Origin of the sequence: Pseudomonas sp. PS02303 (assembly GCF_029959925.1) — a bacterium.
Taxonomy (GTDB): Bacteria; Pseudomonadota; Gammaproteobacteria; order Pseudomonadales; family Pseudomonadaceae; genus Aquipseudomonas; species Aquipseudomonas mandelii.
The window spans coordinates 1-57,533 of sequence record NZ_JASCOM010000020.1; the positions used below are offsets into that span (position 1 = coordinate 1).

A 57,533-nucleotide genomic window follows, 5' to 3' on the forward strand; every position below is an offset into this window, starting at 1 on the left:
CCGCAGCTGGGGGGGGGGCGCGTAGCGCCGGGCGGCGAAGCCGCACACATCGAGAGGAGGTCGAAGCGAAGCCGACCGGAGGCGATGCCCCCAGATGAATGCCGGAGCGAGGGTACGCCGAGCCTAGGCGAGGGGCCGGACGCTGGGGCGAAGCCTTTTGCTTACTTTTCGGCGTTTGGAAAAGTGAGTCGCTGTAAGAGCGAAACCGCCAGCAGCCGTTACCGCAGGAATGGATATGTACGCCATCAACAGGAGCATGGTCGGCTACCAGGCCGCCAAGCCCAAACTGACAGCGCCGTCAGTTAGCAGTCACCTTCCTGACCGCCGAACAGGTTTATAAAGGAAGGTATAAACCCGACCCGACTCCCGACCACCTAGCCCGGCGCCCCCACTCGCATGCGAACCCAGAAAAAAACCGCCTTGATCGCAGGCCTGCTGATCGCCCTGGCAGCGAGTGGCGCGTGGTACGCCACCAAACCCGCCACCGCCAAACTCGCCGCGCCCACAGCGATCCCGGTTCGAGTCGTCAGCGTCACCGAAAAAGACGTCCCCCGCTACGTCACCGGCATCGGCTCGGTCCTGTCCCTGCACAGCGTCGTGGTCCGCCCGCAAATCGACGGCATCCTCACCAAAATCCTGGTCAAAGAAGGCCAATTGGTGAAACAAGGCGACCTGCTCGCCACCATCGACGACCGCTCGATCCGCGCCAGCCTCGACCAGGCTCGGGCACAACTCGGCGAAAGCCAGGCGCAACTGCAAGTCGCGCTGGTCAACCTCAAGCGCTACAAACTGCTCAGCGTCGACGACGGCGTATCCAAGCAGACCTACGACCAGCAACAAGCCCTCGTCAACCAGCTCAAAGCCACCGCCCAAGGCAATCAGGCGTCAATCGACGCCGCTCAGGTGCAGCTTTCCTACACCCAGATTCGCTCCCCGGTCACCGGCCGCGTCGGTATCCGCACGGTGGACGAAGGCAACTTCCTGCGCATGACCGACACCCTGGGCCTGTTCACCGTGACCCAGATTGACCCGATCGCCGTCGAGTTTTCCCTGCCGCAACAAATGCTGCCAACCCTGCAAGGCCTGATCGGCGACCCCGAGCGCGCACAAGTGAAGGCCTATATCGGCGCCGACACCGACGGCGAAACCGGCAACCTGCTGGGCGAAGGGCATCTGACCCTGATCGACAACCAGATCAACGCCAACACCGGGACCATCCGCGCCAAGGCGGAATTCAACAATCCCGGGCAGAAGCTCTGGCCTGGCCTGCTGGTGACGGTAAAAATTCAGACCGCCCTGGATAAAGATGCGCTGGTGGTCCCGCCCACTGTCGTACAGCGTGGCCTCGATCAACATTTCGTGTACCGCGTCAACGGCGACAAGGTCGAAACCGTCACCGTACAAATGGTCTACCAAGGCAGCGGCCAGGACATCATCAAAGGCGTAAAACCGGGTGACGTGCTGGTCAGCGACGGCCAGTCGCGGCTCAAACCCGGCTCGACCGTGCAGGTAATGACCGAGCCGCCGCAAGTGGTGCAATCGGAGTCGAAGCCATGAAGGGCCACGGTTCTGTCTCAGCCTGGTGTATCGATCATCCGGTGGCGACGATCCTGCTGACCTTTGCCCTGGTGTTGCTCGGCGTCATCGCCTTCCCGCGCCTGCCGATTGCGCCGCTGCCGGAAGCCGAATTCCCGACCATTCAAGTCGCCGCACAATTGCCCGGCGCCAGCCCCGAAACCATGGCGTCGTCGGTGGCCACGCCGCTTGAAGTGCAATTCAGCGCCATCCCCGGCGTGACCCAGATGACCTCGAGCAGCGCCTTGGGCTCGACCAACCTGACCCTGCAATTCACCCTCGACAAAAGCATCGACACCGCCGCCCAGGAAGTGCAGGCCGCAATCAACACCGCCGCCGGCAAGCTGCCCAAGGACATGCCGAACCTGCCGACGTGGCGCAAGGTCAACCCGGCCGACAGCCCGGTGCTGATTCTCAGCATCAACTCAACCTTGATGCCCGGCACCGAACTCAGTGACTTGGTGGAAACCCTGCTCTCGCGTCAGATCAGTCAGATCGACGGCGTAGGCCAAATCAACATCACCGGCCAGCAACGTCCGGCAATCCGTGTTCAAGTCTCGGCCGACAAACTCGCGGCCATCGGCCTGACCCTGGCGGACATTCGGCTGGCGATCCAGCAAACCAGCCTCAACCTGGCCAAAGGTGCGTTGTACGGTGAGTCGAGTATCTCGACACTGTCGACCAACGACCAATTGTTCCACCCCGAGGAATACAACCAGCTCATCGTTTCCTACAAGGACGGTGCCCCGGTTCACCTCAAGGATGTCGCTAAAGTCGTCAACGGTTCGGAAAATGCCTACGTTCAGGCGTGGGCCGGTGATCAACCCGGGGTGAACCTGGTGATTTCCCGGCAGCCGGGCGCCAACATCGTCGAAACCGTTGATCGCATCCAGGCCGCCCTGCCCGGCCTCGAAGCCATGCTGCCGGCCTCGGTGCAGGTCAAGGTGCTGGTCGACCGCACCCAGACCATCCGCGCCTCCCTGCATGAAGTGGAAATTACCCTGCTGATCGCGATCATGCTGGTGGTGGCGGTGATGGCGCTGTTCCTGCGCCAATGGTCGGCGACCCTGATTGTGTCCGCCGTACTGGGCGTGTCGCTGGTCGCCAGTTTCGCCCTGATGTACATCATGGGTTTCAGCCTGAACAACCTGACGCTGGTGGCAATCGTGGTGGCCGTGGGGTTTGTGGTCGACGATGCGATTGTGGTGGTGGAGAACATTCACCGCCACCTGGAGGCCGGCGACGGCATGCGCGAGGCGGCGATCAAGGGTGCCGGCGAGATCGGTTTTACCGTGGTTTCGATCAGCTTCTCGCTGGTGGCGGCGTTCATTCCGCTGCTGTTCATGGGTGGCGTGGTCGGGCGGCTGTTCAAGGAATTCGCCCTGACCGCGACCTCGACCATCATGATTTCGGTGGTGGTGTCGCTGACGCTGGCGCCGACCCTGGCCGCGCTGTTCATGCGCGCCCCGGTGCATCACGCCCACAGCAAACCCACGTTTGGCGAACGTTTGCTGACAGGTTATGAAAAACTGCTGCGCCGTGCCCTCGCCCACCAGAAACTGATGATCGGAGTTTTCTTTCTGTCACTGGGCCTGGCGGTGGCCGGTTACATCTTTATTCCCAAGGGGTTCTTCCCGGTGCAGGACACCGGTTTTGTCCTCGGCACCACCGAAGCCGCCGCCGATATTTCCTACGGCGACATGGTGAAAAAACACCTGGCGATGGCCGAAATCGTCGCCGCAGACCCAGCGGTTGCGGCGTTTTCCCACTCGGTCGGGGTCTCGGGCAGTAACCAGACCATCGCCAATGGCCGCTTCTGGATTTCCCTGAAAAAACGCGGCGACCGCGACGTCTCGGCCAGCCAGTTCATCGACCGGATCCGTCCGAAACTGATGAAAGTCCCGGGCATCGTGCTCTATCTGCGCGCCGGCCAGGACATCAACCTCAGCTCCGGCCCGAGTCGCGCCCAGTATCAATACGTGCTCAAGAGCAACGACGGCGCAACGCTCAGCACCTGGACCCAACGCCTGACCGAAAAACTGCGCGCCAACCCGGCGTTCCGCGATATTTCCAACGACCTGCAACTGGGCGGCAGCATCACCCACATCAGCATTGACCGCAGCGCCGCCGCGCGTTTCGGCCTGACCGCCAGTGATGTCGATGAAGCGCTGTACGATGCGTTCGGCCAACGGCAGATCAATGAATTCCAGACCCAGATCAACCAATACAACGTGATCCTGGAACTGGACACCCAGCAACGCGGCAAGGCCGCAAGCCTCAATTATTTCTACCTGCGCTCGCCGCTGAGCGGGGAAATGGTGCCGCTGTCGGCCCTGGCGACATTCGATGCGCCAACGGTTGGCCCGTTGTCTATTGCCCACGACGGCATGTTCCCGGCCGCCAACTTGTCGTTCAACCTGGCGCCCGGCGTGGCGTTGGGCGATGCGGTGATCATGCTCAACCAGGCCAAGGCCGACATCGGCATGCCGGCCGCCATGAGCGGCAACTTCCAGGGCGCGGCGCAAGCGTTCCAGAGTTCGCTGGCCAGCCAGCCGTGGTTGATCCTGGCGGCGCTGGTGGCGGTGTACATCATTCTCGGCGTGCTCTACGAGAGCTTCGTCCATCCGTTGACCATTATTTCAACGCTGCCATCGGCAGGGCTTGGCGCGGTGATCATGCTGTGGATCTGCGGCCAGGACTTTTCGATCATGGCGCTGATCGGGCTGGTGTTGCTGATCGGCATCGTCAAGAAAAACGGCATCCTGATGATCGACTTCGCTCTCGATGCCCAGCGCAATCGTGGCTTGCCGCCGGAAGAGGCGATTTACCAGGCCTGTATCACGCGGTTCCGGCCGATCATCATGACCACCCTCGCCGCCCTGCTCGGCGCCCTGCCGTTGATGCTCGGCTACGGCACCGGCGCCGAACTGCGCCAGCCATTGGGCATCGCGGTGGTCGGCGGCTTGCTGGTGAGCCAGGCGCTGACGCTGTTTACCACTCCGGTCATATACTTGTGGCTTGAGCGGCTTTTCCATAAGCCCAAACCCGCACCGATGCCGGCGCTGGCAACCACAGACTGAGGCGGGGTCATGCGCGTTCTGATTATCGAAGACGAAGAAAAAACCGCGGACTATCTGCACCGCGGCCTGACGGAACAGGGTTACACCGTGGACCTGGCGCGCGACGGCGTCGAAGGCCTGCACCTGGCGCTGGAAAGCGACTACGCGGTGATCGTCCTCGACGTCATGCTGCCGGGCCTCGACGGCTTCGGTGTATTGCGTGCGCTGCGTGCGCGCAAGCAAACCCCGGTGATCATGCTCACCGCCCGCGAACGGGTCGAAGACCGCATCAAAGGCTTGCGCGACGGTGCCGACGATTACCTCGGCAAGCCGTTTTCCTTCCTCGAACTGGTGGCGCGCCTGCAAGCGCTGACCCGGCGCAGCGGCGGCCACGAACCCGTGCAAGTGAGCATCGCCGACCTGTGGATCGATTTGATCAGCCGCAAGGCCACCCGCGCCGGCACCCGCCTGGACCTGACCGCCAAGGAGTTCTCGCTGCTCAGCGTTTTGGCCCGTCGGCAAGGTGAAATCCTCTCGAAAACGGCGATTGCCGAGATGGTCTGGGACATCAATTTCGACAGCGACGCGAACGTCGTAGAAGTCGCGATCAAACGCCTGCGGGCCAAGCTCGACGGGCCGTTCGACGAAAAACTGCTGCACACGATCCGGGGCATGGGTTATGTGCTGGAGAGCCGCGGTGTCCAGTAATTCGATTGCCCTGCGCCTGAGCGGGATGTTCACGCTGGTGGCGCTGCTGGTGTTCCTGTTGATCGGCTGGGCCTTGTACCAGCAGGTCGACAAAGGCCTGGGTTTGCTGCCCGAGGCGGAGCTGGACGCGCGTTACAGCGTGCTCGAATCCACCGTCGGGCGATATGGCACGCCGGAGCATTGGGTGAAGATCAACAACAAGCTCAAGTTGCTCGGCGAAGAAGACAAGCGCATCAGTTTCTGGATCATCAGCGGCGACCCTCACTACGAATACGGCAACCTGACACCGCAGATCCGCGCCTTTGCCGAAGGGCCCCTGGGGATGCGCGACATGACGTTGCCAGACCAGCCTTATCCGCTGAAAGTGCTAGTCAGCCAGTTCCCGGCCAAGGATCAACGGCCGCCGCTGCGTTTCATGATCGGTATCGACACCGAGACGTTTTTCCAGACCCAGCATCATCTGCTGATCGCGCTGATCAGCCTGGCAATTATTGGCGTGTTGCTGGCCTCGGCGCTGGGTTATTGGGTGGCGCGAATTGGCCTCAAACCCTTGATCAAGTTGTCGCAGGAAGCCCAACGCCTGGCACCGCCGTTGCGTTCCGGGCGTTTGCGCTTATCGCCACTGCCGCCGGAGCTCAATCAGTTCGTCAATTCGTTCAACTCCACACTGGAGCGGGTCGAGCAGGCCTATTCGCGGCTTGAGTCGTTCAACGCCGACGTCGCCCACGAACTGCGCTCGCCGCTGACCAACCTGATCGGCCAGACCCAGGTCGCGCTGACCCGTGGACGCTCGGCGGAACACTACTTCGAAGTGCTGCAATCGAACCTCGAAGAGCTGGAACGGCTGCGTTCGATCATCAATGACATGCTATTTCTTGCCAGCGCGGATCAGGGCAGCAAGGCGACCAAACTGACTTCCACCTCGCTGGCCGACGAAGTGGCCACGACTCTGGAATACCTGGATTTCATTCTTGAGGATGCGCAGGTCCAGGTGCAGGTCAGTGGGGATGCGCAGGTGCGGATCGAGATTGCGCATCTGCGCCGGGCGTTGATCAATTTGCTGAGTAACGCGGTGCAACACACTGGGCCCGGGCAGGTGATTGAGGTGCGGATCGAGGTCGAGGAGCACCAGGTGAGCATCGGCGTGGCCAATCCCGGATCGCCGATTGCCAGCGAGCATTTGCCTCGATTGTTCGAGCGTTTTTATCGCGTCGACGCATCGCGCAGCAACAGCGGGAATAACCATGGGCTGGGGTTGGCGATCGTCAAGGCGATTGCGCTGATGCATGGCGGGGATGTGTTTGTGCACAGTGATCACGGCATGAACACCTTCGGCATCCACCTCCCGGTCTAGACCCTTTCCCTGTGGCGAGCGAGCTTGCTCGCGCTGGGCTGCGTAGCAGCCCCCCAATCAGCCACTCAGGTTCCTCAGGAAAATCGGGGGGTTGTTTGCGACTGCTGCGCAGTCGAGCGCGAGCAAGCTCCCTCGCCACAAAAGCCATTTCCCGCTGCTGGCTACTGTTGCTTTTAGCGCAACAGTCCTTTCATGAATCCGCTCTTTTTCCCCTGTCCAATCCCCCTTATCTTTGCCGCACCAAACAGCACTTGCCAAGCAAGAAGGTTTTAAAGATGTCCAACACTATGGGTATTGCCAGCGCTTTCGTTTTGTCCTCTTTGTTCCTGTCTCCGTTCACCGTGGCTGAAGAATCGCCGGCCTTCGTCGCGCACAATGCCGCACGCGCCGCTTCGTATGAAGAGCATCAGGGCGAAATGACAGCCAAGGCTAAAGAGGCTGCGCAAACCCCTCAAGCATCAATGTCTTCAAGCCAACCACGGGTTGATAAAGACAGCTGATCCGACCCGTTTGCTCCTTTTCCCTCGACACTTTTCATCGGCTCTTCCCTTTGAAAAGTTGTCTTCAAAGCCGCTGCTATCAGCGGCTTTTTTTCGTTGTGGTTTAAACGCCGTCCAGTTCGTCTTCACTGACAAGAAACATTTTTCACTTCAAGAGTATGAAGTGTTTAGTTGACCAAGGAGCTTTACCGCAAGTGCGTTTCCCTCTCCGTTTCAACCCGCTGTTCATTGCAATCGCTGCAACGATGACCCCCGCCGCCTACGCCGCCGACGAATCCAGTCAGGAAGGTTTTGTCGAAGGTTCGAGCCTCAACCTTAATGTCCGTAACTACTACATGAACCGCAACCGCCTGCAGCAGGCGGACGACAACATAGAGTGGGGTCAGGGTTTCCTCGGTCTCTTTGAATCGGGTTTCACCCAGGGTACCGTCGGGTTCGGCGTTGATGCCCACGCCATGCTGGGGCTCAAGCTCGACGGCGGTGGCGGCACGGATGGTTCGAGCATCCTGCCGATCAGCGATGGCAACGGCAAAGCGCCTGGGTCGTTCTCAACGGCGGGTGGCACGCTGAAAATGCGTGCTTTTGATACCGAGTTGAAGGCCGGCGACCTGTTCCTCGCCAACCCGGTGATTGCCGGCGGCGAAACCCGCATGTTGCCGCAGACCTTTCGTGGGGTCAGCCTGACCAACCACAGCTTCGACGGCTTCCTGATCGAAGGTGGCCAGGCGAGCTTCACCAAGCCGTACAACCAGAGCGGTCACACCCGCATCGGCACCTCCTACGGCAGCCTGGCAGACGGTGACGACAGTCAGCACCTGAACTGGGCCGGTGTGGCGTGGAGCGGTCTGCCGGGGTTGACCAGCAGCCTGTACGCCTCCGAACTCAAGGACATCTGGAACCAGTACTACTACGACCTGGATTACACCTACGCGCTGAACGACCTGGTCAGCCTCAACCCGGGCCTGCATTTCTATCACACGCAAGACACCGGCGATGCGCTGCTGGGTCACATCGACAACAACGCCTACAGCCTGCATTTCACCGTCGGCGTGGGCTTTCACAGCGTTACGGCGGCGTATCAGCGGGTCAACGGCAACACGCCGTTCGACTACATCAGCCAGGGCGACAGCGTCTTCCTCGACAACTCCCAGCAGTATTCTGACTTCAACGGCCCGAACGAGCGCTCGTGGAAACTCAAGTACGCCTACGACTTTGCCGGTCTCGGCCTGCCCGGCCTGACCTCGGCGCTGTCCTACTCCCGAGGCGAACTGGACCTGACCAAAGTCGATCCGGACAGCCGCGGCTACGCCTCGTGGTACAGCGCCGACGGCAAAAACGCCAGGCACTGGGAGCGCGACATCGATCTCAAGTATGTGATCCAGGGCGGCAAGGCCAAGGATCTGGCGGTGCGCATGCAATGGGCCACCAACCGCGGCGGCAATGGCTATGGCGCGCTGGATCAGGACACCGATGAATACCGGGTGATCGTCGACTACCCGCTCAATGTCTTCTAAGCTTCACTAAGCAAAAGGCCAGCATTTTTTTGCTGGCCTTTTTTTTATCCGGCATTTATACAAGCGCTCTGGACGCGACCGGTTTCTGGAACTCTGCCCGATTCTTGTAAAAAACTTTTATAACGCCTTATTTGCAGAAGTCAGAACCATGAGTGTGAGCAATGAGAAATCTCAACATCCGATCAGCTCGACACGATCGGAGCAACTTCTGACTCTCGGCAGTGTGCTGTTGGTGATTGCGATATTCAGCATTGTGACCTTCCTGCTGATCCGTGAACGCGCCAACGCCGAGTTGTCCGCCGCTCGCGCCGCCAACAACATCGTGCAATTGATCGACGCCGATGTGCTGCGCAATGTCGAACTCTATGATATTTCCCTGCTGGGTTTGATCGCCGCCTCCCGGCGAGAAGATCTCAAGAGCGTTTCTCCCACCATTCGCCATCTGGCCTATTTCGACCGCGCCACCGCCGCGCCGTACAAGGGCGACATTTTGTTGCTCGACAACAAGGGCGACGTGATCGCCGACTCGGCGTCGGTGGAACCCAGGCAAGGCAACTACGCTGATCGCGAATACTTCCAGTCGCACGTGAACAACCCGGCCCCGGGCATGTTCATCAGCCCGCCCTTCCGGGCCAGGTCGGCCGAACACGATTGGCGTATCAGTTTCAGTCGACGGGTGAGCGGCTCCCAGGGTGAGTTTCTGGGGGTCGCCGAAGCCGCCATGCGCTTGAGTTACTTCGATCAGTTGTTCAACAGTTTGAGCATCGGCCGCGACAGCACGGTCAATCTGATCAGCAAGAACGGGATTCTCCTGGCCCAGCAACCACGCCTGGCCGAAGAGCTGATCGGCAAGGATTTCAGTAACCGCCCCAATTTCCAGCGCATCGTCAAAGAAGGCAACGGCAGCTTCACCAGCATGTCCGATCTATACCGTGACAAGCGTCTGTACACCTTTTCCAAGGTCGGAAATTTACCGTTGATCGTCATCGTTGCACTGTCCAGTGATGAAGTCTTTTCGGCCTGGAAACGCACTGCAGTGGTGGTCAGCTCTGCAACCGCCGCCTTGTGCGTGAGCCTGCTGTGGCTGACGTGGGTGCTGCGCCGGGAATTGCGCCGGCGTCACAATGCCGAACACGAACTGGCGCAACTGGCCGCCACCGATGCGTTGACGGGGCTGGCCAACCGCCGAACGCTGGATCAGGCCCTGCGCCATGAATGGTTTCGCGCTCAACGTTCCGGCATGCCTTTGTCACTGATGATGATTGATGCCGACCATTTCAAAGCGTTCAACGACCGCCATGGCCATCAGGCCGGTGACGAAGCGCTGCGCTCGCTGGCCAACGTTATCAGCGCCCACGTGCGACGACCGGCGGACCTGGCTGCCCGTTATGGCGGCGAGGAGTTTTCGGTGATCCTGGCGGAAACCGATAGCGCCGGTGCGCGGCAGATTGCCGAAAATATCCGCAAGGCCGTTGAGCAGTTGCCGCTGGTTGAGGGAGCTGATGGGCCGATGACTGTCAGTATCGGGATCAGCACCTGGACGACAGCGACGGATATCAGCCTGGAGAGTTTGCTGTTTGCGGCGGACAAGGCGTTGTATCAGGCCAAGGAAAACGGACGGAATCGGGTGGTCGCCACGGCTTGAAATCTGCGGTGTCGCTACTGGCCTCTTCGCGGGCACGTCGGATCGCCGCACCGCTAGCTCCTACAATGGCGCTCGGTCTACCTCTTTCCCGCGGGCATAAAAAAAGGCCACCCGAAGGCAGCCTTTAAAAACTAGAGAGGTTTTTGACTTACACGGCCGCTACGGGACGCATGTAAGAGATCGGTGCAGTGCTGGCGTCTTCGAAAGTCACGACTTCCCAAGCATCTGTCTGCTCAATCAACTTGCGCAGCAGCTGGTTGTTCAATGCATGTCCGGACTTGAAGCCCTTGAACTCACCAATCAGGCTATTGCCCAGCAGGTAGAGGTCACCAATTGCATCGAGGATCTTGTGCTTCACGAATTCGTCTTCATAGCGAAGGCCGTCTTCGTTCAGTACACCATCCGCGTCGACCACAATAGCGTTTTCAACGCTGCCGCCGAGTGCGAGGTTGTGCTTGCGCAAGTACTCGATGTCACTCATGAAACCAAAGGTACGGGCGCGGCTGACTTCTTTTACGAACGAAGTGCTGGAAAAATCCACGCTTGCACTTTGTGTGCGGTTACGGAAAACCGGGTGATCGAAATCGATCTCGAAACTCACCTTGAAGCCTTCGAAAGGGACGAAAGTGGCGCGCTTGTCGCCGTCTTCCACTGTCACTTCCCGCAGGATCCGGATGAACTTCTTCGGTGCGTCCTGTTCTTCCAGGCCGGCCGATTGAATCAGGAATACGAAAGGTCCAGCGCTACCATCCATGATCGGGACTTCGGACGCGGAGAGCTCGACGTAGGCGTTATCGATGCCCAGGCCAGCCATGGCCGAGAGCAAGTGCTCCACCGTATCCACTTTGGTGTCGCCACTGACCAATGTGGTCGACATCGTGGTTTCACCAACGTTTTCCGCGCGGGCAGGAATCTGCACCACAGGGTCGAGGTCGGCACGAACAAACACAATGCCGGTGTCGATAGGTGCAGGCTTGAGGGTCAGGTAAACCTTCTCCCCGGAGTGCAGGCCTACACCTGTAGCACGGATAATATTTTTCAGTGTGCGTTGTTTAATCATGGCTTGGGCCGCTTCAGCGCAAATTGCGAACTGGTATCAACAAAGGCTGGCGATAATAGCAGACCAGACCTTTGCTGAACACCAATCACCTTCATAGCCCTGATACATTCCATCAATCAGCCTGACGACGCAGGAAAGCCGGGATGTCCAGGTAATCCAGATCATCTTGCGGATTCATCTTCGCGGCAGTCGCAGCACCGGCCTGAGCCTGGTTGCGCATGACGGTCGGACGGTCCAGGTCACGGTAATTTACCGCCGGTTGTTCCTGACGAGCGGGCGCCGATTGTTGCGGCTGGGAGGCCATGGAGGTGTGAACGGTGTTGTCGATGACCTTCACAGGCTTCTCGATTTTCGCGCCCAGACCGGTGGCAACCACAGTCACGTGCAGTTCGTCGCGCATGTCCGGATCGATAACGGTACCGACCTTGACCATCGCGTGCTCGGAAGCGAAGGCTTCGATGATGCTACCCACGTCGGAGTACTCACCCAGGGACAGGTCAGGACCGGCGGTGATGTTCACCAGGATGCCGCGTGCACCTTGCAGGTTCACGTCTTCGAGCAACGGGTTGCGAATGGCCGCTTCAGTGGCCTCACGTGCACGGTTCGGACCGCTGGCGCAGCCAGTGCCCATCATCGCCATGCCCATTTCGCTCATTACAGTCCGTACGTCGGCAAAGTCGACGTTGATCATGCCCGGACGCTTGATGATGTCGGAGATACCGCGAACGGCACCGGCCAGTACATCGTCGGCCTTGGCGAAAGCCGACAGCAGGCTGGCGTCTTTACCGAGGATGGTCAGCAGCTTCTCGTTGGGAATGGTGATCAACGAGTCGACGCTTTCAGACAGCAGACGAATACCTTCGTCGGCGATCTGCATACGCTTGCGGCCTTCGAACGGGAACGGACGAGTCACCACCGCAACGGTGAGAATCCCCATTTCCTTGGCCACTTCAGCAATGATCGGCGCAGCACCGGTACCGGTACCACCGCCCATGCCGGTGGTGATGAACACCATATTGGTGCCCTGCAGGACTTCGGCAATGCGCTCACGGTCTTCGAGAGCGGCCTGACGACCTACTTCAGGGTTGGCGCCGGCGCCCAGACCTTTGGTAACGCCGGTACCCAATTGCAGGATGGTCCGCGCGCCGATGGATTTCAGCGCCTGGGCATCAGTGTTGGCGCAGATGAATTCAACGCCTTCAATGTTGCTCTTGACCATGTGGTTGACGGCGTTGCCGCCGCCTCCGCCAACACCGATAACTTTAATAACCGGGCTTGCGGGGATGTTGTCTACGAGTTCGAACATTTTCCCTCTCCTTTACGTTCTCTAGTTTTTTCGCCTACTGCTTTTACTGCTTGTCGCTTTTACTGCTTGCTCTTGCGGCTTGTAGCTTGCCGCTTGAATCTGCTTCGTCAGAAGTTGCCTTGTACCCAGCTCTTGATGCGATCGAGCAAGGCGGCTTTCGGTTCTTCATTGCTGTAGCTGTCGCGGCTGCTGATGCCCGAGAACGAAATCCCGTCGGACTGCTTCTGCAGGCCGTACATCAACAGGCCTACGCCGGTGGAATAAATCGGGTTGCGGACCACGTCGTCCAGGCCCTTGACGCCATGGGGCACGCCCAGGCGGACCGGCATGTGGAAGATCTCTTCGGCCAGTTCGACCGCGCCTTCCATTTTCGAGGTACCGCCGGTCAGCACGATGCCGGCCGGGATCAGGTCTTCGTAGCCACTACGGCGCAGTTCGGCCTGGATCAGCGTGAACAGTTCGTCGTAACGCGGCTCGACCACTTCGGCCAGGGCCTGGCGGGACAGCTCGCGCGGTGGACGGTCGCCAACACTTGGCACCTTGATGGTTTCACCGGCACCGGCCAGCTTGGCCAGGGCGCAGGCGTAGCGAATCTTGATTTCTTCGGCGTACTGGGTCGGGGTGCGCAACGCCATGGCGATGTCGTTGGTCACCTGGTCGCCCGCAATCGGGATCACCGCGGTGTGACGGATCGCGCCTTCGGTGAAGATCGCGATGTCGGTGGTGCCGCCGCCGATGTCCACCAGGCACACGCCCAGCTCTTTCTCGTCGTCGGTCAGGACCGAATAGGCCGACGCCAGTTGCTCGAGAATGATGTCGTCGATTTCCAGACCGCAGCGACGCACGCATTTTTCAATGTTCTGTGCGGCATTGACGGCGCAGGTCACCACGTGAACCTTGGCTTCCAGACGCACGCCCGACATGCCCAGCGGCTCACGAACGCCTTCCTGGTTATCGATCACGTAATCCTGCGGCAAGGTGTGCAGTACGCGCTGGTCAGCCGGGATCGCCACGGCCTGGGCGGCGTCGAGGACACGCTCAAGGTCGGCGGAGCTGACTTCGCGATCACGAATCGCCACGATGCCGTGGGAGTTCAGGCTGCGGATGTGATTGCCGGCCACGCCGACGAACGCCGAGTGAATCCGGCAACCGGCCATCAACTGCGCTTCTTCGATCGCGCGCTGGATCGATTGCACGGTGGACTCGATGTTCACCACCACGCCTTTCTTCAGGCCACGGGACGGATGAGTGCCGATCCCGACGATTTCGAGCGTGCCGTCGTCCGAGACCTCGCCGACCAGCGCCACCACCTTGGAGGTGCCGATATCGAGACCGACGATCATTTTGCCGCTTTGCACGTTTGCCATGGGTCCTGCCTCTTCTTAATTCTTCGCGACAGCGGGTTGGGCTGTCGTGGGCGCTACAGGTTCCCGCCAGCCAACAGCAAGGCCGTTGGCGTAGCGCAGATCGATGCGCGCAATGTTCGTAATCTGTTCTTTAAGCGTCTTGTCGTAGATGGCAATGAAGCGGCGCATCTTTTCCACCAGCTTGCCGCGTCCCAGCAGCAGTTCGATCCCCGGGCCCGCGCTGCCGGCGCCGGTGGTCAGGAACCAGCTGCCTCGTTCACGCAACTCCAGGCGTGCAATCGAGAAGCCCATCGGCCTGAGCATCTGGCTCAGCACCTGGTATTGCTGCATCACTTGCTGTTGCGCCCGTTGTGGGCCGAACAGCTGTGGCAAATGTTCGTAATTGGCCAGCTCACGCGGGGTGAACGCCTGGCCCTGGTTGTTCAACAGCGATTCATCGCCCCAACGGGCTATCGGCAGTTGTTCTTCCAGGCGGATCACTACTTGATCCGGCCACACCCGACGCACTTCGGCGTGGGCAATCCATGGCATCGTTTCAAGTTCGGTGCGCATGCTCGCAAGATCGATGGTGAAGAAGCTCGACGCCACATAAGGGGCGATTCGCTGCTGCACCGCTTGCTGGCTGATGTAACTCAAGTCACCCTGCACAGCGACTTTGGTGATCGGCCGGTCGGCGTAGGGCAGCAAACGCTGCGCGCCTTCGTAAGTGCCGAACCCCAGCGCAACCAACATCACCGGCCAGAACAGGCTTTTCAGAAAACCAAAATTGGCTTTCGGCAGGCGCGCAGACATCGGCTCTTTGGCCACCATTCGGCTCGCACCCCGTGGCACCGGCTTGCGGCCGGGTGCTGGAGGGGGCTGATGTCTCAGCTGTGCGCCTTGCATGGTCTTAACCCCGCGCCTCGATACTTGCGGCCAGAATCGCCAGAACCAGTTGCTGGAAATCCAGACCGGCGGCACGGGCCGCCATCGGCACCAGGCTGTGATCGGTCATGCCCGGTGCGGTGTTGACTTCGAGGAACCAGAACTGCCCGTCGGCGTCCTGCATCACGTCTGCCCTGCCCCAACCGGCGATACCCAGCGCCTCACAGGCTTTCGCCGTGAGGTCCATCAATTCTTTTTCCTTGGTGCTGTCCAGGCCACACGGGATCCGGTACTGAGTATCGGAAGCCACGTACTTGGCGTCGTAGTCGTAGAAGCTGTGCGTGGTGCCCAGGGCAATCGGTGGCAACACCTGGTCACGCAGGGTGGCGATGGTGAACTCCGGACCTTGAATCCATTGCTCGACCAACACTTGCGAATCGTAGGTACTGGCCGCTTTCCAGGCGTCGATCAATTCCGACGCGGACGTCACTTTGGCCATCCCGATACTTGAACCTTCATGGGCCGGTTTGACGATCAAAGGGAAGCCCAGTTCCGTCGCTGCCGAAATACAATCAGCCTCAGAGCTCAGTACCGCGTGACGTGGCGTCGGGATGCCGAGGCTGTGCCAGACCTGTTTGGTCCGCAGCTTGTCCATGGCCAGTGCCGAAGCCAAAATGCCGCTGCCGGTGTAGGGAATACCCAGGCATTCGAGCAGGCCCTGCATGCTGCCGTCTTCACCGCCACGACCGTGGAGGATGACGAAGGCGCGGTCGATCTTTTCGTTCAGCAAACGCTGCAGCAGGTCATCGCCCACATCGAGGCCGAACGCATCCACACCGGCGCTCAGCAGCGCGTCGAGTACCGCGTTGCCCGACTTCAGGGACACCTCACGCTCGGCACTCTTGCCGCCGAACAGCACGGCGACGCGGCCGAAGTCTTTCGGCGCGACCGTGGAGACGAGGTTGGCGTAGGCAGCAGTCATTTCAACTTCCCCACAGTCGGCGCGGCAACAGCACCCGCAAATAGCGGACTGGCCAACAGTTTCGGGGCGAGACCACCGATATCACCGGCGCCCTGGCACAGCAGTATGTCGCCGGCACGCAGCAGCGGCTTGACCAGTGGCGCGAGGTCGACTCCGCGCTCGATGTAGATCGGGTCGAGCTGACCGCGCTGACGAATGCTGTTGCACAGCTTGCGGCTGTCGGCGCCCGGAATCGGTTCTTCACCGGCCGGGTAGACTTCCATCAGCAGCAAGACGTTGGCATCGGCCAGTACATTGACGAAATCGTCGTACAGGTCGCGGGTACGGCTGTAACGGTGCGGCTGGTAAACCATCACCAGACGGCGCTCCGGCCAGCCACCGCGGACGGCCTGGATCACGGCCGCGACTTCGGTCGGGTGGTGACCGTAATCATCGACCAGCATGACGTTGCCGCCATCGACCGGCAGTTCGCCGTAGACCTGGAAGCGTCGACCGACACCCTGGAAGCCGGACAGGCCCTGGACGATGGCTTCATCGCTGACGCCCTCGTCGGTGGCGATGCAGATGGTGGCCAGCGCGTTCAGCACGTTGTGGTTACCCGGCATGTTCACCGAGACATCCAGCGGCTCGCGATCAGGGCGCAGTACGGTAAAGAAGGTCTGCATGCCTTGCTGGCGCACATTGATGGCGCGCACGTCGCAGTCATCGCCGAAGCCATAGGTGACCGTCGGGCGTTTCACCAGCGGCAGGATTTCACGCACCACCGGATCGTCCAGGCACACCACCGCCAGACCGTAGAACGGCAGGTTGTGGAGGAACTCGACGAAGGTTTTCTTCAGTTTGTTGAAGTCACCGTCATAGGTCGCCATGTGGTCGGCGTCGATGTTGGTGACCACGGCCACCAGCGGCTGCAAGTGCAGGAAACTGGCGTCGCTTTCGTCGGCTTCGGCGATCAGGTAGCGGCTGGTGCCAAGCTGGGCATTGGTGCCCGCGGCATTCAGGCGGCCACCGATGACGAACGTCGGGTCCAGGCCACCGGCCGCGAACACCGAAGCGATCAGGCTGGTGGTGGTGGTTTTGCCGTGCGTACCGGCGACGGCGATGCCGTGGCGATAGCGCATCAGCTCGGCCAGCATTTCTGCGCGTGGCACCACAGGGATGCGACGTTCCAGCGCGGTGGCGACTTCCGGGTTGGACGTGTTCACGGCGCTGGATACCACCAGCACGTCAGCGGCAGCGGCGTTTTCAGCACGGTGACCGATAAAGATGTGCGCGCCAAAAGACTCGAGACGCTCGGTCACAGGCGAAGCTTTCAGGTCGGAACCGGACACTTCATAGCCCAGGTTCAACAACACTTCGGCGATGCCGCACATGCCCACGCCGCCGATGCCGACGAAGTGGATGCGACGGATTCGGCGCATTTCCGGTTGCGGCATGGCTTTCTGCTTCTCAACCATGGGCCACCTCCAGGCAGGTATCGACCACGTTACGGGTGGCATCGGGTTTGGCCAGGCGGCGTGCCGCAGTGGCCATGTCGTTGAGTCGTTGTGGTTGCATCAGGACCTCTGTCAGGCGTGCGGCAAGATCCGCTGCGCCAGTCGTTCTTTGCGGCATCAGGAAGGCAGCGCCTTCACGGGCCAAATAATCGGCGTTGCGGGTCTGGTGATCGTCGATCGCGTGGGGCAATGGCACCAGCATCGAGGGCAGACCGGCGGCAGCCAGCTCACTGATGGTCAATGCGCCTGCGCGGCACACCACCAGGTCGGCCCAGCCATAGGCTTGGGCCATGTCTTTGATGAAAGGCTGCACTTGCGCCTCGACGCCAGCCGCGCGATAGCGCTCTGCAGTCACTTCATCGTGGTTTTTGCCGGCCTGATGAAACACTTCCGGGCGCAGGTCGGGGGCGACTTGCGACAGGGCTTCAGGCAGCAACTTGTTCAACGGCTCTGCGCCCAGGCTTCCGCCCAGAATCAGCAAACGCGCCTTGCGACCCGCCAGGGCGGGGCGCTGTGTTTCGAGGAACAGCTCGGTGCGCACCGGGTTACCGGTGGTCCGACGGCTGTCCGACAGGGTAAAGGTGTCGGGGAACGCTTCACAGACTCGGGCGGCCAACGGCACCAGCAACCGATTGGCGGTACCGGCCACGGCGTTCTGTTCATGAACGATCACCGGCACGCCGGCCAGTTTGGCTGCAACGCCACCGGGGCCGGTCACATAACCACCGAAGCCGACCACACACACTGGCCGCAGCTGACGAATGATCGCCCGCGCCTGCCAGACGGATTTAAGCACCATGAACGGCGCCTTGAGCAGGGACAACTTGCCCTTGCCGCGCAGACCGGTGGCGTTGATCCGATGCAGCTCGATACCGGCCATCGGCACCAGGTCGTTCTCGATCCCGCGCGGTGTTCCGAGCCAGTGCACGGTGTAACCGCGGGCCTGGAATTCGCGGGCGCACGCCAGCGCCGGGAACACGTGGCCACCGGTACCGCCCGCCATGATCAAGACGTTAGCGCCCATGGGTCGGCTCCTCGGCGAAGTCGCTCTCATGGAACTCCATCTCTTCGCTGCCCAGGTGGGTTCGACTCTCCCACTCGATGCGCAACAACAAGCCGAGACAGGCACCGCAAATCACCAACGAACTGCCGCCATAACTGAGGAACGGCAGGGTCAGGCCTTTGGTCGGCAACAGGCCGACGTTCACCCCGATGTTGATCAGGAACTGGCCGATCCACAGGAACGACAGGCCATAAGCGATGTAGGCGGCGAAGAATTGCTTGGCCTTCTCGGCCCAATAGCCGATGTACATGCCACGCACGCAAACAAAGACGAACAACGCCACCGTGCACAAGGAACCCACGGCACCCAGCTCTTCGGCAAGGACTGAGAACACGAAGTCGGTGTGGGCTTCCGGCAGGTAGAACTGTTTCTGCACGCTGTTGCCCAGGCCAACGCCCAGCCATTCGCCGCGACCAAACGCGATCAACGCCTGCGACAACTGATAGCCGGCACCGAACTGGTCGGCCCATGGATCGGCAAAGTTGGTCAGACGCGCCATTCGATACGGCTGAACTTGAATCAACAGCACCACCGCCCCGACCGCCAGGACCACCATCAAGGAGAAACGGAACAGTCCGACCCCGCCGAGGAACAGCATCGCCGCCGCCGCTCCCATCATGACAACGGTGGCGCCGAAGTCCGGTTCCATCAGCAACAGACCGGCCATGGGCAGCAGCACGATGAACGGCTTGAAAAAGCCCATCCAGCTTTCCCGCACTTCTTTCTGGCGACGCACCAGATAACCGGCGAGGTAGATCACCACGAATACCTTGGCGATCTCGGATGGCTGGACGTTGAAGAAACTGAAACCGATCCAGCGCATCGAACCGTTCACTTCACGGCCGATCCCCGGGATGATCACCATCACCAGCAAACCGAATGCGCCGAGCAGCATCAGCCAGCCCAGGCGCTGCCAGGTGGCGATCGGAATCATCATGGTGACGACGCAGGCACCCAGGCCCAGCACGATGTAGATCAAGTGGCGAATCATGTAGTACAGGGCACTGCCCGACTGCACGGCCGCCACTTCGGTCGACGCCGAGGCAATCATCACCAGCCCGAGACCGATCAAGGCCAGGCAACCGGCGAGCATCGGGAAGTCGAGGTCGATCCCGCGTCCGGTGATGATCGGCGACGGATAAGGCTTGATGATGTTCATCAGGCTCATACCAGATCCTCCACGGCGCGGACGAACTGGTGACCACGGTCTTCGTAATTCTTGAACATGTCGAAACTGGCGCAGGCGGGCGACAGCAGCACGGCGTCACCCGGTTCGGCGATGGCGCGGCATTGGGCAACCGCTTCATCCAGCGAACCGACGCGAATCAGCGGCACGGCATCGCCGATGGCCTGGCCGATCAAGTCGGAGTCACGGCCCATCAGGACCACGGCGCGGCAATTGGCTGCCACCGGGTCACGCAAATCCTTGAATTCGGCACCCTTGCCATCGCCACCGGCGATCAGCACGAGTTTGCCGTCGATGTCCGCACCCAGGCCTTCGATGGCCGCCAGTGCGGCACCGACGTTGGTGGCTTTGGAATCGTTGTAATAGCTCACGCCGTCCAGCTCACGAACCCACTGGCAACGATGTTCCAACCCGGCGAAGGTGCGCAGGCTCGAGAGCATGGCGTCGAACGGCAGGCCGACGGCATGGCCCAGGGCCAATGCTGCCAACGCGTTGGACTGGTTGTGGGCGCCACGAATTTTCAACTCGCGCACCGGCATCAGGTTCTGGAATTCGAAGGCCAGGTACTTCTCGCCGTCTTCTTCGCGGATACCGAAAGCCTTGAAATCGGGCTTGCTCAAACCGAAGGTCCAGCAAGGCTGGCCCTCGCCCATCAGCGGACGGCTCAGGGCGTCCTGACGGTTGACCACAAACTGTTTCGCGCCACGGAAGATCCGGTGCTTGGCCAGGTGATAGGCCGGCAGACCGCTGTAGCGGTCCATGTGGTCTTCACTGACGTTGAGCACGGTCGCCACTTCGGCGTTGAGTTGATCGGTGGTTTCGAGCTGGAAGCTCGACAACTCCATCACGTACAACTCGACGTCGTCGCTGAGCAAATCCAGCGCCGGCGTACCGAGGTTGCCACCGACAGCGACACGCTTGCCCGCCGCCACCGCCATCTCGCCGACCAGGGTGGTGACAGTGCTTTTCGCGTTGGAGCCGCTGATGGCGACAATCGGCGCCTTCGCGTTACGCGCGAACAGCTCGATATCACCGGACAATTTCACGCCACGGGCGGCGGCAGCCTGCAGGGCCGGAGTCGCCAGCGCCAGGCCGGGGCTCACGTAGAGTTCGTCGGCACGGCACAGGAACTCGACGTCCAGCTCGCCACAACGCACTTCCACGTGCGGATAGTCACGCTTGAGCGTGGCCAGTTCCGGTGGATTTTCCCGCGTATCGGCCACAGCAAACGACGTGCCCCGGTTCGCCAGGAAGCGAACCAGGGACATGCCGCTCTTGCCGAGGCCGACAACGATGCGGAAGTGGTCAGAAGCGATCAGAGACACTCGTTCTACCTCAGCTTCAGGGTGGCAAGGCCGACCAGTACGAGAATCACGGTGATGATCCAGAAACGGACGATCACACGCGGCTCGGGCCAGCCCTTGAGTTCAAAATGGTGGTGAATGGGTGCCATGCGAAACACACGGCGACCGGTCAGCTTGAAAGAAGCAACCTGGATAACCACGGACAGGGTTTCCATCACGAACACGCCGCCCATGATGAACAGGACGATTTCCTGACGGACGATTACCGCGATGGTGCCCAGGGCCGCGCCCAGCGCCAGCGCGCCGACGTCGCCCATGAAGACCTGCGCCGGATAGGTGTTGAACCAGAGGAAACCGAGGCCCGCACCGATCAAGGCACCGCAGAACACGATCAACTCACCGGCGCCCGGCACATACGGAATCAGCAGGTATTCAGCGAATTTCACGTTACCGGACAGGTAGCAGAAGATGCCAAGACCGCCGCCGACCATCACCGTCGGCATGATCGCCAGACCGTCGAGGCCGTCGGTCAGGTTGACCGCGTTGCTCGAGCCGACGATCACGAAATAGGTCAGAACGACGAAGCCTATGCCCAGCGGAATGCTGTAGTCCTTGAGCATCGGCAGGATCAGGGTCGTTTCCACCGGCGTCGCAGCGGTCATATAAAGGAAGATCGCTGCGCCCAGGCCGAACACCGACTGCCAGAAATATTTCCAGCGGCTCGGAAGGCCTTTGGAGTTTTTCTCGATCACTTTGCGATAGTCGTCGACCCAGCCGATAGCGCCGAACAGCAACGTCACCAGCAACACGGTCCAGACATAACGGTTGCTCAGGTCAGCCCAGAGCAAGGTGCTGACGCCGATGGACGACAGGATCAGTGCACCGCCCATCGTCGGGGTGCCCGACTTGGACAAGTGCGATTGTGGACCGTCGTGGCGAACGGATTGACCGATCTGACGGTTCTGCAAAGTGCGGATCATCCACGGGCCATAGCACAGCGACAAAACCAGCGCGGTCAGCACACCGAGGATCCCGCGCAGGGTCAGGTACTGAAAGACCGCGAAGCCTTTGTAGAACTGTTGCAGATACTCCGCTAGCAGCAGCAGCATTAATGTTTCTCCAGACTGGACCCGCACAAAGCGGCGACAATATTTTCCATCGCAGCGCTGCGCGAGCCCTTGATCAAAATGGTGGTGTTTGTGTCTTGCTCGGCGCCCAAGGCCTTGATCAGCTCAGCCTGAGTGCTGAAGTGAAAGGCCTGTGGACCGAAAGCGTTCACGGCGTGAGCCATCAGTGGCCCAACGGCGTAAAGCGCGGAAACCTTGCCGCGGGCGTACTCACCCACATCGCGGTGCCCCTGCTCTGCCCAATCGCCCAGTTCGCCGATATCTCCGAGCACCAGAACGGTGCGGCCGGAAAAGCCGGCGAGTATATCAACGGCGGCGCACATGGAGGTGGGGTTCGCGTTGTACGTGTCATCGATCACGCGCATGCCATTGCTGGCCAGTTGCGCGACGGTGCGGCCCTTGACCGGTTGCACCGCGCCGAGGCCGGTGGCGATGCCGAACAGCGACACGCCCAAGGCGTGTGCGGCAGCGGCGGCGGCCATGGCATTGGTAACGTTATGAGTGCCGAGCAGGTTCAGTTGAACGCGCTCCACTCCTTCAGGACTGTGCAGGTTGAAGGCCGGGCAACCGCGCGCATCGCGATCCAGGTCGCTGGCATAGAAGTCGGCGCTTGGGTTGTTCAGGGCGAATGTCAGGACTTTGCGACCGGCCGCACGGGCCTTCCAGATGCCGAACGCCTTGTCGTCAAGATTGAGCACAGCGACGCCATCGGCCTCCAGCCCTTCAATGATCTCGCCCTTGGCTTCAACGATTTTTTCCGGCCCGCCAAACTCGCCGACGTGGGCGGTCCCGGCGTTGTTGAGCACGGCCACGTGCGGCTTGGTCATGCCGACGGTGTAGGCAATTTCGCCGAGACGCGACGCACCAAGTTCAATAACGGCGGAGGTATGTTCCGGCGCGAGTTCGAGCAGGGTCAGCGGGACGCCGAGGTCGTTGTTCAGGTTGCCACGGGTCGCCAGGACCGGACCGCGCGTGCGCAGGATGCTGGCGAGCATTTCCTTGACCGTGGTTTTGCCGCTGGAACCGGTGATCGCCGCGACCGGGTTGGTAAACGCGGCACGGTTCATCGCGCCCAGTTGGCCCAACGCCTGGCGGGTGTCCTTGACCAGCAATTGCGGCAGCGCGCTATCGGCGACTTCGCGCTCGACCAGAGCGGCAACCGCGCCTTTGCTGGCAACGTCGTTCAAATAGTCATGACCGTCGAAGCGCGGACCAGTCAGGGCAATAAACAGTTGGCCCGGTTTGATCGCGCGGCTGTCGATGCTGACGCCATCGAACGTGGCATCGGCTGCGATCAATCGTGCATTCAGTGCGCCAGTCAGCTCACTCAGTTTCAACGCTTTAAGCATGGGCCACCTCCCATGCGGTCAAGGCGTGATCGGCCTCGACCAGATCGGAGAAAGCGTGACGCTCGCCGTTGATTTCCTGATAGTCCTCGTGACCTTTACCGGCCAGGACAATCACGTCATCCGCCGAAGCACTGGCGATCAACTGGGCAATCGCCTGCCCACGGCCAGCGACAAAGGTGACTTTATCCACAGCGGTGAAACCGGCGCGGATGTCATCGAAAATCAACGAAGGATCTTCGGTGCGAGGGTTGTCATCGGTGACCAGCACACCGTCGGCCAGACGTTCGACCACTTCGGCCATCAGCGGACGCTTGCCGCGATCGCGATCGCCGCCACAGCCAAACAGGCACAACAAACGGCCTTTGGCGTGTGGACGCAGGGCCATCAAGACTTTTTCCAGCGCGTCCGGGGTGTGGGCGTAATCGACGACCACCAGCGGCTGAGTGCCGCCGCCCAAGCGTTGCATGCGACCGGCCGGGCCTTCGAGTTTCGGCAGGACCTTGAGGATTTCGTCCAGCGCGTAGTCCAGGCCGAGCAAGGCGCCGACGGCGGCCAGCACGTTGCTCAGGTTGAAACGACCGAGCAAGGTGCTGCGCAAATGGTGTTCGCCCTGCGGCGTGACCAGCGTGGCGCGCACGCCTTCGTCATCGAACTGCGCTTCACGGCAATACAGGTAAGCGCTGGCATCTTCCAGGCTGTAGGTAATAAGGCGCGACTCACGTTTGTCCGCAGCCAGTTGGCGGCCGAACTCGTCGTCGAGATTGATCACCCGGCACTTCAAATCATTCCAGGCAAACAGCTTGGCCTTGGCTTCGCCGTAGGCTTGCATGGTGCCGTGGTAATCGAGGTGATCGCGGGACAGGTTGGTCATCACCGCCACATCGAATGCCAGCGCGGTCACGCGGCCTTGGTCCAGGCCGTGGGAAGACACTTCCATGGCGACGGCTTTGGCGCCGGCCTTTTTCAGGTCAGCCATGGTCGCTTGCACGGCGATCGGGTTCGGCGTGGTGTGCAGGCCACTTTCCAGTGCACCGTAGAAGCCGGTACCCAGGGTGCCGACAATGCCGCAATGCTGGCCGAGCAAATCCAGGGCTTGTGCAACCAATTGCGTGACGCTGGTCTTGCCGTTGGTGCCGGTCACGCCAACCAGGTTCAGGTGCCGGCTCGGGTCGCCATAAAAGCGACCGGCGATGTCCGACAGCTGCGCCGCCAAGCCTTTGACCGGAATCAGCGGCACGTCGGTGATCGGCAAAACGGTAGCGCCTTCGACTTCGTAAGCCACGGCAGCAGCACCGCGTTGCAAGGCATCGGCGATGTGCGCGCGCCCGTCGAGCTTGCCGCCAGGAACGGCGAGAAACAGATCGCCAGCCCGCACGTTACGGCTGTCCAGGGTCAGCTCGCGGATCAACAGATCGCGGCCGGCGTGGGCGAAAATCTTGTTCAGGCTCAAAGACATTAGCCGCGCCCTCCATTGGCTTTCAGTGGAACGACCGGTGTGGCGTTAGCGGTTTGCGTCGGTGGCAGGTTGTCCGGGGTGATGTTCATCAGGCGCAGCGTCCCGGACATCACTTTGCTGAACACCGGGGCCGATACCAGACCACCGTAGTAACCGGCTTTGGTCGGTTCATCGATCACCACCACGATTGCGTAGCGCGGATCGCTCATCGGGCCGAAGCCGGCGAACAGCGAGCGGTAGGAATTCTCGGCGTAGCCTTTGGTGCCCACCGACGTCTTGCGCGCAGTACCCGACTTGCCGCCCACGTGATACGCCGGCACTTGCGCACGGAATACACCGCGCGGGGCTTCGATCACCTGAGTCAGCATGGTCTGCATGGTTTTCGCGACGGCTTCCGGCAGCACTTGCGTGGTTTGCGCTGGTTTGTCGGTTTTGATCAGGGTCAGCGGTGCGAGACGACCGTTGTTGGCCAGGGCCGAGAAGGCGTGGACCAGCTGGATCGCGGTCACGGAAATACCGTAGCCGTAGGACAGCGTGGCGGTTTCAGCCTTGCGCCATTCGCGGTAGTTCGGCAGGTTGCCGACGCGTTCGCCCGGGAAGCCGAGACCGGTGTCCTGGCCGAGGCCGACTTTCTGCGCGAGGCGGAAGATGGTTTCGCCGCCGATATCGAACGCGACCTTACTCATGCCGACGTTACTGGAGTTGATCAGGATGCCGGTCAGGTCAAGCACCGGGCCTTCGGACTTGGAGACGTCCTTGATGGTGTATTTACCAATCTGCAAAGTGCCCGGGTACACCTCGACGGTGTCGCTCGGTTTCCAGCGCCCGGTTTCGATCGCGGCACTCATGGAAATGGCTTTCATGGTCGAACCCGGCTCGAACACGTCGATCATGGCGCGGTTGCGCATCATCGCCGGTTGCAGGTTGCGACGGTTGTTCGGGTTGTAGGTCGGCTGGTTGACCATGGCGAGGATCTCACCGGTCTTCACGTCCATGATCACCAGGCTGCCGGCCTTGGCACCGTTCTCGATGATCGCGTTACGCAGCTCGCGGTTGGCCAGGTATTGCAGACGCAGGTCAATGGACAACGCCAAGGGCTTGCCGGCCTTGGCGTTTTTGGTGACCTGGACATCCTTGATAAGTCGGCCACGCCGATCCTTGATGACCTGTCGCTTGCCGGGGACGCCGGCCAGCCATTCGTCGTAGGCCAGTTCGACCCCTTCACGACCGTGGTCATCGATGTCGGTAAAGCCGACCATGTGCGCGGTGACTTCACCGGCCGGGTAGAAACGCCGGAACTCTTCGATGCCGTAGACACCCGGCACTTTCAGGTCGAGCACGGACTGGCCTTGCTCGGGAGTCAGCCCGCGCACCAGGTAGATGAATTCTTTGTTGGCCTGGGCTTCGAGACGCTCGGCCAGGGCTTTAGGGTCTTGGCCCAGCGCGGCCGCCAGGGCTGGCCATTTCTCTTTGGCCAGCTGCATTTCCTTGGCGTTCGCCCACAGTGTGGTGACCGGGGTACTCACGGCCAAAGGCTCGCCGTTACGGTCGGTGATCAGACCACGGTGAGCCGGAATCGGAATGTGACGAACGCTGCGCGCATCGCCCTGACCTTTAAGGAAGGCACGGTCGACGACTTGCAGGTCGATGATACGCCAACAAATCGCCGCGACCATGATGCCGAGCAAGCCCAGCACCAGGCGGAAACGCCATGGGAACAGTGCGCCTTCGAGTTTCATCATGGCGCCACCATCTGCACTTCAGCGGCGCCGGGAATGCGCATCTTCAGTTGCTCGGTGGCCAGCACTTCGATACGGCTGTGCGCAGTCCAGGTGCTCTGCTCGAGAATCAACCGGCCCCACTCCGCCTGCGCCTTGTCGCGCACGCTCAACTCGGCGTACAGCGAGTTCAGCAACTGACGGTTCCAGTGGGCGCTGTACGACACGCCGATGGCCGACACGAGCACGCCAATAAACAGCAGCAGCATGAAAAAGCTTCCGCCGGGAAGAGGCTTGGCGAAAAGCTTGCTCACCGCAGCTTCTCCGCGACGCGCATGACAGCGCTCCGGGAACGTGGGTTGGCTTTGAGTTCGGCCTCGGAGGCGGACTGCGCTTTGCCATGGATTTTGATGATCGGTTCGAACGCGACGTGACGGACCGGCAGGTTGCGCGGCAGGTTGTCGGCTTCGCCTTTTACCAGCTTGCGCATGAACAGTTTGACGATGCGGTCTTCCAGCGAGTGGAAGCTGATGACGACCAGACGGCCGCCGATCTCCAGGCAGTCCAGTGCGGCTTCGAGGCCGGCTTCCAGGTCGCCCAGTTCGTTGTTGACGTGAATACGCAGGCCCTGGAACGCACGGGTGGCAGGGTTCTTGCCCTTTTCCCATGCCGGGTTGGCGACTTTCAGGACTTCAGCCAGGTCGGCCGTGCGCTCGAACGGCTTGATGTCGCGACGCTCGGCTACGGCACGGGCCATGCGGCCGGAGAAACGCTCTTCGCCGTATTCCTTGAATACGCGGGCGATTTCTTCCACCGGTGCGGTGTTGACGAATTCGGCAGCGCTGATCCCGCGGGACGGGTCCATGCGCATGTCCAGCGGGCCATCATTGAGGAAACTGAAGCCGCGCTCAGGGTCGTCGAGCTGTGGCGAAGACACGCCCAGGTCGAGCAACACGCCGCTGACCTTGCCGTGCAGGCCACGTTCGGCCACTTCCGAACCCAGCTCGGCAAAGCTGCGTTGTACAACGACAAAGCGGCCGTCTTCGGCCGCTAGCGTTTGCCCGGTGGCAATCGCTTGAGGATCTTTGTCGAATCCGAGGACCCGACCATCGGGGCCGAGCTGGCTGAGGATCAACCGACTGTGCCCGCCGCGCCCGAACGTACCGTCCAGATAGCAGCCATCAGGACGTACGGCGAGAGCCTCCACGGCTTCGTCAAGCAGTACGGTGATGTGGTTAAAGCCGCTATCAATAGTCACAGGATCAAATCACGCAGTTCATCAGGCATGGCGCCCGGTTGTTGAATAGCAGCCAGGTCAGCGGCAGAAACCGCATCCCAGGCATCCTCGTCCCACAATTGGAACTTGTTCAGTTGGCCTACCAACATCGCGCGCTTATCCAACCTGGCATATTCACGAAGACGCGGCGGAACCAGAAAACGACCACTGCCATCGAGCTCGAGGTCGACGGCATTACCAATCAGCAAACGTTGCAGGCGGCGGTTCTCTTCGCGAAGCGAAGGCAGTGCGCGCAGTTTGGTTTCGATAATTTCCCACTCATCGAGGGGGTAAACACACAAACACGGATCAACGGCATCAATTGTGACGATCAGTTGACCGGAACTACGCGAAACGAGCTCGTCACGGTACCGGCTCGGCATAGCGAGACGGCCCTTTGCGTCGAGACTGATAGCGTTAGCTCCGCGAAACACGTCAGCGTTTCTCCAAATATTAGCGTTTTACGCTCAAAAAACCCACTTCATGCCACTTTCCGCCACTTGCGCACACTATAGGAATGCGGCCACCGCACCGTCAAGGCGCGGTTTAAAGGAAAAGCCTTACAGAACTGAGATTTAGGAGGGTAAACGGAGGGGTAACGACAATCTGACGGCTGAATTTGCCCAATAACTTGAATCAGCACAGAAGGCTGCGTTCGAAAGTTAAAGTAGTTTGTTAAGAGTAAGATTTTTTCGGTATTACGAAAGTGTTCTGGCAACGATTCTGGAAGGAGGGAAAATGCTACTACCAGCGCCCTGCTTAAATGATTAAAGCAGGGAGGAGAAAAAGGTGGAGAGTCGATCTGTAAGCCGGGTTCTGTCTTGAACAGTCATTCGTCTACGATGGCCATCACTGGACATCTTTAGCAACCTACCCGGTCCCAGCGCGGGCCACGCCTTGGGACCCTATTTGGTCTTGCTCCAAGTGGGGTTTACCTAGCCACGAACTGTTGCCAGACGTGCGGTGCGCTCTTACCGCACCTTTTCACCCTTACCGGCGCCGAAGCGCTTAGGCGGTTATTTTCTGTGGCACTTTCCGTAGGCTCACGCCTCCCAGGCATTACCTGGCACTTCGCCCTATGGAGCCCGGACTTTCCTCCCCCCCCTAATTTTCATAGAGGGCAGCGACTGTCCAATCGACTCTCCGCCGCGAAGGTTAACGGCAGAGCGGCCGAAGAACAAGCGCTAAACGCCTTTGGCTGCTCCTGCGCGTCGGGTTTTTACTCGCCCTTCTGTTTATCCAGCGCCACCTGATAGAGCACATTCTTGCGCTCACCGGTAATTTGCGCCGCCAATGCCGCCGCACGCTTGAGCGGCATCTCTTCAAGCAACAGATTGAGGATGCGCATGGCCTCACTGCTGACCGCGTCCTCGGTCTCGGGTACAGACCAGCCCGCCACCAACACCACACACTCGCCACGCTGCTGATTGCTGTCCGACTCGACGAACTCACGCAGCTCGGCCAGCGGCAGGCCTTTGAGGGTTTCGAAGGTTTTGGTGATTTCACGGGCCAACAACGCCGGACGTTCAGGACCGAACACCAGCTCCATGTCTTGCAGGCACTCAAGGATGCGATGCGGCGCCTCATAGAAAATCAGTGTGCGCGGCTCTTCCTTGACCAGTTCAAGACGAGCACGACGACCAACGGCCTTGGCCGGCAGGAAGCCTTCGAAAATGAAACGGTCCGACGGCAGCCCCGCCGCCGACAATGCCGCGATCAATGCACAGGCACCCGGAACCGGCACCACATTGATCCCGGCGGCACGAGCCTGACGCACCAGGTGATAACCCGGATCGGAAATCAGCGGCGTGCCAGCATCGGAGATCAGCGCCACATCATCCCCCGCCAGCAATCGCGTGATAAAGCGGCTACCCTCGTCGCGCTCGTTGTGCTCATGGCACGCGGCCAGCGGCGTGGGAATGCCGAAATGCTGCATCAGGCGCTGTGAGTGACGGGTGTCTTCGGCGGCAATCAACGCGACGTCGCGCAGGATCTTCAGCGCACGCGCACTGATGTCGTCCAGGTTGCCGATGGGCGTCGCCACCACATAAAGCGAGCCAGCAGCGGAATTCAAAGCACCTGGAGCAGTCAAAGCGCACACCTCATGATCGGTAAAAGGCGACATTGTAGCGCGTAGCGGCGCTTGCGATCGCCCCGCCCTCCTCGGGTTTTTCAGGCGTTTGTGCAGCGCTGCAACATTTGTACGAGCTAAATTGATCGATTCACGCCAGTAACATCGCGCCCCGGCCAGTGCTTGGGTACAATTCCACGCTAATTTGATCGAGTATCAGGAACACTACATGATCGCTTGCCTGCGGCTGTTCACTGCCCTCTGCCTCGCTGCCTTGCTGGCGGCTTGCGCCAGCTCGCCCTCCTCCAGCCTTGGCGAACTTCCACGGACCCCTGACGCCAGTATCGAGCAGCTGCTCGAACAGGCCGCTCAAAGCAAGGACCCGGAAAAAGCTGCGTTGCTGCGCCTGAGCGCGGCCGACCTGGCCTATCGTCAGGGCAATGCCGGCCAGTCCGCGCAAATCCTGCAACAGGTTCCGGTGGAACAACTCAAGCCCGGCCAACAGGTCTTCGCCAGCACCCTGGGGGCTGAACTGGCCATGGCGCGCAATCAGCCCAAGGCGGCGTTGACTGCCTTGAGCCATCCGAGCCTGCAACGCCTGAGCGAGTTGCCGGTCGAGCAACAGGTTCGCACCGGCACTGTCCATGCTCGCGCCCTTGAGGCCGACGGACAGACGCTGGCCGCCGCACGGGAGCGCATTTTCATCGCACCCATGCTCGAAGGTGAAGCCGCCGCCAAAAACCACGAAGCGATCTGGACCCTGATCGCCTCGCTGCCAACCGATCAACTGCAGCCCACCACCAATGATGACCTCGGCGGCTGGATAGGCCTGGCACTGGCGGTGAAAACCGCCGGAACCCTGGAACAGCAGCAAGCCGCGATTGACAACTGGCGCGCCCAGAACCCTAAGCACCCGGCTGCCATTCAGTTGCCTCTGCCACTGACCAAGCTCAAGGAACTGGCCAGCCAGCCCCTGAGCAAGATCGCCCTGCTGCTGCCGCAAGACGGCCCGCTGGCCTCGGTCGGCAAAGCTCTGCGCGAAGGCTTCATGGCTGCGCACTACCAGGCTCAACAAGCCGGGCAGAAGCCGCCTGCCATTGAGTTCTATGACAGCTCGAAACTGACTTCGATGGACGAGTTCTATCGCAAGGCCCAGGCCGATGGCGTGCAACTGGTGGTCGGTCCGCTGGAAAAGCCACTGGTCAAACAGCTCAGTGCTCGCCCGCAACTGCCGATCACCACCCTGGCGCTGAACTACAGCGAAGGTGAACAAGGTCCGGCCCAGCTGTTCCAGTTTGGTCTGGCCGCTGAAGACGAAGCCCGTGAAGTGTCTCGTCGCGCTCGCGCCGACGGCCTGCATCGCGCCGCCATCATGGTGCCGAAAGGCGAATGGGGCGATCGCGTGTTGCGCGCATTCAGCCAGGACTGGCAAGCCAACGGTGGCAGCATTGTCGCGACCGAGCGCGTTGACCAACCGGTTCAACTGGCCCAGCAGATTGCCGACATGTTCCAGCTGCGCCAGAGCGAAGGTCGCGCCAAGAGCCTGCAAAGCACCGTCGGCTCGCAGATAGCAGCCCAGCCTTCGCGCCGTCAGGACATCGAGTTCATCTTCCTGGCTGCCACTCCGCAACAGGCCCAGCAGATCAAACCGACCTTGAACTTCCAGTACGCGGGCGACGTGCCGGTTTACGCCACCTCCCACGTGTTCAGTGCCAGCGGCGACGTGAACCAGTACAACGACATGAACGGCATCCGCTTCTGCGAAACCCCGTGGTTGCTGGACGCCAATGATCCGCTGCGCAAACAGGTCACCGCACAATGGCCGCAAGCCGCCGGCAGCCTCGGCCGCCTCTACGCAATGGGCGTTGACGCCTATCGCCTGGCACCGCGACTGGGGCAACTCAAGGCACTGCCGGACAGCCGTATTGAAGGTCAGTCGGGCAGCCTGGGCATGACTCAAAACCAGCGCGTGGTGCGCCAGTTGCCTTGGGCACAGTTCGTCAGCGGTCAGGTTCAACGCCTGCCGGATACCTCACGCTGATGCCTGACAGGTCACGCCAGCAAAGCGGTAAAGATGCCGAGCGCCATGCGCTCGAGCATCTTCAACAACAAGGTCTGCGCCTGCTGGCGCAGAACTGGTTGTGTAAACGCGGCGAGCTTGATCTGGTCATGCTTGATGGCGATACAGTAGTATTCGTTGAAGTCCGCTATAGAAAAAACACCCAGTGGGGTGGCGCGCTCGACAGCATCGATGGGCGCAAACGGCAGAAACTGATTTTCGCCGCGCAGTATTTTCTTCAGCGCGAGTCGCGTTGGGCCAATTCCCCCTGCCGCTTCGACGTGGTTGCCATCGACAGCAACCTCGATCAGTTGAACTGGTTGCAGAATGCCTTCGATAGCTGATCGCCTGCGCCCCGAAGCGGACACCTTTACCCAACACTTTTGCTCTTTGCTTTGCGGGCTGCACATTCATGTGCCGAGTAGCCGCGCTAATTAAGGTCACACAGATGGACATGCAATCCCGAATTCGCCAGCTTTTTCAGGCCAGTATCGACACCAAGCAAATGGCGATGGACGTACTTGCACCGCACATCGAGCAAGCCAGCCAGGTGATGGTCAACGCCCTGCTCAATGAGGGCAAAATGCTTTCCTGCGGCAACGGCGGCTCCGCCGGTGATGCCCAGCACTTTTCGTCCGAGCTGCTCAACCGCTTCGAGCGCGAACGTCCGAGCCTGCCCGCCATTGCGCTGACCACCGACAGCTCGACGATCACCTCGATCGCCAATGACTACAGCTACAACGAAATTTTCTCCAAACAGATCCGCGCGCTGGGCCAACCGGGTGACGTATTGCTGGCGATTTCCACCAGCGGTAACTCGGCGAACATTATTCAAGCGATCCAGGCCGCACATGATCGCGAAATGATTGTCGTAGCATTGACTGGTCGCGATGGCGGCGGCATGGCGTCGTTGCTATTACCCGAGGACGTCGAGATTCGCGTACCGGCCAACGTCACCGCACGTATTCAGGAAGTCCACCTGCTGGCGATCCATTGCCTTTGCGATTTGATCGACAGCCAACTGTTCGGGAGTGAAGAATGACCCCTAATCGCCTAGGCCTTCTGGCCTTGACCCTGTGCCTCGGCATCAGCGGCTGCACTTCGGTGGTTAAAGCCAGCCGTGAAGCCCCCATTGAAGATGACCGCGGTACGCGCACCTTCGGCAGCAAGATCGATGACTCCCTGATCGACACCAAGGTCGGCGTCAACGTCGCCAAGGCCGATCCTGCCCTGGACAACGATTCGCACATCGTCGTCACCAGCTTCAACGGCGTCGTGCTGCTCGCCGGGCAAACACCGACTGCCGAGCTCAAGGCCAAGGCCGAACAGGCTGCCGCCGCGGTCCAGCGCGTGAAGAAGGTGCATAACGAACTGCAGGTCCTGCCGCCCTCCGGTTTCCTTGCCCGTCAGAACGACACCTGGCTGACCTCCAAGATCAAAACCCAGATGCTCACCGACCCGAACATCCCGGGTTCGCGCATCAAGGTCGTCACCGAGAACGGCATCGTTTATCTGCTGGGCCTGCTGACCAAGCAGGAAGCGGCGCAGGCTACCAATCTGGTGCAAAGCGTTTCAGGCGTGCAGAAGATTGTGAAGTTGTTTGAGTACATTGACTGATATGGCTTATCGGCGATGGTGCTCTTAAAGACGCCTTCGCCGGCAAGTCTGGCGCCTACATGAAATAAAAAAGGGTGATCCTTGCGGATCACCCTTTTTTATTTCACCACTTTCAAACTGGGTCGACCGCTGGGACGCGGTGGTTCGCTGTCGGGCGGCGGAATGTCATCATCCGGCTCGATATCGTCCACGTCCTCCATAGGCGATTCCAGATCGAACACCATGCCCTGACCATTCTCCCGGGCGTAAATACCCAGGATCGATGCGATAGGCACGTACAGAGTGTGCGGCACGCCACCGAAGCGCCCTTCGAAGCTGACCGCTTCGTTGTCCATGTGCAGATGACGCACGGCAGCCGGCGATACGTTCAGGACAATCTGTCCGTCACTGGCAAAACCCTGAGGCACCTGCACCGATGGATACTCGGAATTGACCAGCATGTGCGGGGTGCAATCGTTGTCCACAATCCACTCATAGAGCGCGCGGACCAGATAAGGTCGACTGGAGTTCATAGCGGCTCCTTAAGCCTTAGCGCATATCGCGTTCGACACCAGACAGACTCGCCTGGAAAGCCTCACGCGCAAACGAGCGCTCCATGTAATCAAGCAACGGCTTGGCAGGCCGCGGCAGTTCAATACCCAGAATCGGCAAACGCCAGAGTATTGGCAATAGGCAGCAATCCACCAGACTTTGTTCCTCGCTGAGGAAAAACGGCTTGTCGGCAAACAACGGCGACACGCCAGTCAGGCTTTCACGCAACTCTTTACGAGCCACGACGCGGGCGGCTTCCTTGGTCCGCGAATCCAGGATCAGATCCACCAGACCACACCAGTCACGCTGAATACGATGGATCAGCAGACGGCTGTTGGCACGCGCCACAGGATAAACCGGCAGCAAGGGCGGGTGCGGGTAACGCTCATCCAGATATTCCATCACCACGGTCGACTCCCACAACGCCAGGTCACGATCGACCAGGGTGGGCAGACTTCCGTAAGGGTTCACTTCAATCAGTTTAGGCGGCTGGCGACCAGCTTCCACGTAAATGATCTCTGCGCTGACACCCTTCTCTGCAAGTACGATGCGCACTCGGTGGGAATAGTGGTCGGCGGGGTCGGAGTAACAGGCCAACCGATTGGTCACGCCCATGGCGGTCCTCCTCGCTTGTTGAAATTATCGGAAGCGGAAAAACGCACGCGCCCAGAGGACGCCTCCCGTAACGTCTGGCTTGCCAGACTCGTTACACCTTCAGAGACGCCCCTGGGCGCGTGCGATTAACAGCAATTGCTTACAGCTTTATCAATGGACGTCTTTCCAGTATTCACGCTTGAGCAAGTAAGCGAATACGAAGAAGAACGCCAGGTACAGCAACACATAGGTACCGATGCGCTGATGCTCCAGCTTAACCGGGTTAGCCGAGTAAGCCAGGAAGGTTACCAGATTCTTGACCTTCTCATCGAACTGCTGTTCGGTCAGAGCACCGCTCTTCGGCACGATGGTCAGCTGATCGCACGCTTCATGTGTCAGCGCGTTACCGGTCAGCGGATCATATTGCTTCTTGCCGTCTTCGACGATCGGAACCTGCTTGCAACCGACAACCTGACGACCTTGCAGGCCAACCAGGACGTTAGGCATGCCCACGTTCGGGAAAACCTTGTTGTTCACACCCCAAGGACGCGACGGATCTTCGTAGAAGGACTTCAGGTAACCATAAAGCCAGTCCGTACCACGAACACGCGCTACCAGAGTCAGGTCAGGCGGTGCGGCGCCAAACCAGGTCTTGGCGTCAGCCGGCTGCATGCCGATGCTCATGTGGTCGCCAATCTTGGCGCCAGTGAACACCAGCTTCGAGAGCATCAGGTCATGCGGGATGCCCAGGTCATCGGCGACACGCTCGTAGCGCTGGAACTTGGCGCTGTGGCAACCCATGCAGTAGTTGGCGAACGTACGCGCGCCGTCCTGCATGGCCGCTTTGTCAGAAACGTCGATATCGACCTTTTCCAGTTCAGGAGCACCGGCCGTCGACGCGAAGGACAACACAGGCATGGCAGCAAGAATCAGTACAGCAAATAGCTTTTTCATCAGCCAGTCACCCTTTCCGGAACCGGTTTGGTCTTCTCGAGCCTGGTGTAGAAAGGCATCAGAATGAAGTAGGCGAAGTACAGGAAGGTACATACCTGCGACAGCAGCGTACGACCCGGCGTCGGAGCCAGAACACCCAGAACGCCGAGGATCACGAACGAGACGCAGAACACCACCAGCCAGATTTTGCTCAGCCAGCCTTTGTAGCGCATCGACTTGACGGGGCTGCGATCCAGCCACGGCAGGACGAACAGCACAGCGATGGCCGCGCCCATGGCGATAACGCCCAGGAGCTTGTCCGGAACTGCCCGCAGAATCGCGTAGAACGGTGTGAAGTACCAGACCGGAGCGATGTGCTCAGGGGTCTTGAAGGCGTTCGCCACTTCAAAGTTCGGCTTCTCGAGGAAGTAACCGCCCATTTCCGGGAAGAAGAACACGATCGAGCAGAAGATGAACAGGAACACCACCACGCCGACGATATCTTTCACGGTGTAATACGGGTGGAAGGCAATGCCGTCCAGCGGTACGCCGTTTTCGTCTTTGTGTTTCTTGATGTCGACGCCGTCCGGGTTGTTCGAACCGACTTCGTGCAGCGCCAGGACGTGCAGCACCACCAGACCGAGAATCACGATCGGCAGGGCCACGACGTGCAGGGCGAAGAAGCGGTTCAGGGTAATACCGGAAATCAGGTAGTCACCACGGATCCACTGGGTCAGGTCGTTACCGATGACCGGGATCGCACCGAACAGCGAGATAATCACCTGGGCGCCCCAGTAGGACATCTGGCCCCACGGCAGCAGGTAACCCATGAAGGCCTCAGCCATCAGCGCCAGGTAAATCAGCATGCCGAAGACCCACACCAGCTCACGCGGCTTCTGGTACGAACCGTAGAGCAAGCCACGGAACATGTGCAGATAAACCACGATAAAGAACATCGAAGCGCCGACGGCATGCAACATACGCAGGATCGAGCCGTACTCGACGTCGCGCATGATGTATTCAACGGAAGCAAACGCTTCTTCCGCCGATGGCGTGTAGCTCATGGTCAACCAGACACCGGTAACGATCTGGTTGACCAGAACGAGCAGCGCCAGGGAGCCAAAGAAATAGAAGAAGTTGAAGTTCTTCGGGGCGTAGTACTTGCTGAGATGGTCTTCCCACATTTTGGTCGCGGGAAAGCGTGCATCAACCCAATCCATGAACTTGCTCATCACGCTTTCTCCGTATCGACGCCAATGACAATGATGTCATCGGTCTCATAGGAATGCGGGGGAACTGGCAGGTTCAAAGGCGCAGGTTGCGACTTGTAGACGCGGCCAGCCAGATCGTAGTGGGAACCGTGGCAAGGGCAGAAATAACCACCTACCCAGTCCTTGCCCAGATCCGCAGGTGCCACTTCTGGACGGAAGGTCGGCGAGCAACCCAGGTGCGTGCAGATACCGATCAGCAGCAGAACTTCTGGCTTGATCGAACGCGTTTCCGGGTCGACATAGGTCGGTTGTGTCGAGTTCTTGGAGGTCGGGTCAGACAGCTGGCCCTCGATCTTTTTCAGATTCCCCAGGATTTCCTCGGTACGGCGGACAATGAACACCGGCTGACCGCGCCACTCAGCAATCATCTGCTGACCTGGTTCGATTTTGCTGACATTCACTTTCACCGGTGCACCTGCGGCTTTCGCCTTGGCACTGGGAAACCATGACCCCACGAACGGGACCGCAGCCCCCACCGCTCCTGCAGCACCCACCACGGATGTGGCTGCTACCAAGAAGCGACGCCGGCCTGCATTCACGCCGTCATTGCTCATTCAGTCCTCTCCCATCAGCTTTGTGGCCTGTTAAATCAGGCGTCTACTAAGTAAAAATCTGAACTTATAAAAATTTTGCCGAATGGTAATGAAAAGCCCCAATTCTGACAAGGTAATTACCGAGGGGCTTCACTGCCAAGCCTTGCAGTATAGGGCTTCTACGGCTGTGGCAAGTTGTCACAGCGCAATTCTTTGATAAATCGCGCCCATAAAAAAACGCCCAGCTTCGCGAGGAAACTGGGCGTTCTTTTTGAACGCGAAAGCGAATTAACGCTTCGAGTACTGCGGACGCTTACGCGCTTTACGCAGACCAACTTTCTTACGTTCAACTTCACGAGCATCGCGAGTAACGAAGCCAGCTTTGCGCAGAGCGCCACGCAGGGTTTCGTCGTACTGCATCAGAGCGCGAGTGATACCGTGGCGGATTGCGCCAGCTTGACCACTTACACCGCCACCGATAACGGTGACGTAGATGTCGAACTTTTCAACTGTCTCGGTCAATTCCAGCGGCTGACGAACTACCATGCGGGCAGTTTCGCGACCGAAGAAATTATCCAGGGAGCGGTTGTTGATCGAGATGTTACCAGTACCCGGACGCAGGAAAACGCGTGCGGTTGCGGTCTTGCGACGGCCAGTGCCGTAATTTTGAGTCGCCGACATAATGAACTATTCCGTTAAAACTTCAGTTCTTGGGGCTGCTGAGCAGTATGAGGGTGTACAGCGCCCGCATAGACTTTCAGCTTACGATACATGTCGCGACCCAGCGGGTTCTTAGGCAGCATGCCTTTGACCGCGGTCTCGATCACGCGCTCAGGGGCTTTGGCGATCAGCTTTTCAAAGTTGATCGACTTGATGCCGCCCGGGAAACCGGAGTGGGAGTAGTAGATCTTGTCGGTGGTTTTAGCACCGGTTACACGAATCTGCTCGGCATTGATAACGACGATGTAATCGCCGGTGTCAACGTGAGGAGTGTACTCAGCTTTATGCTTGCCACGCAGACGGCTCGCGATTTCGGTGGCCAGACGACCCAGGGTCTGACCTGCAGCGTCGACGACAAACCAGTCGCGCTGTACTGTTTCCGGTTTAGCAGTAAAAGTTTTCATTCTTTATAGCCTCAGGGGCCGCCCTGTAAATTAGACGGCGGATCTTACTGAATAGTGCGTACTTTGACAAGTCAAAGGCAGCCGGATACAGACGCTTTCGGGGGCTCGGGTCGGCGCGTCCGTTCAACGGCAAGATTCTTCGGCGGCGGCGCATCACTTCCACTGCAGAAAGAGGTGCGCAATTATGCAGATTGCGAAAAATAATTCAACCTGCTTTTATGATTGTTTTGCCCAAGGAGCACCCGATGGACTATCGCCAGCTAGGCCGAACCAATCTGAACGTGAGTGCCATCTGCCTCGGAACCATGACCTGGGGCGAGCAAAACACTGAAGCTGAAGCCTTCGCCCAGATCGAACGGGCCAAGAACGCCGGGATCAATTTCATCGACACGGCCGAAATGTACCCGGTGCCGCCGAAGGCCGAAACCTACGCCACTACCGAACGCTACATCGGCAATTACTTCAAAAGTCGCGGTGATCGCTCCGACTGGATCCTCGCCAGCAAAATCGCCGGCCCCGGCAACACCATCGATTACATCCGCGATAAAAACCTGCGACACAACCGCCAGCACATCACTGAAGCCGTGGACGCCAGCCTCAAGCGCCTGCAAACCGACTACATCGACCTCTATCAGCTGCACTGGCCGGAACGCAGCACCAACTTCTTCGGCCAGCTCGGTTACAAACACCAGACCGAAGCCAACCTCACGCCGCTGGAGGACACCCTCGAAGCGCTGGACGAGCAGGTCAAGGCCGGCAAGATCCGCCACATCGGCCTGTCCAACGAAACGCCATGGGGCACCATGCGCTTCCTCGCCCTGGCCGAAGCCCGTGGCTGGCCGCGCGCGGTGTCTATCCAGAACCCGTACAACCTGCTCAACCGCAGCTTCGAGGTCGGCCTGGCGGAAATCGCCATCCGCGAACAGTGCGGCCTGCTCGCCTATTCGCCGCTGGCGTTCGGTTTCCTGTCGGGCAAGTACGAAGGTGGCGCACGTCCACCAAAAGGCCGCCTGAGCCTCTACAGCCGCTTCAGCCGCTATTTCAACCCGCAATCGGAAGCAGCGTGCAGCCGTTATGTCGCACTGGCCCGGGAACACGGCCTGGACCCGGCGCAAATGGCGTTGGCGTTTGTCAATCAGCAGCCGTTTGTGACCAGCAACATCATCGGCGCCACAACCCTGGAGCAACTGGAGAGCAACATCGCCAGTTTCGAGCTGAAACTTTCCGATGAAGTGCTGGCGGGGATTGAGGCGATTCACAAGGATCACCCGAACCCGGCGCCTTGATCGACTCATAGTCCCCATCGCGAAAAGCTCACTCCCACAGGTTTTGCACAATCCCTGCAGGAGTGAGCCTGATCGCGATGAGGGCCTGACAGTCACCGTAATATCAAAGCGACCGCGCAATAATCTCCTTCATGATTTCATTGGTCCCCGCATAAATCCGCTGCACCCGCGCATCGGCCCACGCTCGGGCGATCGGATATTCCCACATGAATCCGTAACCGCCATGCAACTGCACGCATTCGTCGAGCACCTTGCATTGCAGGTCAGTCCCCCAATACTTGGCCATCGCGGCGGTCGGCACATCCAGCTTGCCTTGCAGGTGCAACTCGAGGCAGCGATCAACGAAGACCCGGCCGATCTGGATTTCAGTCGCCATCTCCGCCAGCTTGAAGCGCGTGTTCTGGAAATCGGCAATCGCCTTGCCGAACGCCTTGCGTTCACGGGTGTAATCGAGCGTCCATTTCAACGCAGCTTCGGCCGACGCCAACCCGCCAATGGCGACGGTGAGGCGCTCCTGCGGCAACTCCTGCATCAGGTAAGCGAAGCCCATGCCCGCCTGCCCCAACAGATTCTCCTTGGGGACCCGCACGTCCTGGAAGAACAACTCCGACGTGTCCTGAGCCTTCATGCCGACCTTTTCCAGGCGCTTGCCCTTGTCGAAGCCCGGGGTGTTGGCCTCGACCAGAAACAGACTGGTGCCCTTCGCGCCGGCCTTCGGATCGGTCTTGGCCACGACAATCACCAAGTCGGCCAGAAAGCCGTTGGTGATAAAGGTCTTGGAGCCGTTGATCACGTACTCGTCGCCATCCAGCACGGCGGTGGTCTTCACCCCTTGCAAGTCGGAACCGGCGCCCGGCTCGGTCATGGCAATCGCGGTGACCATTTCGCCGGACACCAGTTTCGGCAGGTATTTGTACTTCAGCGCTTCACTGCCGTAATGCAGGATGTACGGCGCCACAATGTCCGAATGCAGAGAAAAACCGATGCCAGTCAGGCCGAGACGACCGACCTCTTCGATCACGACAGTGCTGTAGAGAAAGTCCGCCCCCAGCCCACCGTATTCCTCCGGCAGGTGCGAACAAAGCATCCCCGCCTCCCCCGCCTTGTTCCAGAGTTTACGGTCGATGTAGCCTTGTTTTTCCCATTGCCCGTGGAACGGCACGGCCTCTTTTTCGAGGAACGTTCGCACGCTGTCGCGAAACAATTCGTGCTCGGAACTGAACAAGGTTCTGGGGATCATGCGGCACCTGTCATTAATTGTTGGAAGAAGTTGACCTTCAGAGACTAAGCCCCGCATCCGATACAGGACACTGGACACATCAGACAAAAAATAAGACGATCCAGCCGTCTGGTGACCACTTTCCCCTATAAGAATAAAGTTGAATTATGTCTAACCAAGTCTCCACGCCCTTGCGGCGCGTCAGCATCCTGGCTATCGACCGGGTTTTCGCTTCCACCCTCATGCAAGCCAAGGATTTCTTTCATCTGGCCAGCCTGCGATACGGCAAACAACTGGGCCAGGGCCTGACACCGGCGTTCGAAACCCGGCTGGTCAGCCCCGACGGCAAACCGGTGAACAGCTTCAGCGATGTGATCATGCCGGTGGACGGCGGCCTGGAAAATGCCGACGTTATTATCCTCCCGGCCTTCTGGGACGATTTCGATACCCTTTGCCAACGTTATCCACAGGTCCTGCCCTGGTTGCGTCAGCAACACGCTCGCGGCGCCGTGCTTTGCGGTGAGGCCACCGGGGTGTTCTGGCTTGCCGAGGCCGGCCTGCTCAACGGCAAGGAGGCGACCACCTATTGGCGCTTCTTCAATGCCTTCGCCGAGCGTTTCCCACAGGTTTATCTCAATCAGGACAAGCACCTGACGGACGCCGACAACCTGTATTGCGCAGGCGGCACCACCTCGGCATGCGACCTCTACATCTACCTGATCGAACGCTTCTGCGGCGCCAACGTCTCCCAGGCCGTGGCCCGGGACATTCTCTACGAAGTGCAGCGCAGCTATTCGCCAGGACGCATCGGCTTCGGCGGACAGAAATTGCACCAGGACGTGATCATCCTGCAGATCCAGCACTGGCTCGAAGAACACTTCGCCGACAAATTCCGCTTCGAAGACGTCGCCCGCGAACACGGCATGAGCATCCGCAATTTCATGCGGCGCTTCCAGACCGCCACCGGCGACAAGCCTCTGCATTACCTGCAACGCCTGCGCATCGAAACCGCCAAGGGATTGCTGTCGGGCAGCCGCAAGAGCATCAAGACCATCAGCTATGAAGTCGGCTATGACGATGCGAGCTTCTTTGCGCGGCTGTTCCGCCAGCACACCGAGTTGTCGCCGAATCAGTATCGGCAGCAGTTTCAGCAAGCCGCCTAAGCGTCAACCCCACCCCTTCAAGTCTAAACATACAAGCGAGCCTGCTCGCGAAAGCGGTATCACATCAAACATCTATGTGACTGACACTCCGCCTTCGCGAGCAGGCTCGCTCCCACAGGAAATCTGCGGTGAACAAAAAAGGGCCTGCATGTGCAGGCCCTTTTTTTATTCTCCGAATCGTCCTACGGCTTGTGCGCCCGGGACAGGAATTCGTGCGACTGCATTTCCAGCAGACGGCTGAGCGTGCGCTGGAACTCGAAGTTCAGACGACCGCCGGTATAGAGGTCCTTGAGCTCGACTTCAGCCGAGATGATCAGCTTGACGTTACGGTCGTAGAACTCGTCGACCATGTTGATAAAGCGTCGGGCGATGTCGTCGGTGGTGACGCTCATCTGCTCGACACCGCTGAGCAACACGGCGTGGAAGATCTTGCCCAGCTCGATGTAATCGTTCTGGCTGCGCGGGCCGTCGCACAGCTCGCGGAAGTCGAACCAGGCCACGTCATCGCAGGTGCGCACGGCGCGAATTTCGCGGTTCTCGATCATCAGCACGTCATTCTCGATGGCGGCCGTGCATTCCGGAGTCAGGGCGCGGAAGCTTTTGCGCAGGCTTTCCTGAGCGGCTTCGTCCAGCGGGAAGTGGAACAGCTCGGCTTGCTCGAGGTGGCGCAGACGATAGTCGACGCCGCTGTCGACGTTGACGATGTCGGTGTTCTGTTTGATCAGCGCGATGGCCGGCAGGAAGCGCGCACGTTGCAGGCCATCCTTGTACAGACCGTCCGGCACGATGTTCGAGGTCGCGACCAGGGTCACGCCATTCTTGAACAGCTCTTCCATCAGCGTGCCGAGGATCATCGCGTCGGTGATGTCGGACACGAAGAATTCATCGAAACAGATCACCCGGGCTTCATCAGAGAAGCGCTTGGCGATGATGGTCAGCGGGTTCTTCTCGCCGCCGAGGGTCTTCATCTCTTCGTGCACGCGCTTCATGAAGCGGTGGAAGTGAGTGCGGACCTTTTCCTTGAACGGCAGCGCTTCGAAGAAGGTGTCGACCAGGTAAGTCTTGCCGCGACCCACGCCGCCCCAGAAATACAGGCCCTTGACCGGTGCCTGATCTTTCTTGCCAAACAGTTTGCCGAGCAGGCCCGGCTTGGTGTTCGACGCAGCGACCAGATCGTCGTACAGGCGCTGCAAATGACGCACGGCGGTTTCCTGCGCGGCGTCATGGAAGAATTCCGGGCGTTTCAGATCCGCTTGATATCGTTCTAGGGGCGTCATAATTCGTTAGCAAGGCAACAAAAACGGGCCGTCACTGTAGCGACGGCCCGTGGGAATGGCAATCGGCCCTTTGTCGGGTCGAGCCGTTGATTTATTCCTGAACCGGTGTCAGCGCAACCCGCAGGGCGTCGATGGCGACGTCGCGAGCGGCGTTGTCAGCAAAGGTCGGGCTGTCGGCCACGCACTCGCCTTCCAGCCAGACGCTGAAGCTCTGCTCTTCACTGCGCACATCCAACGGCTGGCCCGATTGCAGCTGCTTGGTCACTTGACCAGCGGTTTTGCCGTCGGCGAAGTTGCGCGACAACAGCAGTTGCTCGCCATCGGCCGCCAGCAGACGGAAACGGAAACTGCTGTCTTCTTCGCGGAAGCTGACAAAACGCGCGGCTTTCGCGGCTTTCTTCTTGGTGGTGGCAGCGACCTGAGTCTGGGCGACGAAAGAGCGCAGGCCGACCGCTTCGCGCAGTTCGTGGAGGAACGGTGTAGCCACCGAACGCGCTTTTTTCGCGCCGAGTTGCAGCATGTCTTCCAGGTCCGCCGGGCGTTCGATCAGTTGGTGATAACGCTCGCGGGACTCGCCCAGCTCGCTATCGAGCAGTTGGAACAGGCGATTCTTCGCCTCGCCCCAACCCAGGCCCTGCAACAGTTCGCTGCGGAATTCATCGGACTGTGCCGGCGTGGCAAACGCCTGGAACAGGGTGAACAGGTGCGAGTTGTCCGGATCCTTGGCTTCGCCCGGCGCGCGGGAGTCGGTGACGATCCGCGAGATCGCGTCCTTCATTTCCTTGGCGCTGCTGAACAACGGAATGGTGTTGTCGTAGCTCTTCGACATCTTGCGACCGTCGAGGCCTGGCAGCGTGGCGACGCTTTCTTCGATCAGCGCCTCCGGCATGGTGAAGAATTCTTTGCCCTGGCCGAACAGGTGGTTGAAGCGCTGGCCGATGTCGCGGGCCATTTCCACGTGCTGGATCTGGTCGCGACCGACCGGCACCTTGTGGGCGTTGAACATCAGGATGTCCGCGGCCATCAGCACCGGATAGCTGTACAAGCCCATGGTGATGCCCGCATCCGGGTCTTCGCCGGTCTCGACATTCTTGTCCACCGAGGCCTTATAGGCATGGGCGCGGTTGAGCAGGCCCTTGGCGGCAACGCAGGTCAGCAGCCAGGTCAGCTCGGGGATTTCCGGGATGTCGGACTGGCGATAGAACGTCACACGATCCACATCCAGGCCACCGGCCAGCCAGGTCGCGGCAATTTCCAGACGCGAGCGCTGGATGCGCAGCGGGTCGTCGCATTTGATCAGGGCGTGGTAGTCGGCCAGGAAGTAGAACGAATCGGCATTGCTGTCACGGCTGGCCAGGATCGCCGGGCGGATGGCGCCGGCGTAGTTGCCCAGGTGCGGCGTGCCGGTAGTGGTGATGCCGGTGAGGATACGGGTACGAGTCGTCATGGGTAATCGCTTGTCAGACTGCAATCAATTCGAAAGGCGCGGCAGGATCAGATCCTTGAGATCGGTCAGCTTGCCATGAAAAAAGTGTCCGCATTCTGCCACTTTCAGCAGCTCATGGGGGCGTTCGAGCTTGTCGGACCATTCGTAAACAAGTGGCGGATCGATCACTTCGTCGGTTTCCGGCTGGATCAGGGTCAGTTCACCCTGCTGCGGCAGTTGATCCTGATCGCCCAGGCGCATGACAGCCGGCGCGACCATAAACAGATGCTTGAGCTGTTCGCCCTTGGCTTCCAGGCGTCCGCCGAGACTTGCTGCAACAAAACCACCAAAGGAGAAACCGAACAGGGTCAGCGGCAACTCGGGGTGTTTGGCCCGTAGCCATTCGGCAACGGCTTGGGCGTCGTCGACTTCGCCGGTGCCCATGTCGTGGGTGCCTTCGCTGGCACCGACGCCACGGTAGTTGAAGCGCAAAGTAATCAAACCGGCGTCGCGCGCGGTGCGCTGCAGGGTCGAGACGACTTTATTGAGCATGGTGCCGCCCTGCACCGGGTTCGGGTGGCAGATCAGCGCGATGCCGCGCGGCTGCTCATTATCAAGATAAAGGGCTTCCAGTTGGCCGACCGGGCCATCAATCACTACAGGGGTTTCGCGCATAAGCAAGGAAGGAACTCCGTGACCTCGAATCGGGTCGACTCGTCTAGCAAATTGTCTGTGCCAATCTATTGCGAGTGAATCGCGGTATACAGCGCAGGTTCGAGCCGTTAACGTAAAGCAAAGCCGTTTATAGAGGAAGGACTCGTGGAACACTCGCTCTTAGTTTGGTTGTTGCCGACTCTTGCCCTGGTTGTGGGTGTCGCCATTGGTTTCCTGATCGCTCGTTTGGTGCCGAATGCCGCGCCTAGCAGCACCCAACGTCAGCTGGATGACATTCAGGAACGTTTCGACAGTTATCAGAACGAGGTGGTCACCCACTTCAACAGCACTGCAAACCTGGTCAAGAAGCTGACGGCGAGCTATCAGGAAGTGCAGGATCACCTCGCCGAGGGTGCCAACCGCCTGGCCCTGGACGAGCAGACTCGTCAACGCTTGCTGGCCGCCCTGCACGCCGATTCGGCACAGGCTCCACGGGAACGCCTGACGCCACCGCGCAATCAGGAACCGCCTCGCGACTACGCCCCCAAAGCTCCGAACGCGCCGGGCATGCTCGATGAGCATTACGGCCTGAAGAAGTAATCAGGTCTCGCGCGACACAAAAAACCTCGGACGAGTGATTGTCCGAGGTTTTTTTGTTTCTGATCGAGGATTTTTGGTGCCTGTCAGGGCCTCTTTGCGGGCCTGAACAGGCGACGCAAAAAAGCCCGCCCGATCTGAGAATCGGACGGGCCCTGTTCAACCAGGCTGGGGATCAGCCAAGCACTTCGCTGGCCACCTGATCCACCGCGCTCTTGGTGATGTCGACGATCAGGTCGGCTTCTTCCTCGGTCAAAATCAACGGCGGCGCAAAGCCGAGAATGTCGCCGTGAGGCATCGCCCGGGCAATCATGCCGCGCTCGAGACAGGCCGCCGAAACTTTCGGGCCGACCTTCAAGGCGGCGTCGAACGGCGTGCGCTGCTCGCGATCGGCCATGAACTCGACGGCGGCAAGCATGCCGTCACCGCGCACTTCACCCACCAGCGGATGGCCTTCCAGGGTTTCGCGCAACCGGCGGTTCAGGTAGCTGCCTACTTTCTCGGCGTTGGTGGTGAGGTTTTCCCGCTCCAGAATATCGAGGTTGGCCAAGGCCGCGGCGGCGCAGATCGGGTGACCGGAGTATGTCCAGCCATGGCCCATCGCACCTTGTGATTCAGAGGCTTTTTCGATTACGTCCCATACTTTTTCGCCGACGATCACTGCCGACAACGGTGCATAGGCGCTGGTCAGGCCCTTGGCGGTGGTGATCAAGTCTGGCTGCATGCCGTAACGCTGGCTGCCCATCTTCGAACCCAGCCGACCGAATGCGCACACCACTTCATCGGCGATCAGCAACACGTCGTATTTGTTGAGCACCGCTTGAATCGCCGCCCAATAACCCGCCGGAGGAACGATGATGCCGCCGGTGCCCATCAACGGCTCGCCGATGAACGCGGCCACGGTGTCCGGCCCTTCGGCGAGGATCATTTTCTCCAGTTCGTCGGCGCAATAGCGCACGAACGCCGCTTCATCCATGCCGGCCGGCGCCTTGCGGTACCAGTGCGGGCAAACGGTGTGTTTGACGCCTTCGGCCGGCAGGTCGAAGTGCTGATGAAAAGTCGGCAGGCCGGTGAGGCTGCCGGTCATGATGCCCGAGCCGTGATAACCGCGATCGCGGGAGATGATTTTCTTTTTCTGCGGGCGACCCAATACGTTGTTGTAGTAACGCACCAGTTTGATCTGGGTTTCGTTGGCGTCAGACCCGGACAGACCGTAATAGACCTTTTTCATGCCCTGCGGCGCCCAGTCCATGATGCGGCTGGACAATTCGATGATCGCCTCGGTCGAATGCCCCACATAGGTGTGGTAATACGCCAGCTCCTTGGCCTGCTTGTAGATCGCATCGGCGACTTCGGTACGGCCGTAGCCGATGTTCACGCAGTACAGGCCGGCGAAGGCGTCGATGAAGTCGCGGCCCTCGTGGTCGCGGATGCGAATGCCCGACGCACTCTTGATGATGCGTCCCTTGAGCGCGCCGCTGGCGTGGTCGTGGGCGTGGGTCGAGGGATGCATGAAGTGCGCGCGGTCTTGTTCGAACAGGGTATCGAGTTCTTGGTTCATGACATGTCTCCTTAGAACTGGCCTTGATGGTGCAGGCAAAAGTATTTGGTTTCGACAAAGGCTTCGAAGCCCTCGGTGCCGCCTTCGCGGCCCAGACCCGAGGCTTTCATGCCACCGAACGGAATCGGATGGCCGGTGAACTTGACGCCGTTGACCGCGACCATGGCGTGGTCGAGTCGGCGAATCAGCGGGTAGATCAGGTCCAGGCGATTGGAACAAATGTAGGCGGCCAAACCGTATTCGGTGTCGTTGGCCATTTCGATGGCGTGCTCAAGGGTGTCAAACGGCATCACCCCCGCAATCGGCGCGAAATTCTCTTCGCGGTAGATGCGCATCTGCGGGGTGACATCCGCGAGCACCGTCGGCTGGTAGAACAATCCCCCCAAGGCGTGAGCCTCGCCGCCGACCAAGCGTTGCGCACCGAGTTGAAGGGCGTCAGCCACACGCTCGGCCGTCACCTCGAAAGCGGCCCGGTGCATCAACGGGCCGATGTCGACAGGTTGTTCTTGATCGCCCACCAGGGCCGGACCGACCCGCAGCTCGCGAACCGCAGCGGCAAAGCGCTGGAGGAATTCCGGGTAAATCGAGCGCTGCACCATGATCCGGTTGGCCGCGCAGCAATCCTGACCCGAGGTCTGGAATTTGGCTTCTACGGCGACTTTCACCGCCAGCGCCAGATCGGCATCGGCGCAGACGATGAACGGCGCATTGCCGCCCAGTTCCAGCGAGACTTTCTTCACGTCCTGCGCCGCCGCTTGCAACACCAACTTGCCGACGCGGGTCGAGCCGGTGAAGCTGACCGAACGCACGCGGCTGTCCTGCACCAGGGTTTGCATGGTCATCTGCGGCTCGCCCAGCACCACGTTGAACACGCCCGCCGGGAAGCCCGCCTCCTCCGCCAGTTGCGCCAGCGCCAAAGCTGAAAAAGGCGTTTCATGGGCCGGTTTGATCACCACGGTGCAGCCAGCGGCCAAGGCGGCGGCCGCTTTGCGGGTGATCATGGCCGACGGAAAATTCCACGGTGTCAGCAGTGCACAGACGCCGACCGGCTCCTTGAGAGTGCCCAGATGTGCACCAGGAATGTGGCTGGGAATGTTTTGCCCATAAAGACGCCGTGCTTCCTCGGCGAACCAGGGAATGAAACTCGCAGCGTAAGCGATTTCCCCACGAGACTCGGCTAGCGGCTTGCCTTGTTCCTGACTGAGGATGCGTGCCAGGTCTTCCTGATGCTCAAGGATCAACGCCGCCCAGCGCCGCAAAATCGTCCCACGCGCATCGAGGCTTTGTTCGCGCCAGCCGGCAAAGGCCCGGTGCGCGGCATCGACAGCCGCGACAATCTGCGGCTGATCGAGCATCGGCACGTGGCCGATCAATTTCAGGTCGGCAGGGTTATGCACGGCGACACTGTGACCACTGTCGCTGTGGACCCAATGCCCATCGACGTAACACAGTGCCTTGAACAGCAGCGGATGTTTGTATGTCATGGCGGTTACTCCAAACCGTGTGCGTGGAACCATGCTAGGGCAGCTCGGCTCGGGTTATTGGGTGTTTGGCGGGGCTTGGCAGGCGGTTTTTTCTGATTGAACAGCGCAAAACCGAAGATTTTGCGGTGAGCCTTAACGAACACTGTTCTTTCAGTCAGACAAGCAGTCATGTGGGAGCGAGCCAGCTCGCGAAAGCGGCGTGTCAGTCAACGTGAGCAAGCCCTCTCCCACACGGATCTGTCGTGTTCAGGGCTCTTGTGCCAGCTCCGCCGGCAAGGCGCCGGCGGTCTTGATGGTCTTGGTCACGATGTAGGTGAAGTAACGCTCGATGCCCAGATCGTCGAGCAGCAGCTGGTCGATAAACCGCTGGTAGTGATCGATGTCCGGCGCCTGGATCATCGCCATGTAATCCACCCCGCCACCGGTGGCGTAACAGAACGCCACTTCAGCCGCCTCGCACATGCGTTGCTCGAACCGGCGCATATCCTGTGCGGTGTGTCGGGCCAGGGTGATTTCGACCAGGACCTGCTGACTTTTGAATACCGCATTCCAGTCAATCTGCGCCCGGTAGCCCTTGATCAACCCAAGCGCTTCCAGTTTGCGCACGCGCTCCCAGGCCGGGGTCACCGATAGATTGATCGCGTCGGCCAGGCTCGACTTGGTGATCCGCCCGTCTTCGGCAAGGATTCGCAGGATTTTCAGGTCGTAGCGATCAAGCTTGTGCATGGGCCGAGGAACTCCTGTGCCATTGGGACCTTGTGGGAGCTGGCTTGCCCGCTCCCACAAGGATTGTGTTACGCCAAAACTTCGGCGATGACTGCCACGGTGTCACCGCACTGCACCAACCCGGGGAAATGCCGCGCCGCCAGCAAACCGCTGCGGGCCGCACGATACTCCACCGGGGCAACACCGCTGCGGGTGGCGTCATAAACCCGGGCAATCACCTCGCCCTTGCTCACGTTGTCACCCAGATCGCGACACATTTCCAGCAAGCCGTCATGTTCGCTGGCAATGAAGCAATCAGCATCCGGCATGTCGAGCATGATCGACGCAGCGGTCTGGACCTCGCCTTCGAGAATCCCGGCATGCACCAGCAGATTGCGCACCCCGCGCTCGGCGATCGCCACACTGCGTGCGCTGGACGAACCACCGCCACCCAGTTCGGTGGTGACGAAAACTTTGCCCTGTCGCTCGGCGGCTGTGTCGTACATCGCCCCCGCATCCAGCTCCAGCATGCGCATGCTGTAGGGGGCATTGAACGCGCGCATGCCGGCTTCGCATCGGGCTTGCTGGTGTTTATCGGGCAGCACATGACTCGCGGCGAACGGCAGGAAATCCAGGGTGCGGCCGCCGGAATGAATGTCCAGCACGATATCGGCCAAAGGCAACAAGGTCCGGTTGAAGTAATCGGCGATTTTCTCGGTCACCGTGCCGTCCGGCTTGCCGGGAAAACTGCGATTCAGGTTGCCCTTGTCGATGGGCGACGTGCGCCGTCCGGCGTGGAACGCCGGGGTATTCATGAACGGGACGATGATCACCCGCCCGCTCACTTCACCAGCCGTCAGGCCCTGCGCCAGTTTGCTCAGCGCAACCGGGCCTTCGTATTCGTCGCCGTGGTTACCGCCGGTCAGCAGCGCCGTCGGTCCCTGACCACGCTGAATCACCGTCAGCGGAATCATCACCGCGCCCCAGGCCGAATCGTCCCGCGAATACGGCAGTTTGAGAAACCCGTGCTGCACGCCTTCGCGGGCGAAATCCACCGTGGCGCTGATCGGGTTATCAGGCAATTCGCTCATGGCTCAATCCTTCACGAACAGTTGGCGTGGCACGTTGCACAACGTTTCGACACCGGTCTCGGTGATCAAAATGCTCTCGGTGATTTCCAGCCCCCAATCGTCCATCCACAGGCCCGGCATGAAGTGGAAGGTCATGCCGGGTTGCAACACGCTGGTGTCGCCGGGACGCAAACTCATGGTGCGCTCGCCCCAATCCGGCGGATAACTGATCCCGATCGGATAACCGCAACGGCTGTCCTTGTGGATGCCGAACTTCTCCAGCACTTTGAAAAACGCGACGGCAATGTCACCCGTGGTGTTTCCTGGCTTGGCCGCTTCGAGCCCGGCGGCGATGCCTTCGACCACGGCTTTTTCGCCGTCGAGGAAATGCTGCGGCGGTTTGCCCAGATAAATGGTGCGCGACAACGGGCAGTGATATCGCTTGTAGCAACCGGCAATTTCGAAGAACGTGCCGGCGCCCTTCTCGAATGGCGTGTCGTCCCAGGTCAGGTGCGGCGCGCTGGCATCGGCGCCGGTCGGCAACAGCGGCACGATGGCCGGGTAATCACCGCCATGACCGTCGGCGCCGAGAATGCCGCTGCTGTAGATCTCGGCCACCAGTTCGTTTTTGCGCATGCCCGGCTCAATGCGTTCAAGGATCCGCGCGTGCATGTTTTCAACGATGCGCGCGGCGATGCGCATGTAGGCGATTTCCTGGGGCGACTTGATCGCCCGCTGCCAGTTCACCAGCCCGACCGCGTCGATCAGCGTGGCCTTTGGCAGGTGTTTCTTCAGCGACAGATAGGCGGCGGCGCTGAAGTAATAGTTGTCCATTTCCACGCCAATGGTCAGCGCGTCCCAGCCGCGAGCGCTGATGACTTCGCGCGACAGGTAATCCATTGGATGGCGTTCCCGGGACTGCACATAAATGTCCGGGTACCCGATGATGTTTTCATGCTGCATGAACACGGTGCGTTTGGCGCCGTTGGCATCTTGCCCGCGCCCGAACCAGACCGGCTCGCCGTCGAGCGCCAGCAACACGCATTGATGGACGTAAAACGACCAACCGTCATAGCCGGTCAGCCAGGCCATGTTCGATGGATCAGTGACCAGCAGCAACTCGATGCCCTGAGCCTGCATGGCCGTTCGAACCCTGGCCAGACGCTGGGCGTATTCCTCCCGTTCGAACGGGAGATTGACGACTATCTGAGACATGCACATGCCCTCTGATAAATGACGCACGGATGAAAAAACGGCTTAGCTGCCGAACTGAAAACCCTTGCCGGCCGAGCGCGCACGCTCGAAGGCCAGATTGGCGATGGCGGTGTCTTGAGCGCCGGTACCGGTGAGGTCACACACGGTGATCTGTGCCGCATCGGTGCGGCCGGGACGTTGCCCGGCCAGCACCTGACCCAACTCGACCAGGCGCGATTCATCGGCCATGACGCCGGCCGCCAAGGCGTGATGCAATTCACCGAGGAGGCGGGTCTGGCTCAAGCGATCAGCCACGTAGAGGTCGGCCTGCGCCAACGCCTGGGGCGAAATTTCGTTTTTGTGTTCGGCGTCGGAGCCCATGGCAGTGATGTGCAGGCCGGGATGCAAATGGCGCGCTTCAATCAAGGGTTCACGACTGGGCGTGCAAGTGATCGCAATGTCCGCGTCGGCCATGGCCTCTTCGATACTCGCGCAAGGCGTCACCGCCAGACCGCTGCTGCGCGCCAGTTCTGCACTGAAGCTGTTTGCCTTGGCGCTGTCACGCGCCCAGACGCGCACCGATTCAATCGGACGCACCAGGCGCAAGGCCTGCAACTGCAGCGCGGCCTGCTCGCCGGCCCCGATCAGCGCAACGTTGCGACTGTCGGGCCGCGACAGGGCCCGCGCCGCCACCGCACCCGCCGCCGCAGTGCGCACGGCCGTCAGGTAACCGTTATCCAGCAACAAGGCCTCCAGCAAACCGGTGCGCGCCGACAACAGCATCATCATGCCGTTGAGGCTCGGCAGGCCGAGTGCCGGGTTATCGAAAAAGCCCGGGCTGACCTTGATCGCAAAACGCTCCAGACCCGGCAGATACGCGGTCTTTACGTCCACTTCGCCGTTGTGCTCCGGGATGTCCAGACGCAGGATCGGCGGCATTGCCACGGCGGCCGTGGCCAGCAGCACAAAGGCTTGCTCGATGGCTTCGATACTCGGCAAATCCAGCGCCACACAGGCGCGCAAATCCGCTTCGCTCAATAAAGTAATGTCACTCATCAACGCAGCGCTCCAATCGGATGGTTATTGTTGTGGGGTTCACGCATCGGCTCCGGCGAGCACGCGTAAATGCTGATCGACATCGACGTTGCGGCCGCTGACCACCACCACGATCGGCCCGCGCGGCTCAATCAAGCCGTCGAGCAACGCGGCAATGCCGACCGCCGCCGCGCCTTCGAGCACCAGACGCTCTTCGCGGTAGGCATGGCGGATGGCATTGGCGATAGAGGCTTCGCTGAGCAAATGCAGGTGGTCGCACAGGTTGCGGGTCATGTTGAAGGTGTAACGATTGTCCAGACCGATGCCGCCGCCGAGCGAATCGGCCAGGGTCGGCAACTCCTCGACTTCGACCGGATGCCCGGCTTCAAGGCTGGCGTGCATCGCCGCGCCGCGCTGCATGCTGATGCCGTGAGTGACGATGTGTGGATTGGCGCTTTTGATCGCCAGTGCCACGCCGGCAAACAGACCGCCGCCGGATAACGGCACCAGCACTTGCGCCACCTCTGGCTGCTGCTCGAGGATTTCCAGCCCGAGGGTGCCTTGCCCCGCGATGATCGCCGGGTGGTCGAAGGGCGGCAGCAATGTTGCGCCCTGCTCGCTGGCAATCCGTTCGGCTTCGCGCTGGGCATCGTCCTGAGAGTGACCGACGATGCACACCTCGGCCCCCAGATCCCGAATGGCCTGCACCTTGTTCGCCGGCACCAGGCGCGACAGGCAAATGGTCGCCCTCACACCTTGCCGGGACGCGGCATACGCCAGCGCCCGACCGTGATTGCCGGTCGAGGCGGCCACCACGCCACGGGCCTTTTGCTCCACATCAAGCTGCGCCACGGCATTGCTGGCGCCACGCAACTTGAAGCTGCCGGTCAGTTGCAGGGATTCGAGCTTGAGAAACACCGCCACACCCAAGCGCTGCGAGAGGCTGGGTGAATACTCCATGGGCGTTCGCCGAACCAACGATTCGATCCGCTGGCGAGCGAGGTAAATATCGTTCAATTGCAGTGCTGACATGACCGCATCCCAACCGAGGTGTTGGGCGCAGTCTAAGAGGGCTGGATTGTCGCGATGAATGTACTAGGGCAATTTACCCGACAAACTTTTCGCGAACTTTTTCTCGCTCAAAAGTCATGGATCTGCGGGTATTGGCCGAAGATCTCGCGCATGCCGATCAACGCAACACGCATTTCTTCATCACTGCATTCGGCGCCCACACAGACCCGCACCGCTCGCGGCCGAGGCGTGCCGCGCACGGTGAACGGGTCAGGTGAAGTGACGGCAATGTGTTTGTGGCGCAATGCCCGGACCAGGCTGTCGATTTCCCAATGGGGCGGAATTCCGATCCAGGCGTTCAAGGCATAGGGGTGCTGGGCGATCAGGTATTCGTCCAGATACTCAGTGACCAGCGCCTGGCGGCCCGCCAGGAGTTTGCGCTGCAGGCCCACCAGGGTGTCGGCGCGACCATCACGAATCCAGCGCGCCGCGATCTCGGACACCATGGGCGTGGCCATCCAGCTGTTGACCCGCAAGATACTCTCGGTGCGCAGCGCCAGCCGCTTGGGCACGACCAGATAACCGATGCGCAAACCGGTGAGCACCGACTTGGTCATGCTGGTGCAATAGAACGACAGCTCCGGCAGGTAATGACTGATCGGCGGCGCGCGTCGCTCATCGAGCAACGGGCCGTACACATCGTCTTCAATGATGTGCACCCCGAAGCGCCGGGCGATCTCGGCGATTTCACGCCGGCGACTATCCGGCATCAGGCTGGTGGTGGGGTTGTTCAGGTTCGGTGTACAGACCAGCGCGGTGATGCGCTCGTTACTGCACATGTCTTCAAAATGCTCGGGGTCAATGCCGTAACGGTCCATCTCCAGGCCTTTGAGGGTAAACCCCAGCACCTGGGAATTGCCGATCACACCGTGGTCGGTGACGCCCTCGCACAGCACCACATCGTCCGGGCCGGCCAAGGAAGCCAGCGCGAGAAAGATGCCGTGGGCCGCGCCGTTGGTGATCAGGATGTCGTCACGCTCGACCCGTAACCCTTGTCGCCCGATCCAGTGCATGGCCGCTTCCCGGTGCGATTCGAACCCGGCAATCGGACGAAAAGCATGAATCCACGGCTGATCCTCTTCGGTGCTGAGTTCGCGGCAGGTCTCGCGCCAGAATTGGTCATGCTCACGGGTGTGCATGATCCGGGTGATGGAAAAATCCACCAGGGCCCGCTCGGGGCTGTCGAGAATATAGGTGGCGACCCGATCGCTCATGCGTCGCGACACAAAGCTGCCGCGCCCGACTTCGCAACGCACCAGACCCTGGCGCTCCAGCTCCTTATAGGCGTTGGTGACCGTCTGCACGCTGATGCCCATCGCATCGGCGACGTGCCGTTGCGGCGGCAGGCGCTGATCGTTGGCCAACACGCCTTGCTCGATGTCGTCGGCGATGGCCTGCACCAGGATCTTGTATTTGGACTCACCGCTGCGGGCGACGTCCAATGCTGCTTTCCACTTATCCATCGGCGCTAAAACCCGCGTAGGTGCCAGTGCGCACAGCATCCCGCGAGAATACATGCAAAGCAATTGTCCTAGTGCAATGCCACGATGCCCGAGGCTTTTGTATGCTCGGTTCAAGGTCGATGCCCGGGCACGTTTCAAGCCCCTACAACAAAACCAATCGACCTGTATCGGAACTGCGTCCCGCGTCATGGATCAGTCCTTATACGTTTTGCTCTTGTCACACTGCCTCCTACCACAGAGCCGTCACAGACGGGTCCACAAGAAACAGGAGATTTTATCGATGAGCAATTTCCCCACCCGCACCCCCCATGTTTTGCGTCGTCTGTTCGTGGCGTGTGCCTTGTTCGGCCTGGCTGCCAGCGCCCACGCCGCCAATACGCTGGAAACCGTCAAACAGAACAGCAGCATTCGCATCGGTTACGCCAACGAAACCCCTTTCGCCTATACCGAAACCGACGGCAAGGTTACCGGCGAATCGCCGGAAATCGCCAAAGCGATCTTCGAGAAGATGGGCATCAAGAAAGTCGACGGTGTGTTGACCGAATGGGGCTCCTTGATCCCGGGACTGCGCGCGGGGCGATTCGACGTGATTGCCGCCGGCATGTACATCACCCCGGCTCGTTGCAAGCAGGTGCTGTTTACTGATCCGCAGTACCAGCTGCCGGATGCCCTGCTCACGGCCAAAGGCAACCCGAAGAACCTGCACAGCTATGAAGACATCGCCAAGAACCCTGATGTGAAGCTGGCGATCATGGCCGGCACGGTGAACCTGGCCTATGCGCGTGACTCCGGCGTGAAGGATGCGCAAATCCTTCAGGTGCCGGACACCACCGCGCAGCTGCAAGCCGTGCGCGCCGGCCGTGCCGACGCGGCAGTGGGCACGCAACTGACCATGAAAGGCCTGGCCGCCAAGGGCGGCGAGAAAGTCGAAGCCGTCACTGAGTTCAAGGACGATCCGTCGCACATCGGCTACGGCGCCCTCGCCTTCCGCCCGGAAGACAAGGACCTGCGTGATGCGGTCAACGCCGAGATGAAAAAGTGGCTGGGCTCCGAAGAGCACCTCAAGGCGGTCGCCCCTTTCGGCTTCGACAAATCCAACGTGACAAGCAAAACGGCTGCCGAGCTCTGCGCTCAATAGTCGAAACAGGCATGGCGCCACGGCGCGATGCCTATTTCCCCTGCTTACTCCGGATGGCCAGGTTGAATCATGGGTGAATTACTTCCGCTGTTGATACAAGGCGCCTGGGTAACCCTCCAGGTGACATTCTTCGGCTCGCTGCTGGCGATTGTCGCCGCCATTCTGGCGGCACTCGGGCGCATGTCGCCATGGCGGGCACTGCGCTGGTTTTCGATTGCTTACATTGAAGTGTTCCGCGGCACGTCGTTGCTGGTGCAATTGTTCTGGCTGTTTTTTGTGCTGCCGTTGCCGCCGTTCAATATTGAGCTGAGCCCCTACAGCGTGGCCATTGTCGGCCTCGGCCTGCACATCGGCGCTTACGGCGCCGAGGTGATGCGCGGCGCGATCAGCTCGGTCGCCAAAGGTCAGTACGAAGCGTCAACGGCGCTGAACTTCAGCGGCTACAAACGCTTTCGGCGGATCATCCTGCCGCAGGCCTTACTCGCGGCCATCCCACCCGGCACCAACCTGCTGATCGAATTGCTGAAAAACACCTCGCTGGTGTCGCT

General features: G+C 60.2%; 52 protein-coding genes and 1 other RNA gene (1 of these 53 running past the window's edge). 16 read left to right on the top strand and 37 right to left on the bottom strand.

Features of this window, described 5'->3' with window-relative positions; translation table 11 throughout:
* Window positions 1–396: 396 nt before the first annotated feature.
* From QMX98_RS07945 to QMX98_RS07975, 7 genes are all read left to right on the top strand, one after another.
* Window positions 397–1,557 carry an efflux RND transporter periplasmic adaptor subunit gene (locus QMX98_RS07945; RefSeq protein WP_010458085.1) on the top strand — a complete coding sequence of 387 codons (1,161 nt, stop codon included), beginning with the start codon at window positions 397–399 and terminating at the stop codon, window positions 1,555–1,557.
* Entirely contained in the window at window positions 1,554–4,655 is a 3,102-nt protein-coding gene (locus tag QMX98_RS07950; RefSeq protein WP_102593547.1) for a multidrug efflux RND transporter permease subunit, read from the top strand. Before QMX98_RS07945 ends, QMX98_RS07950 begins: the two co-directional genes overlap by 4 nt.
* A 9-nt stretch (window positions 4,656–4,664) precedes the next feature.
* Window positions 4,665–5,342: a heavy metal response regulator transcription factor gene (locus QMX98_RS07955; RefSeq protein ID WP_007916978.1), complete on the top strand. Its 678-nt coding sequence runs from the start codon at window positions 4,665–4,667 to the stop codon at window positions 5,340–5,342.
* Window positions 5,332–6,696: a heavy metal sensor histidine kinase gene (locus tag QMX98_RS07960; protein ID WP_010458092.1), complete on the top strand. Its 1,365-nt coding sequence runs from the start codon at window positions 5,332–5,334 to the stop codon at window positions 6,694–6,696. Before QMX98_RS07955 ends, QMX98_RS07960 begins: the two co-directional genes overlap by 11 nt.
* A 275-nt stretch (window positions 6,697–6,971) precedes the next feature.
* On the top strand, window positions 6,972–7,196 hold the full coding sequence (locus tag QMX98_RS35075) for a hypothetical protein (protein WP_348967360.1): 225 nt from the start codon (window positions 6,972–6,974) through the stop codon (window positions 7,194–7,196).
* A gap of 194 nt (window positions 7,197–7,390) precedes the next feature.
* Window positions 7,391–8,710: an OprD family porin gene (locus tag QMX98_RS07970; protein ID WP_172791627.1), complete on the top strand. Its 1,320-nt coding sequence runs from the start codon at window positions 7,391–7,393 to the stop codon at window positions 8,708–8,710.
* A 148-nt stretch (window positions 8,711–8,858) separates the two neighbouring features.
* Window positions 8,859–10,355, top strand: a complete 1,497-nt coding sequence (locus QMX98_RS07975) for a sensor domain-containing diguanylate cyclase (protein ID WP_282410530.1) — start codon at window positions 8,859–8,861, stop codon at window positions 10,353–10,355.
* Between the two features lie 148 nt (window positions 10,356–10,503).
* Here QMX98_RS07975 and lpxC read toward each other — a convergent pair whose 3' ends face one another.
* The 18 genes from lpxC to rsmI form a co-directional block, all read right to left on the bottom strand.
* Window positions 10,504–11,415 carry a UDP-3-O-acyl-N-acetylglucosamine deacetylase gene (lpxC, locus tag QMX98_RS07980; RefSeq protein WP_008147525.1) on the bottom strand — a complete coding sequence of 304 codons (912 nt, stop codon included), beginning with the start codon at window positions 11,413–11,415 and terminating at the stop codon, window positions 10,504–10,506.
* 112 nt (window positions 11,416–11,527) lie between these two features.
* A complete protein-coding gene (gene ftsZ / locus QMX98_RS07985; RefSeq protein WP_007943486.1) occupies window positions 11,528–12,721 on the bottom strand; it encodes a cell division protein FtsZ in 1,194 nt (397 codons plus the stop codon).
* A 107-nt stretch (window positions 12,722–12,828) separates the two neighbouring features.
* Window positions 12,829–14,088: a cell division protein FtsA gene (gene ftsA / locus QMX98_RS07990; RefSeq protein ID WP_008147519.1), complete on the bottom strand. Its 1,260-nt coding sequence runs from the start codon at window positions 14,086–14,088 to the stop codon at window positions 12,829–12,831.
* Window positions 14,089–14,103: 15 nt separating this feature from the next.
* Window positions 14,104–14,973 (bottom strand): cell division protein FtsQ/DivIB, encoded by an 870-nt coding sequence (locus QMX98_RS07995; protein WP_010458113.1) that lies wholly within the window; start codon window positions 14,971–14,973, stop codon window positions 14,104–14,106.
* Window positions 14,974–14,977: 4 nt separating this feature from the next.
* Entirely contained in the window at window positions 14,978–15,934 is a 957-nt protein-coding gene (locus QMX98_RS08000; protein WP_010458115.1) for a D-alanine--D-alanine ligase, read from the bottom strand.
* Window positions 15,931–17,391 carry a UDP-N-acetylmuramate--L-alanine ligase gene (murC, locus tag QMX98_RS08005; protein WP_077748991.1) on the bottom strand — a complete coding sequence of 487 codons (1,461 nt, stop codon included), beginning with the start codon at window positions 17,389–17,391 and terminating at the stop codon, window positions 15,931–15,933. The genes QMX98_RS08000 and murC overlap by 4 nt, the downstream gene beginning before the upstream one ends.
* The gene (gene murG, locus QMX98_RS08010; RefSeq protein ID WP_010458119.1) at window positions 17,384–18,454 is read right to left on the bottom strand and encodes an undecaprenyldiphospho-muramoylpentapeptide beta-N-acetylglucosaminyltransferase; all 1,071 of its coding nucleotides are present in this window, start codon (window positions 18,452–18,454) and stop codon (window positions 17,384–17,386) included. Before murG ends, murC begins: the two co-directional genes overlap by 8 nt.
* The gene (gene ftsW / locus QMX98_RS08015) at window positions 18,444–19,655 is read right to left on the bottom strand and encodes a putative lipid II flippase FtsW (RefSeq protein WP_169857919.1); all 1,212 of its coding nucleotides are present in this window, start codon (window positions 19,653–19,655) and stop codon (window positions 18,444–18,446) included. Before ftsW ends, murG begins: the two co-directional genes overlap by 11 nt.
* A 2-nt stretch (window positions 19,656–19,657) precedes the next feature.
* Window positions 19,658–21,004, bottom strand: a complete 1,347-nt coding sequence (gene murD, locus QMX98_RS08020) for a UDP-N-acetylmuramoyl-L-alanine--D-glutamate ligase (RefSeq protein WP_083375775.1) — start codon at window positions 21,002–21,004, stop codon at window positions 19,658–19,660.
* 5 nt (window positions 21,005–21,009) lie between these two features.
* Window positions 21,010–22,092, bottom strand: coding sequence for a phospho-N-acetylmuramoyl-pentapeptide-transferase (gene mraY, locus QMX98_RS08025; protein WP_010458126.1), 1,083 nt, complete (start codon window positions 22,090–22,092; stop codon window positions 21,010–21,012).
* A complete protein-coding gene (murF, locus tag QMX98_RS08030) occupies window positions 22,092–23,459 on the bottom strand; it encodes a UDP-N-acetylmuramoyl-tripeptide--D-alanyl-D-alanine ligase (RefSeq protein WP_282410531.1) in 1,368 nt (455 codons plus the stop codon). The genes mraY and murF overlap by 1 nt, the downstream gene beginning before the upstream one ends.
* Complete coding sequence (locus tag QMX98_RS08035; RefSeq protein WP_010458130.1) at window positions 23,452–24,915, bottom strand: UDP-N-acetylmuramoyl-L-alanyl-D-glutamate--2,6-diaminopimelate ligase; 1,464 nt, start codon at window positions 24,913–24,915, stop codon at window positions 23,452–23,454. Before QMX98_RS08035 ends, murF begins: the two co-directional genes overlap by 8 nt.
* Window positions 24,915–26,654, bottom strand: coding sequence for a penicillin-binding protein 2 (locus QMX98_RS08040; RefSeq protein ID WP_169857918.1), 1,740 nt, complete (start codon window positions 26,652–26,654; stop codon window positions 24,915–24,917). Before QMX98_RS08040 ends, QMX98_RS08035 begins: the two co-directional genes overlap by 1 nt.
* The gene (gene ftsL / locus QMX98_RS08045; protein WP_010458132.1) at window positions 26,654–26,947 is read right to left on the bottom strand and encodes a cell division protein FtsL; all 294 of its coding nucleotides are present in this window, start codon (window positions 26,945–26,947) and stop codon (window positions 26,654–26,656) included. The genes QMX98_RS08040 and ftsL overlap by 1 nt, the downstream gene beginning before the upstream one ends.
* Entirely contained in the window at window positions 26,944–27,885 is a 942-nt protein-coding gene (gene rsmH, locus QMX98_RS08050; RefSeq protein WP_102593579.1) for a 16S rRNA (cytosine(1402)-N(4))-methyltransferase RsmH, read from the bottom strand. Before rsmH ends, ftsL begins: the two co-directional genes overlap by 4 nt.
* A gap of 2 nt (window positions 27,886–27,887) precedes the next feature.
* Window positions 27,888–28,343: a division/cell wall cluster transcriptional repressor MraZ gene (gene mraZ, locus QMX98_RS08055; protein ID WP_008025967.1), complete on the bottom strand. Its 456-nt coding sequence runs from the start codon at window positions 28,341–28,343 to the stop codon at window positions 27,888–27,890.
* A gap of 355 nt (window positions 28,344–28,698) precedes the next feature.
* An RNA gene (gene rnpB / locus QMX98_RS08060) (RNase P RNA component class A) lies at window positions 28,699–29,052 on the bottom strand.
* A 76-nt stretch (window positions 29,053–29,128) separates the two neighbouring features.
* A complete protein-coding gene (gene rsmI / locus QMX98_RS08065) occupies window positions 29,129–30,034 on the bottom strand; it encodes a 16S rRNA (cytidine(1402)-2'-O)-methyltransferase (RefSeq protein ID WP_167362276.1) in 906 nt (301 codons plus the stop codon).
* Between the two features lie 175 nt (window positions 30,035–30,209).
* On the opposite strand from rsmI, the gene QMX98_RS08070 reads away from it, so the two are divergent.
* The 4 genes from QMX98_RS08070 to QMX98_RS08085 all read left to right on the top strand — a co-directional run bounded on the left by QMX98_RS08070 (window position 30,210) and on the right by QMX98_RS08085 (window position 33,656).
* Window positions 30,210–32,021, top strand: coding sequence for a penicillin-binding protein activator (locus QMX98_RS08070; RefSeq protein ID WP_282410532.1), 1,812 nt, complete (start codon window positions 30,210–30,212; stop codon window positions 32,019–32,021).
* A complete protein-coding gene (locus QMX98_RS08075) occupies window positions 32,021–32,383 on the top strand; it encodes a YraN family protein (protein WP_007904371.1) in 363 nt (120 codons plus the stop codon). Before QMX98_RS08070 ends, QMX98_RS08075 begins: the two co-directional genes overlap by 1 nt.
* 104 nt (window positions 32,384–32,487) lie before the next feature.
* Window positions 32,488–33,081, top strand: coding sequence for a phosphoheptose isomerase (locus QMX98_RS08080; protein ID WP_008025961.1), 594 nt, complete (start codon window positions 32,488–32,490; stop codon window positions 33,079–33,081).
* The gene (locus tag QMX98_RS08085) at window positions 33,078–33,656 is read left to right on the top strand and encodes a BON domain-containing protein (RefSeq protein WP_010458144.1); all 579 of its coding nucleotides are present in this window, start codon (window positions 33,078–33,080) and stop codon (window positions 33,654–33,656) included. Before QMX98_RS08080 ends, QMX98_RS08085 begins: the two co-directional genes overlap by 4 nt.
* A 98-nt stretch (window positions 33,657–33,754) precedes the next feature.
* Here the strand turns inward: QMX98_RS08085 and QMX98_RS08090 are convergent, their stop codons facing one another.
* The 7 genes from QMX98_RS08090 to rplM form a co-directional block, all read right to left on the bottom strand.
* On the bottom strand, window positions 33,755–34,168 hold the full coding sequence (locus QMX98_RS08090; RefSeq protein WP_282410533.1) for a ClpXP protease specificity-enhancing factor: 414 nt from the start codon (window positions 34,166–34,168) through the stop codon (window positions 33,755–33,757).
* Between the two features lie 16 nt (window positions 34,169–34,184).
* A complete protein-coding gene (locus tag QMX98_RS08095) occupies window positions 34,185–34,802 on the bottom strand; it encodes a glutathione S-transferase N-terminal domain-containing protein (protein ID WP_007905304.1) in 618 nt (205 codons plus the stop codon).
* Between the two features lie 150 nt (window positions 34,803–34,952).
* The gene (locus QMX98_RS08100) at window positions 34,953–35,735 is read right to left on the bottom strand and encodes a cytochrome c1 (RefSeq protein ID WP_010458152.1); all 783 of its coding nucleotides are present in this window, start codon (window positions 35,733–35,735) and stop codon (window positions 34,953–34,955) included.
* On the bottom strand, window positions 35,735–36,946 hold the full coding sequence (locus QMX98_RS08105) for a cytochrome bc complex cytochrome b subunit (protein WP_010458153.1): 1,212 nt from the start codon (window positions 36,944–36,946) through the stop codon (window positions 35,735–35,737). Before QMX98_RS08105 ends, QMX98_RS08100 begins: the two co-directional genes overlap by 1 nt.
* A complete protein-coding gene (gene petA / locus QMX98_RS08110) occupies window positions 36,946–37,539 on the bottom strand; it encodes a ubiquinol-cytochrome c reductase iron-sulfur subunit (RefSeq protein WP_007905300.1) in 594 nt (197 codons plus the stop codon). The genes QMX98_RS08105 and petA overlap by 1 nt, the downstream gene beginning before the upstream one ends.
* A 267-nt stretch (window positions 37,540–37,806) precedes the next feature.
* Window positions 37,807–38,199: a 30S ribosomal protein S9 gene (rpsI, locus tag QMX98_RS08115; RefSeq protein WP_002555064.1), complete on the bottom strand. Its 393-nt coding sequence runs from the start codon at window positions 38,197–38,199 to the stop codon at window positions 37,807–37,809.
* Between the two features lie 14 nt (window positions 38,200–38,213).
* Window positions 38,214–38,642 (bottom strand): 50S ribosomal protein L13, encoded by a 429-nt coding sequence (gene rplM / locus QMX98_RS08120; protein WP_007905295.1) that lies wholly within the window; start codon window positions 38,640–38,642, stop codon window positions 38,214–38,216.
* Between the two features lie 245 nt (window positions 38,643–38,887).
* On the opposite strand from rplM, the gene QMX98_RS08125 reads away from it, so the two are divergent.
* On the top strand, window positions 38,888–39,928 hold the full coding sequence (locus tag QMX98_RS08125) for an NADP(H)-dependent aldo-keto reductase (protein WP_010458157.1): 1,041 nt from the start codon (window positions 38,888–38,890) through the stop codon (window positions 39,926–39,928).
* A gap of 103 nt (window positions 39,929–40,031) precedes the next feature.
* Here the strand turns inward: QMX98_RS08125 and QMX98_RS08130 are convergent, their stop codons facing one another.
* Window positions 40,032–41,168 (bottom strand): acyl-CoA dehydrogenase family protein, encoded by a 1,137-nt coding sequence (locus QMX98_RS08130; RefSeq protein WP_282410534.1) that lies wholly within the window; start codon window positions 41,166–41,168, stop codon window positions 40,032–40,034.
* Between the two features lie 245 nt (window positions 41,169–41,413).
* On the opposite strand from QMX98_RS08130, the gene QMX98_RS08135 reads away from it, so the two are divergent.
* Complete coding sequence (locus QMX98_RS08135; RefSeq protein WP_169857917.1) at window positions 41,414–42,310, top strand: GlxA family transcriptional regulator; 897 nt, start codon at window positions 41,414–41,416, stop codon at window positions 42,308–42,310.
* Window positions 42,311–42,492: 182 nt separating this feature from the next.
* Here QMX98_RS08135 and zapE read toward each other — a convergent pair whose 3' ends face one another.
* From zapE to QMX98_RS08150, 3 genes are all read right to left on the bottom strand, one after another.
* Window positions 42,493–43,587 (bottom strand): cell division protein ZapE, encoded by a 1,095-nt coding sequence (zapE, locus tag QMX98_RS08140; RefSeq protein WP_010458163.1) that lies wholly within the window; start codon window positions 43,585–43,587, stop codon window positions 42,493–42,495.
* A gap of 91 nt (window positions 43,588–43,678) precedes the next feature.
* Window positions 43,679–45,034 carry a tryptophan--tRNA ligase gene (locus tag QMX98_RS08145; RefSeq protein WP_077748996.1) on the bottom strand — a complete coding sequence of 452 codons (1,356 nt, stop codon included), beginning with the start codon at window positions 45,032–45,034 and terminating at the stop codon, window positions 43,679–43,681.
* Between the two features lie 24 nt (window positions 45,035–45,058).
* Window positions 45,059–45,688, bottom strand: coding sequence for an alpha/beta fold hydrolase (locus tag QMX98_RS08150; protein ID WP_042932570.1), 630 nt, complete (start codon window positions 45,686–45,688; stop codon window positions 45,059–45,061).
* A 144-nt stretch (window positions 45,689–45,832) separates the two neighbouring features.
* On the opposite strand from QMX98_RS08150, the gene QMX98_RS08155 reads away from it, so the two are divergent.
* Window positions 45,833–46,267 carry a DUF1043 family protein gene (locus QMX98_RS08155; RefSeq protein WP_010458168.1) on the top strand — a complete coding sequence of 145 codons (435 nt, stop codon included), beginning with the start codon at window positions 45,833–45,835 and terminating at the stop codon, window positions 46,265–46,267.
* 172 nt (window positions 46,268–46,439) lie between these two features.
* Here QMX98_RS08155 and QMX98_RS08160 read toward each other — a convergent pair whose 3' ends face one another.
* The 8 genes from QMX98_RS08160 to QMX98_RS08195 all read right to left on the bottom strand — a co-directional run bounded on the left by QMX98_RS08160 (window position 46,440) and on the right by QMX98_RS08195 (window position 55,847).
* Window positions 46,440–47,825 (bottom strand): aspartate aminotransferase family protein, encoded by a 1,386-nt coding sequence (locus tag QMX98_RS08160; protein ID WP_010458170.1) that lies wholly within the window; start codon window positions 47,823–47,825, stop codon window positions 46,440–46,442.
* 11 nt (window positions 47,826–47,836) lie between these two features.
* On the bottom strand, window positions 47,837–49,309 hold the full coding sequence (locus QMX98_RS08165; protein WP_010458172.1) for an NAD-dependent succinate-semialdehyde dehydrogenase: 1,473 nt from the start codon (window positions 49,307–49,309) through the stop codon (window positions 47,837–47,839).
* A 246-nt stretch (window positions 49,310–49,555) separates the two neighbouring features.
* On the bottom strand, window positions 49,556–50,035 hold the full coding sequence (locus QMX98_RS08170) for an Lrp/AsnC family transcriptional regulator (RefSeq protein ID WP_083375771.1): 480 nt from the start codon (window positions 50,033–50,035) through the stop codon (window positions 49,556–49,558).
* Window positions 50,036–50,103: 68 nt separating this feature from the next.
* Window positions 50,104–51,105, bottom strand: coding sequence for a N(2)-acetyl-L-2,4-diaminobutanoate deacetylase DoeB (doeB, locus tag QMX98_RS08175; protein WP_083375770.1), 1,002 nt, complete (start codon window positions 51,103–51,105; stop codon window positions 50,104–50,106).
* 3 nt (window positions 51,106–51,108) lie between these two features.
* Window positions 51,109–52,299: an ectoine hydrolase DoeA gene (gene doeA / locus QMX98_RS08180; protein ID WP_200666992.1), complete on the bottom strand. Its 1,191-nt coding sequence runs from the start codon at window positions 52,297–52,299 to the stop codon at window positions 51,109–51,111.
* A 42-nt stretch (window positions 52,300–52,341) separates the two neighbouring features.
* Window positions 52,342–53,334 carry a cyclodeaminase gene (locus QMX98_RS08185; RefSeq protein ID WP_154912450.1) on the bottom strand — a complete coding sequence of 331 codons (993 nt, stop codon included), beginning with the start codon at window positions 53,332–53,334 and terminating at the stop codon, window positions 52,342–52,344.
* Window positions 53,335–53,373: 39 nt separating this feature from the next.
* Window positions 53,374–54,345 carry a hydroxyectoine utilization dehydratase EutB gene (eutB, locus tag QMX98_RS08190; protein WP_010458182.1) on the bottom strand — a complete coding sequence of 324 codons (972 nt, stop codon included), beginning with the start codon at window positions 54,343–54,345 and terminating at the stop codon, window positions 53,374–53,376.
* Between the two features lie 107 nt (window positions 54,346–54,452).
* Window positions 54,453–55,847, bottom strand: coding sequence for a PLP-dependent aminotransferase family protein (locus QMX98_RS08195; RefSeq protein WP_042932568.1), 1,395 nt, complete (start codon window positions 55,845–55,847; stop codon window positions 54,453–54,455).
* A 280-nt stretch (window positions 55,848–56,127) separates the two neighbouring features.
* On the opposite strand from QMX98_RS08195, the gene ehuB reads away from it, so the two are divergent.
* A complete protein-coding gene (gene ehuB / locus QMX98_RS08200; protein ID WP_010458186.1) occupies window positions 56,128–56,985 on the top strand; it encodes an ectoine/hydroxyectoine ABC transporter substrate-binding protein EhuB in 858 nt (285 codons plus the stop codon).
* 69 nt (window positions 56,986–57,054) lie between these two features.
* Window positions 57,055–57,533 carry the 5' portion of an ectoine/hydroxyectoine ABC transporter permease subunit EhuC gene (gene ehuC, locus QMX98_RS08205; RefSeq protein WP_010458187.1) on the top strand. 181 nt of this gene lie beyond the right edge of the window, so 479 of the gene's 660 nt are visible here — the first part of the coding sequence; the start codon lies at window positions 57,055–57,057; the stop codon falls past the right edge of the window.

What these genes read in the sequence shown, in the direction of transcription:
- zapE (WP_010458163.1), bottom strand. Translation starts at nt 43,587, where the DNA reads ATGACGCCCCTAGAACGATATCAAGCGGATCTGAAACGCCCGGAATTC.
- QMX98_RS08195 (WP_042932568.1), bottom strand. Translation starts at nt 55,847, where the DNA reads ATGGATAAGTGGAAAGCAGCATTGGACGTCGCCCGCAGCGGTGAGTCC.
- QMX98_RS08075 (WP_007904371.1), top strand. Translation starts at nt 32,021, where the DNA reads ATGCCTGACAGGTCACGCCAGCAAAGCGGTAAAGATGCCGAGCGCCAT.
- QMX98_RS08070 (WP_282410532.1), top strand. Translation starts at nt 30,210, where the DNA reads ATGATCGCTTGCCTGCGGCTGTTCACTGCCCTCTGCCTCGCTGCCTTG.
- QMX98_RS08090 (WP_282410533.1), bottom strand. Translation starts at nt 34,168, where the DNA reads ATGAACTCCAGTCGACCTTATCTGGTCCGCGCGCTCTATGAGTGGATT.
- murF (WP_282410531.1), bottom strand. Translation starts at nt 23,459, where the DNA reads ATGCTTAAAGCGTTGAAACTGAGTGAGCTGACTGGCGCACTGAATGCA.
- eutB (WP_010458182.1), bottom strand. Translation starts at nt 54,345, where the DNA reads ATGTCAGCACTGCAATTGAACGATATTTACCTCGCTCGCCAGCGGATC.
- QMX98_RS07950 (WP_102593547.1), top strand. Translation starts at nt 1,554, where the DNA reads ATGAAGGGCCACGGTTCTGTCTCAGCCTGGTGTATCGATCATCCGGTG.
- ftsZ (WP_007943486.1), bottom strand. Translation starts at nt 12,721, where the DNA reads ATGTTCGAACTCGTAGACAACATCCCCGCAAGCCCGGTTATTAAAGTT.
- QMX98_RS08130 (WP_282410534.1), bottom strand. Translation starts at nt 41,168, where the DNA reads ATGATCCCCAGAACCTTGTTCAGTTCCGAGCACGAATTGTTTCGCGAC.
- QMX98_RS07995 (WP_010458113.1), bottom strand. Translation starts at nt 14,973, where the DNA reads ATGCAAGGCGCACAGCTGAGACATCAGCCCCCTCCAGCACCCGGCCGC.
- ftsA (WP_008147519.1), bottom strand. Translation starts at nt 14,088, where the DNA reads ATGGCAAACGTGCAAAGCGGCAAAATGATCGTCGGTCTCGATATCGGC.
- rpsI (WP_002555064.1), bottom strand. Translation starts at nt 38,199, where the DNA reads ATGTCGGCGACTCAAAATTACGGCACTGGCCGTCGCAAGACCGCAACC.
- doeB (WP_083375770.1), bottom strand. Translation starts at nt 51,105, where the DNA reads ATGAGCGAATTGCCTGATAACCCGATCAGCGCCACGGTGGATTTCGCC.
- QMX98_RS08000 (WP_010458115.1), bottom strand. Translation starts at nt 15,934, where the DNA reads ATGACTGCTGCCTACGCCAACCTCGTCTCCACGGTCGCGCCGAAAGAC.
- QMX98_RS08080 (WP_008025961.1), top strand. Translation starts at nt 32,488, where the DNA reads ATGGACATGCAATCCCGAATTCGCCAGCTTTTTCAGGCCAGTATCGAC.
- QMX98_RS08185 (WP_154912450.1), bottom strand. Translation starts at nt 53,334, where the DNA reads ATGAGTGACATTACTTTATTGAGCGAAGCGGATTTGCGCGCCTGTGTG.
- QMX98_RS08170 (WP_083375771.1), bottom strand. Translation starts at nt 50,035, where the DNA reads ATGCACAAGCTTGATCGCTACGACCTGAAAATCCTGCGAATCCTTGCC.
- doeA (WP_200666992.1), bottom strand. Translation starts at nt 52,299, where the DNA reads ATGTCTCAGATAGTCGTCAATCTCCCGTTCGAACGGGAGGAATACGCC.
- rplM (WP_007905295.1), bottom strand. Translation starts at nt 38,642, where the DNA reads ATGAAAACTTTTACTGCTAAACCGGAAACAGTACAGCGCGACTGGTTT.
- QMX98_RS07975 (WP_282410530.1), top strand. Translation starts at nt 8,859, where the DNA reads ATGAGTGTGAGCAATGAGAAATCTCAACATCCGATCAGCTCGACACGA.
- QMX98_RS08165 (WP_010458172.1), bottom strand. Translation starts at nt 49,309, where the DNA reads ATGACATACAAACATCCGCTGCTGTTCAAGGCACTGTGTTACGTCGAT.
- QMX98_RS08095 (WP_007905304.1), bottom strand. Translation starts at nt 34,802, where the DNA reads ATGGGCGTGACCAATCGGTTGGCCTGTTACTCCGACCCCGCCGACCAC.
- QMX98_RS08105 (WP_010458153.1), bottom strand. Translation starts at nt 36,946, where the DNA reads ATGAGCAAGTTCATGGATTGGGTTGATGCACGCTTTCCCGCGACCAAA.
- QMX98_RS08125 (WP_010458157.1), top strand. Translation starts at nt 38,888, where the DNA reads ATGGACTATCGCCAGCTAGGCCGAACCAATCTGAACGTGAGTGCCATC.
- petA (WP_007905300.1), bottom strand. Translation starts at nt 37,539, where the DNA reads ATGAGCAATGACGGCGTGAATGCAGGCCGGCGTCGCTTCTTGGTAGCA.
- QMX98_RS07955 (WP_007916978.1), top strand. Translation starts at nt 4,665, where the DNA reads ATGCGCGTTCTGATTATCGAAGACGAAGAAAAAACCGCGGACTATCTG.
- murG (WP_010458119.1), bottom strand. Translation starts at nt 18,454, where the DNA reads ATGGGCGCTAACGTCTTGATCATGGCGGGCGGTACCGGTGGCCACGTG.
- QMX98_RS07945 (WP_010458085.1), top strand. Translation starts at nt 397, where the DNA reads ATGCGAACCCAGAAAAAAACCGCCTTGATCGCAGGCCTGCTGATCGCC.
- QMX98_RS08150 (WP_042932570.1), bottom strand. Translation starts at nt 45,688, where the DNA reads ATGCGCGAAACCCCTGTAGTGATTGATGGCCCGGTCGGCCAACTGGAA.
- QMX98_RS08100 (WP_010458152.1), bottom strand. Translation starts at nt 35,735, where the DNA reads ATGAAAAAGCTATTTGCTGTACTGATTCTTGCTGCCATGCCTGTGTTG.
- QMX98_RS08040 (WP_169857918.1), bottom strand. Translation starts at nt 26,654, where the DNA reads ATGAAACTCGAAGGCGCACTGTTCCCATGGCGTTTCCGCCTGGTGCTG.
- QMX98_RS35075 (WP_348967360.1), top strand. Translation starts at nt 6,972, where the DNA reads ATGTCCAACACTATGGGTATTGCCAGCGCTTTCGTTTTGTCCTCTTTG.
- QMX98_RS08035 (WP_010458130.1), bottom strand. Translation starts at nt 24,915, where the DNA reads ATGTCTTTGAGCCTGAACAAGATTTTCGCCCACGCCGGCCGCGATCTG.
- murC (WP_077748991.1), bottom strand. Translation starts at nt 17,391, where the DNA reads ATGGTTGAGAAGCAGAAAGCCATGCCGCAACCGGAAATGCGCCGAATC.
- QMX98_RS08145 (WP_077748996.1), bottom strand. Translation starts at nt 45,034, where the DNA reads ATGACGACTCGTACCCGTATCCTCACCGGCATCACCACTACCGGCACG.
- mraY (WP_010458126.1), bottom strand. Translation starts at nt 22,092, where the DNA reads ATGCTGCTGCTGCTAGCGGAGTATCTGCAACAGTTCTACAAAGGCTTC.
- lpxC (WP_008147525.1), bottom strand. Translation starts at nt 11,415, where the DNA reads ATGATTAAACAACGCACACTGAAAAATATTATCCGTGCTACAGGTGTA.
- QMX98_RS08085 (WP_010458144.1), top strand. Translation starts at nt 33,078, where the DNA reads ATGACCCCTAATCGCCTAGGCCTTCTGGCCTTGACCCTGTGCCTCGGC.
- rsmI (WP_167362276.1), bottom strand. Translation starts at nt 30,034, where the DNA reads ATGTCGCCTTTTACCGATCATGAGGTGTGCGCTTTGACTGCTCCAGGT.
- ehuB (WP_010458186.1), top strand. Translation starts at nt 56,128, where the DNA reads ATGAGCAATTTCCCCACCCGCACCCCCCATGTTTTGCGTCGTCTGTTC.
- QMX98_RS08160 (WP_010458170.1), bottom strand. Translation starts at nt 47,825, where the DNA reads ATGAACCAAGAACTCGATACCCTGTTCGAACAAGACCGCGCGCACTTC.